This is a genomic window from Acinetobacter pollinis (assembly GCF_015627175.1).
Taxonomy (GTDB): Bacteria; Pseudomonadota; Gammaproteobacteria; order Pseudomonadales; family Moraxellaceae; genus Acinetobacter; species Acinetobacter pollinis.
This window is the reverse complement of the sequence record NZ_VTDQ01000006.1, coordinates 1-57,671: the sequence shown is the minus strand read 5'-3', so window position 1 is coordinate 57,671 and position 57,671 is coordinate 1. Positions and strand designations below refer to the sequence as shown.

The 57,671-nt window shown below is 36.9% G+C and carries 56 protein-coding genes and 4 tRNA genes (1 of these 60 running past the window's edge); 30 read left to right on the top strand and 30 right to left on the bottom strand.

Annotated features, from left to right (window positions below):
* The 5 genes from I2F23_RS04245 to putA all read right to left on the bottom strand — a co-directional run.
* Positions 1–275, bottom strand: the start of a protein-coding gene (locus I2F23_RS04245; protein ID WP_195771320.1) for an MJ0042-type zinc finger domain-containing protein. 535 nt of this gene lie to the left of the window's left edge; 275 of the gene's 810 nt are visible here — the first part of the coding sequence; the start codon lies at positions 273–275; the stop codon falls past the left edge of the window.
* An 8-nt stretch (positions 276–283) separates the two neighbouring features.
* Positions 284–1,186, bottom strand: coding sequence for a 50S ribosomal protein L11 methyltransferase (gene prmA / locus I2F23_RS04240; RefSeq protein WP_195771319.1), 903 nt, complete (start codon positions 1,184–1,186; stop codon positions 284–286).
* A gap of 118 nt (positions 1,187–1,304) precedes the next feature.
* Positions 1,305–1,532 carry a hypothetical protein gene (locus I2F23_RS04235; RefSeq protein ID WP_195771318.1) on the bottom strand — a complete coding sequence of 76 codons (228 nt, stop codon included), beginning with the start codon at positions 1,530–1,532 and terminating at the stop codon, positions 1,305–1,307.
* A gap of 318 nt (positions 1,533–1,850) precedes the next feature.
* Positions 1,851–2,936 carry a tRNA (uridine(54)-C5)-methyltransferase TrmA gene (trmA, locus tag I2F23_RS04230; protein WP_195771317.1) on the bottom strand — a complete coding sequence of 362 codons (1,086 nt, stop codon included), beginning with the start codon at positions 2,934–2,936 and terminating at the stop codon, positions 1,851–1,853.
* A 111-nt stretch (positions 2,937–3,047) separates the two neighbouring features.
* A complete protein-coding gene (gene putA / locus I2F23_RS04225; protein WP_195771316.1) occupies positions 3,048–6,800 on the bottom strand; it encodes a trifunctional transcriptional regulator/proline dehydrogenase/L-glutamate gamma-semialdehyde dehydrogenase in 3,753 nt (1,250 codons plus the stop codon).
* Between the two features lie 114 nt (positions 6,801–6,914).
* Between putA and I2F23_RS04220 the strand changes: the two genes are divergently transcribed.
* The gene (locus I2F23_RS04220; protein WP_195771315.1) at positions 6,915–7,415 is read left to right on the top strand and encodes an Lrp/AsnC family transcriptional regulator; all 501 of its coding nucleotides are present in this window, start codon (positions 6,915–6,917) and stop codon (positions 7,413–7,415) included.
* A 290-nt stretch (positions 7,416–7,705) separates the two neighbouring features.
* On the top strand, positions 7,706–9,151 hold the full coding sequence (aspA, locus tag I2F23_RS04215; protein WP_195771314.1) for an aspartate ammonia-lyase: 1,446 nt from the start codon (positions 7,706–7,708) through the stop codon (positions 9,149–9,151).
* A gap of 65 nt (positions 9,152–9,216) precedes the next feature.
* Here the strand turns inward: aspA and I2F23_RS04210 are convergent, their stop codons facing one another.
* On the bottom strand, positions 9,217–9,741 hold the full coding sequence (locus I2F23_RS04210; protein ID WP_195771313.1) for an internalin: 525 nt from the start codon (positions 9,739–9,741) through the stop codon (positions 9,217–9,219).
* 225 nt (positions 9,742–9,966) lie between these two features.
* Between I2F23_RS04210 and I2F23_RS04205 the strand changes: the two genes are divergently transcribed.
* From I2F23_RS04205 to ispD, 5 genes are read left to right on the top strand one after another with little or no spacing between them, the layout of a single operon-like run.
* A complete protein-coding gene (locus tag I2F23_RS04205; protein WP_195771312.1) occupies positions 9,967–11,604 on the top strand; it encodes a CTP synthase in 1,638 nt (545 codons plus the stop codon).
* A 19-nt stretch (positions 11,605–11,623) separates the two neighbouring features.
* A complete protein-coding gene (kdsA, locus tag I2F23_RS04200; RefSeq protein ID WP_195771311.1) occupies positions 11,624–12,481 on the top strand; it encodes a 3-deoxy-8-phosphooctulonate synthase in 858 nt (285 codons plus the stop codon).
* Positions 12,482–12,521: 40 nt separating this feature from the next.
* Positions 12,522–13,811: a phosphopyruvate hydratase gene (gene eno / locus I2F23_RS04195; protein WP_195771310.1), complete on the top strand. Its 1,290-nt coding sequence runs from the start codon at positions 12,522–12,524 to the stop codon at positions 13,809–13,811.
* A 5-nt stretch (positions 13,812–13,816) separates the two neighbouring features.
* The gene (gene ftsB / locus I2F23_RS04190) at positions 13,817–14,215 is read left to right on the top strand and encodes a cell division protein FtsB (protein WP_195771309.1); all 399 of its coding nucleotides are present in this window, start codon (positions 13,817–13,819) and stop codon (positions 14,213–14,215) included.
* On the top strand, positions 14,190–14,906 hold the full coding sequence (gene ispD, locus I2F23_RS04185) for a 2-C-methyl-D-erythritol 4-phosphate cytidylyltransferase (RefSeq protein ID WP_195771308.1): 717 nt from the start codon (positions 14,190–14,192) through the stop codon (positions 14,904–14,906). Before ftsB ends, ispD begins: the two co-directional genes overlap by 26 nt.
* Here ispD and I2F23_RS04180 read toward each other — a convergent pair.
* Positions 14,903–15,550, bottom strand: a complete 648-nt coding sequence (locus I2F23_RS04180) for an A1S_1983 family putative colistin resistance protein (protein ID WP_195771307.1) — start codon at positions 15,548–15,550, stop codon at positions 14,903–14,905. The two genes, ispD and I2F23_RS04180, sit on opposite strands and share 4 nt — an antisense overlap.
* 92 nt (positions 15,551–15,642) lie before the next feature.
* On the opposite strand from I2F23_RS04180, the gene ispF reads away from it, so the two are divergent.
* Positions 15,643–16,128 carry a 2-C-methyl-D-erythritol 2,4-cyclodiphosphate synthase gene (gene ispF / locus I2F23_RS04175; RefSeq protein ID WP_195771358.1) on the top strand — a complete coding sequence of 162 codons (486 nt, stop codon included), beginning with the start codon at positions 15,643–15,645 and terminating at the stop codon, positions 16,126–16,128.
* On the opposite strand, the gene I2F23_RS04170 is transcribed toward ispF, so the two are convergent.
* From I2F23_RS04170 to I2F23_RS04155, 4 genes are all read right to left on the bottom strand, one after another.
* Positions 16,112–16,645, bottom strand: coding sequence for a protein tyrosine phosphatase family protein (locus I2F23_RS04170; RefSeq protein ID WP_195771306.1), 534 nt, complete (start codon positions 16,643–16,645; stop codon positions 16,112–16,114). The two genes, ispF and I2F23_RS04170, sit on opposite strands and share 17 nt — an antisense overlap.
* A 51-nt stretch (positions 16,646–16,696) precedes the next feature.
* Positions 16,697–17,788, bottom strand: a complete 1,092-nt coding sequence (locus tag I2F23_RS04165) for a 3-deoxy-7-phosphoheptulonate synthase (protein ID WP_213014656.1) — start codon at positions 17,786–17,788, stop codon at positions 16,697–16,699.
* Positions 17,789–17,896: 108 nt separating this feature from the next.
* Complete coding sequence (locus I2F23_RS04160; RefSeq protein ID WP_195771305.1) at positions 17,897–18,760, bottom strand: sulfite exporter TauE/SafE family protein; 864 nt, start codon at positions 18,758–18,760, stop codon at positions 17,897–17,899.
* A gap of 192 nt (positions 18,761–18,952) precedes the next feature.
* Complete coding sequence (locus tag I2F23_RS04155; RefSeq protein ID WP_195771304.1) at positions 18,953–21,034, bottom strand: TonB-dependent siderophore receptor; 2,082 nt, start codon at positions 21,032–21,034, stop codon at positions 18,953–18,955.
* A 148-nt stretch (positions 21,035–21,182) separates the two neighbouring features.
* Between I2F23_RS04155 and lpxB the strand changes: the two genes are divergently transcribed.
* The gene (lpxB, locus tag I2F23_RS04150) at positions 21,183–22,358 is read left to right on the top strand and encodes a lipid-A-disaccharide synthase (RefSeq protein ID WP_195771303.1); all 1,176 of its coding nucleotides are present in this window, start codon (positions 21,183–21,185) and stop codon (positions 22,356–22,358) included.
* Positions 22,359–22,371: 13 nt separating this feature from the next.
* On the opposite strand, the gene I2F23_RS04145 is transcribed toward lpxB, so the two are convergent.
* Positions 22,372–23,244, bottom strand: coding sequence for a DUF2797 domain-containing protein (locus tag I2F23_RS04145; RefSeq protein ID WP_195771302.1), 873 nt, complete (start codon positions 23,242–23,244; stop codon positions 22,372–22,374).
* 34 nt (positions 23,245–23,278) lie between these two features.
* On the opposite strand from I2F23_RS04145, the gene I2F23_RS04140 reads away from it, so the two are divergent.
* Complete coding sequence (locus tag I2F23_RS04140) at positions 23,279–23,752, top strand: DUF6231 family protein (RefSeq protein ID WP_195771301.1); 474 nt, start codon at positions 23,279–23,281, stop codon at positions 23,750–23,752.
* A gap of 188 nt (positions 23,753–23,940) precedes the next feature.
* Complete coding sequence (locus I2F23_RS04135; protein ID WP_195771300.1) at positions 23,941–24,549, top strand: YidB family protein; 609 nt, start codon at positions 23,941–23,943, stop codon at positions 24,547–24,549.
* A gap of 40 nt (positions 24,550–24,589) precedes the next feature.
* On the opposite strand, the gene dctA is transcribed toward I2F23_RS04135, so the two are convergent.
* Positions 24,590–25,882: a C4-dicarboxylate transporter DctA gene (gene dctA, locus I2F23_RS04130; RefSeq protein ID WP_195771299.1), complete on the bottom strand. Its 1,293-nt coding sequence runs from the start codon at positions 25,880–25,882 to the stop codon at positions 24,590–24,592.
* A gap of 432 nt (positions 25,883–26,314) precedes the next feature.
* Here dctA and I2F23_RS04125 point away from each other — a divergent pair, with 432 nt between their 5' ends.
* Positions 26,315–28,441, top strand: coding sequence for a TonB-dependent siderophore receptor (locus tag I2F23_RS04125; RefSeq protein ID WP_195771298.1), 2,127 nt, complete (start codon positions 26,315–26,317; stop codon positions 28,439–28,441).
* 126 nt (positions 28,442–28,567) lie between these two features.
* Positions 28,568–30,124, top strand: coding sequence for an alkaline phosphatase (locus I2F23_RS04120; protein ID WP_195771297.1), 1,557 nt, complete (start codon positions 28,568–28,570; stop codon positions 30,122–30,124).
* Positions 30,125–30,165: 41 nt separating this feature from the next.
* Here I2F23_RS04120 and I2F23_RS04115 read toward each other — a convergent pair whose 3' ends face one another.
* The 3 genes from I2F23_RS04115 to I2F23_RS04105 all read right to left on the bottom strand — a co-directional run bounded on the left by I2F23_RS04115 (position 30,166) and on the right by I2F23_RS04105 (position 31,922).
* Positions 30,166–30,588, bottom strand: a complete 423-nt coding sequence (locus I2F23_RS04115) for an HIT family protein (protein ID WP_195771356.1) — start codon at positions 30,586–30,588, stop codon at positions 30,166–30,168.
* 110 nt (positions 30,589–30,698) lie between these two features.
* Positions 30,699–30,968, bottom strand: a complete 270-nt coding sequence (locus I2F23_RS04110) for a YARHG domain-containing protein (RefSeq protein WP_195771296.1) — start codon at positions 30,966–30,968, stop codon at positions 30,699–30,701.
* 81 nt (positions 30,969–31,049) lie between these two features.
* The gene (locus I2F23_RS04105) at positions 31,050–31,922 is read right to left on the bottom strand and encodes an NAD(P)-dependent oxidoreductase (RefSeq protein ID WP_195771295.1); all 873 of its coding nucleotides are present in this window, start codon (positions 31,920–31,922) and stop codon (positions 31,050–31,052) included.
* Positions 31,923–32,153: 231 nt separating this feature from the next.
* Here I2F23_RS04105 and I2F23_RS04100 point away from each other — a divergent pair, with 231 nt between their 5' ends.
* From I2F23_RS04100 to I2F23_RS04075, 6 genes are all read left to right on the top strand, one after another.
* Positions 32,154–33,341, top strand: coding sequence for an O-succinylhomoserine sulfhydrylase (locus I2F23_RS04100; protein WP_195771294.1), 1,188 nt, complete (start codon positions 32,154–32,156; stop codon positions 33,339–33,341).
* Between the two features lie 17 nt (positions 33,342–33,358).
* Positions 33,359–33,688, top strand: coding sequence for a YbaB/EbfC family nucleoid-associated protein (locus I2F23_RS04095; RefSeq protein WP_195771293.1), 330 nt, complete (start codon positions 33,359–33,361; stop codon positions 33,686–33,688).
* A gap of 16 nt (positions 33,689–33,704) precedes the next feature.
* Positions 33,705–34,301: a recombination mediator RecR gene (gene recR / locus I2F23_RS04090; RefSeq protein ID WP_195771292.1), complete on the top strand. Its 597-nt coding sequence runs from the start codon at positions 33,705–33,707 to the stop codon at positions 34,299–34,301.
* A 211-nt stretch (positions 34,302–34,512) separates the two neighbouring features.
* Positions 34,513–35,658, top strand: a complete 1,146-nt coding sequence (locus I2F23_RS04085; RefSeq protein ID WP_195771291.1) for a ribonuclease D — start codon at positions 34,513–34,515, stop codon at positions 35,656–35,658.
* A 59-nt stretch (positions 35,659–35,717) separates the two neighbouring features.
* Positions 35,718–36,023: a YcgL domain-containing protein gene (locus I2F23_RS04080; RefSeq protein WP_195771290.1), complete on the top strand. Its 306-nt coding sequence runs from the start codon at positions 35,718–35,720 to the stop codon at positions 36,021–36,023.
* Entirely contained in the window at positions 36,016–36,390 is a 375-nt protein-coding gene (locus I2F23_RS04075) for a hypothetical protein (RefSeq protein ID WP_407647994.1), read from the top strand. The genes I2F23_RS04080 and I2F23_RS04075 overlap by 8 nt, the downstream gene beginning before the upstream one ends.
* Positions 36,391–36,416: 26 nt before the next feature.
* On the opposite strand, the gene I2F23_RS04070 is transcribed toward I2F23_RS04075, so the two are convergent.
* Entirely contained in the window at positions 36,417–36,650 is a 234-nt protein-coding gene (locus I2F23_RS04070) for a hypothetical protein (RefSeq protein WP_195771288.1), read from the bottom strand.
* Between the two features lie 234 nt (positions 36,651–36,884).
* Between I2F23_RS04070 and I2F23_RS04065 the strand changes: the two genes are divergently transcribed.
* From I2F23_RS04065 to ahpF, 5 genes are all read left to right on the top strand, one after another.
* Positions 36,885–37,259, top strand: coding sequence for a hypothetical protein (locus I2F23_RS04065; protein ID WP_195771287.1), 375 nt, complete (start codon positions 36,885–36,887; stop codon positions 37,257–37,259).
* A gap of 80 nt (positions 37,260–37,339) precedes the next feature.
* A complete protein-coding gene (locus I2F23_RS04060) occupies positions 37,340–37,666 on the top strand; it encodes a hypothetical protein (protein WP_195771286.1) in 327 nt (108 codons plus the stop codon).
* A 90-nt stretch (positions 37,667–37,756) separates the two neighbouring features.
* On the top strand, positions 37,757–38,869 hold the full coding sequence (gene ftsY / locus I2F23_RS04055; RefSeq protein ID WP_195771285.1) for a signal recognition particle-docking protein FtsY: 1,113 nt from the start codon (positions 37,757–37,759) through the stop codon (positions 38,867–38,869).
* 184 nt (positions 38,870–39,053) lie between these two features.
* Entirely contained in the window at positions 39,054–39,647 is a 594-nt protein-coding gene (locus tag I2F23_RS04050; RefSeq protein WP_195771284.1) for a nitroreductase family protein, read from the top strand.
* Between the two features lie 196 nt (positions 39,648–39,843).
* Complete coding sequence (gene ahpF, locus I2F23_RS04045) at positions 39,844–41,409, top strand: alkyl hydroperoxide reductase subunit F (protein WP_195771283.1); 1,566 nt, start codon at positions 39,844–39,846, stop codon at positions 41,407–41,409.
* A gap of 128 nt (positions 41,410–41,537) precedes the next feature.
* Here the strand turns inward: ahpF and I2F23_RS04040 are convergent, their stop codons facing one another.
* Both I2F23_RS04040 and trhP read right to left on the bottom strand, forming a co-directional pair.
* On the bottom strand, positions 41,538–41,786 hold the full coding sequence (locus I2F23_RS04040; protein ID WP_195771282.1) for a YfhL family 4Fe-4S dicluster ferredoxin: 249 nt from the start codon (positions 41,784–41,786) through the stop codon (positions 41,538–41,540).
* Between the two features lies 1 nt (position 41,787).
* Complete coding sequence (trhP, locus tag I2F23_RS04035) at positions 41,788–43,116, bottom strand: prephenate-dependent tRNA uridine(34) hydroxylase TrhP (RefSeq protein ID WP_195771281.1); 1,329 nt, start codon at positions 43,114–43,116, stop codon at positions 41,788–41,790.
* Between the two features lie 194 nt (positions 43,117–43,310).
* On the opposite strand from trhP, the gene I2F23_RS04030 reads away from it, so the two are divergent.
* Positions 43,311–44,126 (top strand): DODA-type extradiol aromatic ring-opening family dioxygenase, encoded by an 816-nt coding sequence (locus I2F23_RS04030; RefSeq protein ID WP_195771280.1) that lies wholly within the window; start codon positions 43,311–43,313, stop codon positions 44,124–44,126.
* On the opposite strand, the gene I2F23_RS04025 is transcribed toward I2F23_RS04030, so the two are convergent.
* A complete protein-coding gene (locus tag I2F23_RS04025) occupies positions 44,127–44,903 on the bottom strand; it encodes a dioxygenase family protein (RefSeq protein WP_195771279.1) in 777 nt (258 codons plus the stop codon).
* A gap of 39 nt (positions 44,904–44,942) precedes the next feature.
* The gene (gene rlmH, locus I2F23_RS04020; protein WP_195771278.1) at positions 44,943–45,422 is read right to left on the bottom strand and encodes a 23S rRNA (pseudouridine(1915)-N(3))-methyltransferase RlmH; all 480 of its coding nucleotides are present in this window, start codon (positions 45,420–45,422) and stop codon (positions 44,943–44,945) included.
* A 228-nt stretch (positions 45,423–45,650) separates the two neighbouring features.
* On the opposite strand from rlmH, the gene I2F23_RS04015 reads away from it, so the two are divergent.
* Positions 45,651–46,079 carry an RcnB family protein gene (locus I2F23_RS04015; RefSeq protein WP_195771277.1) on the top strand — a complete coding sequence of 143 codons (429 nt, stop codon included), beginning with the start codon at positions 45,651–45,653 and terminating at the stop codon, positions 46,077–46,079.
* A 55-nt stretch (positions 46,080–46,134) separates the two neighbouring features.
* Here I2F23_RS04015 and lon read toward each other — a convergent pair whose 3' ends face one another.
* From lon to I2F23_RS03995, 4 genes are all read right to left on the bottom strand, one after another.
* Positions 46,135–48,564: an endopeptidase La gene (lon, locus tag I2F23_RS04010; RefSeq protein WP_195771276.1), complete on the bottom strand. Its 2,430-nt coding sequence runs from the start codon at positions 48,562–48,564 to the stop codon at positions 46,135–46,137.
* Between the two features lie 123 nt (positions 48,565–48,687).
* Entirely contained in the window at positions 48,688–49,284 is a 597-nt protein-coding gene (locus I2F23_RS04005) for a 5-formyltetrahydrofolate cyclo-ligase (RefSeq protein WP_195771275.1), read from the bottom strand.
* A 75-nt stretch (positions 49,285–49,359) separates the two neighbouring features.
* The gene (locus tag I2F23_RS04000; RefSeq protein WP_195771274.1) at positions 49,360–49,935 is read right to left on the bottom strand and encodes a hypothetical protein; all 576 of its coding nucleotides are present in this window, start codon (positions 49,933–49,935) and stop codon (positions 49,360–49,362) included.
* Between the two features lie 193 nt (positions 49,936–50,128).
* A tRNA-Leu gene (locus I2F23_RS03995) sits at positions 50,129–50,214 on the bottom strand.
* Between the two features lie 201 nt (positions 50,215–50,415).
* Here I2F23_RS03995 and I2F23_RS03990 point away from each other — a divergent pair.
* Both I2F23_RS03990 and I2F23_RS03985 read left to right on the top strand, forming a co-directional pair.
* Positions 50,416–52,569 carry a TonB-dependent siderophore receptor gene (locus tag I2F23_RS03990; protein WP_195771273.1) on the top strand — a complete coding sequence of 718 codons (2,154 nt, stop codon included), beginning with the start codon at positions 50,416–50,418 and terminating at the stop codon, positions 52,567–52,569.
* A gap of 101 nt (positions 52,570–52,670) precedes the next feature.
* Entirely contained in the window at positions 52,671–53,312 is a 642-nt protein-coding gene (locus tag I2F23_RS03985; RefSeq protein WP_228285396.1) for a hypothetical protein, read from the top strand.
* 53 nt (positions 53,313–53,365) lie between these two features.
* Here the strand turns inward: I2F23_RS03985 and I2F23_RS03980 are convergent.
* Positions 53,366–53,451 (bottom strand) — tRNA-Leu (locus tag I2F23_RS03980).
* 198 nt (positions 53,452–53,649) lie between these two features.
* Between I2F23_RS03980 and I2F23_RS03975 the strand changes: the two genes are divergently transcribed.
* Entirely contained in the window at positions 53,650–54,483 is an 834-nt protein-coding gene (locus tag I2F23_RS03975) for an undecaprenyl-diphosphate phosphatase (RefSeq protein ID WP_195771271.1), read from the top strand.
* A gap of 112 nt (positions 54,484–54,595) precedes the next feature.
* Here I2F23_RS03975 and I2F23_RS03970 read toward each other — a convergent pair.
* Positions 54,596–54,681 (bottom strand) — tRNA-Leu (locus tag I2F23_RS03970).
* Between the two features lie 11 nt (positions 54,682–54,692).
* Positions 54,693–54,766, bottom strand: a tRNA-Cys gene (locus I2F23_RS03965).
* A gap of 153 nt (positions 54,767–54,919) precedes the next feature.
* On the opposite strand from I2F23_RS03965, the gene folD reads away from it, so the two are divergent.
* Positions 54,920–55,768 carry a bifunctional methylenetetrahydrofolate dehydrogenase/methenyltetrahydrofolate cyclohydrolase FolD gene (gene folD / locus I2F23_RS03960; protein ID WP_195771270.1) on the top strand — a complete coding sequence of 283 codons (849 nt, stop codon included), beginning with the start codon at positions 54,920–54,922 and terminating at the stop codon, positions 55,766–55,768.
* 39 nt (positions 55,769–55,807) lie between these two features.
* Here folD and I2F23_RS03955 read toward each other — a convergent pair whose 3' ends face one another.
* Positions 55,808–56,236: a hypothetical protein gene (locus I2F23_RS03955; protein ID WP_195771269.1), complete on the bottom strand. Its 429-nt coding sequence runs from the start codon at positions 56,234–56,236 to the stop codon at positions 55,808–55,810.
* Between the two features lie 128 nt (positions 56,237–56,364).
* The coding region (locus I2F23_RS03950) for a phosphoenolpyruvate carboxykinase (GTP) (RefSeq protein ID WP_195771268.1) at positions 56,365–57,671 on the bottom strand (1,307 nt) is incomplete at its 5' end.

The window sequence follows — 57,671 nt, the reverse complement described above, 5'->3', positions numbered from 1 at the left end:
CTGTGACGTGTATGATTGAGATGAGTGAGTAAGTTAATGCTAGAAGATGCATTACGTGTATGAAATACTTCTAAAGCAGAATATTTCGCAATGTTTAAAAAGTTTGACTGTGAAAGTTCTTTTTCATTGAGATGCCCACGCATCATATGATGGTAGGCATTAAATGTGGAACGGCAATGACTACAACACACTTTTCCTTGTGCAACAGACAAATGCATCATAGAAACAAGATACTTTGTTTGACATGTTGGGCAAGTGGTCTTTATATGTTCCATGAGAAAACTTAATTGTGATGACGATATCCTGAAATTCTGCACCAACATTCTTCACGTTTTTCTATTTCTGTAATATTAAAAAACGCTTGATATGTTTCGCTCACTTCTTCCACTTGTTCTTCAATTACACCAGCTAAAGCAAACTCGCCACCTTGTTTAATAAGGCGGCTAAATTCTGGTGCAAGTGCAATTAATGGTGCAGCAAGTATATTGGCAATAAGTACATCCGCTTCTTGCTGAACTGTTTGGTTAAATGCATCTGGTAAGTCTACAAATAGTTTATCGACCACGCCATTGAGTTCTGCATTTTGTTTTGTTGCCAATACCGCTTGTGGATCTATATCTGTTGCATAAACTTGTTTTGCACCAAGAAGCAAAGCTGCGACACCTAAAATACCTGAACCACAGCCATAATCAATAACGACTTTGTCTTTTAAATCGGTTTTACCTAGCCATTGTAGACATAAGAATGTACTGGCATGGTTTCCTGTACCAAATGCTAATCCTGGGTCTAGCTTTAAATTAACTGCATTTTTTTCTGGTGGTTCTAACCATTCAGGAACAATCCAGAAGTTTTCAGCAATTTGGATAGGTTCATAGTAATCCATCCAAGCACGTTCCCAAACTTGGTCTTCTAGCTCATCGTGTGAAATCTGAGTATTTGCTGGAAGTTGTAATTGAGCAAATGCAACTAATGAGTTGACGTCAATAGGTGCTTCATCATTTTGTTGATAGATGCCTGTAACGATTACTTTATTCCATAAAGGCGTTTCACCTGGTAAAGGTTCAAGCAAAGCTTGGTCTTCTGCATCATCTAGTGTGACACTGACAGCACCTAAAGAAAGTAGGAGTGTTTCTGTTGATTCAACATCTGCTTGATCAACAGTAATATGGATTTGTAGCCACTTCACGCAAATAACCTAATTGTTTGGGAGTTAATTCAATCTATTGTAACGAAAATTGGGATATATAGGGAGTGGTGAAAAGTAGATTTTAATAAGCGATCTATTTTAGACCGCTTATCTTTGTTTAATGGATAGTATGCTGCTTAAATTGATCTAACTCTTTACGACTAAAGCCTCTAGACATAAGAACACGTTTAATACCCCTTACCACATATTCATCATGTGCAGCTTTTAAGGCTTGAATCAACTGTTCATTACTTTTACATGAGCAGTCATTTTCAATACAGGCCATATTGTTTTTCTGACTGTTTTGCTCATGTTTCGAATTAAATAATTTTTGCCAAATACTCATAAGAGCGTTCATTGCAACCTAACATTTCTTGAAATATAAATAAAAAAAATAAAAATACAAGAAGCCTGTTTTCTTATACAAATGTACATTATTTCTATTTAAAATGGGTCCAAAAGTTTAACTATCGTAAAAACAAGTAATTAATGATTTAAAATGATGTCTTTTTATTCATATTTTGAAACAATTTAATAAAATCAAAAAATTATCGTAATTTTCAATTAAAAGTAATTTAGATAAATAGATTTGATGATGATCAGAAAAGTTGATATATCAAGGAGAAAGAGAGAGTACTTATTTTTATACTCTCTCCAGTTAGCATTACTTTTTAGTCAATAGTAAGCCGCTTTCTACATGATGTGTGTGCGGAAATTGATCAAATAATGCAAAGCGTTGAATATGATGTGTTTGGCAGAGTATGTCTAAATTTTCTACCAATGTGTCTGGGTTACATGAAATATAGATAATGTGTTTGAAGTTTTGTAATAGCTTTAATGTGTCGAGATCTATACCTGCACGTGGTGGATCGACGAAAACTGTACCAAAGTCATAACTAGAAATATCGATGCTTGCTTCTTGGAGGCGTCTAAATTCGCGTTCACCGTGGAAAGCTTGCGTAAACTCTTCCGCAGCAAGTCGTGCAATTTGAATATTATGAATAGCATTTTTATTAATATTCCATTCGGCAGCATGTACAGAAGATTTTGCAAGTTCTGTTGCCAAAACACGGTTAAATTTTGTAGATAATGGCAATGTAAAGTTTCCGTTACCACAGTAAAGTTCAAGTAGGTCACCTTGACATGTGTCTGCAACATCCGATGCCCATTGCAACATCTTTTGGCAAACAATTGCATTTGGCTGAGTAAAGCCATTTTCGATTTGTTTATAGAAGTATGTTCGATGGTCTACATCTAATTTTTCAACCACAAAATCGTCACTTAAAACGAGTTTTTGACCACGACTGCGACCAATAATTTTAATATTCAGCTGTTTTGAAAGGGCTTGTGCAAGGTTTTGCCAGTCTTCATCAAGTTTACGATGGTAAATAAGGCTGACGAGCATTTCACCACTTAAGCTTGCCAAAAAGTCGATTTCAAAGAGTCTATGGTGTAAATTTTTCTGCCCCTTGAGTGCGTCTAGGAGCTTCGGCATAAGGTCATTAATTGCATGACAGGCAATAGGGAAATGATCGACACGAACGGCTTTTTTATTCTTTCCTGTTTCATCGCGTTCAAACATTGCATAGAACATATCGTCATCTGTATGCCAGATACGAAATTCTGCACGCATTCTAAAGTAGTCACTAGGAGAGTCAAAAACTTCTAATTTTGGCGGATTAAATGCTTCAAACTGGGCTGTAATACGCTCAATTTTGGCTTGCAGTTGTTGCTGATATGCAGATGTCATAAATGGATGATTACATGCTAGAAAAAAAGAGAGGCAATCTTAACAAACAACGTGAACTACGCCTAGTCATCTATCGTTTGAAAACATTGCCTCCAAGGAGTAAAACTTAAGTTAAGCAGACTCCTCCATGGTCATTAGACTCGCATTACCACCTGCAGCTGTCGTATTAATACTGACTGCATGTTCTATGACGAGACGCTCTACAGGAATATCGCGACTCTCTGATGCTAGATGATGAATCGAAACAATCGCACCTTGATGTGAGGCAATCGCTTGTTGTGTTTGCATCAATTGCTCTTCATCGCCGTGATGTAGAACGGCATCGAAAGCTTCTTCATGGAGTGATGAAATGACTGCAATACGTGAAACAATTTCTTTTGGCATTTGGGCCTGATATTTTTCAAAAAAAGGAGTTCCTTTTTTCATTACAGGCTGTGCATTTACAGCAAAGATGCTAAGTAGTTGATCTACAAATTCTTGATCTGTGTTTGCTAAGCTCAAAACTCTTTCACGTGGTTGCATGGTGTAATGGTTACTTTCACCTGTAGGCCCTTGAAGCTCATATGTACGGCCAACCATAAATGGCTGATGCTGTTGAATGTCTAATGTAGGGAATGTTTTTTCTACCCATGCTTTAAACGTATGGAAATGATTAAAATACTCTTTTGGTATTTCGGTCATTTCACGTTTTACTGCAAAAGGTGTTTGAACATTTTTAAATGCATGACCTTGTGTTAGGCGATATGCATAGAGTGGGCCACCTGCTTTGGGGCCAGTGCCTGAGAGTCCTTCGCCACCAAATGGTTGCACACCAACAACAGCACCTACAATGTTGCGATTAACGTATAAGTTCCCCACTTCTGAAAGGTCAATCACTTTTTGGATGGTTTCATCAATACGTGTATGAACACCCATGGTAAGCCCATAACCTTTATCGTTAATACGGCCAATAAGTTGTTCAAGCTCATTTTGTTTGTAAGTAATGACGTGTAAAACAGGTCCAAAAACTTCACGCTCTAAATCATCTAAGTTTGGCAATTCAATCATTGTCGGTGGTATGAATGTGCCTTGTTCAATTGCTTGTTTTTGCAATGGTTCATCTAAAGTAAGTTGATGGATTGCATAACCTTTAGATTTCATTTTTGCAATATGGCGTTCAATGTTTTCTTGCGCTTCAACGTCAATTACAGGGCCAATATCTGTTTTTAGATAATGTGGGTTACCTAGGCGAAGTTGTTTCATTGCACCTTTAAGCATCGTCATGACACTCTCTGCACAATCTTCTTGTACACAGAGAATACGTAAAGCTGAACAGCGTTGTCCTGCGCTGTCAAATGCAGAGCTAACGACATCAAGCACGACTTGCTCTGTAAGTGCAGATGAGTCGACAATCATGGCATTCTGTCCACCAGTTTCTGCAATAAGCGTGACTGGATTACCTTCAGGGGTAAGACGCTTAGCCACTGTTTTTTGAAGAATTTTTGCAACTTCTGTCGAGCCTGTAAACATAATTCCTTGAACGCGTGAATCTCCGCTGAGTTTTGCCCCTACAGTTTCACCTTGTCCTGGTAAAAATTGCAAAGCAGCTTCAGGAATACCAGCTTCGTGTAAAATTTTAACAGCTTCGTATGCAACAAGTGGCGTTTGTTCAGCAGGTTTTGCAATGACACAGTTTCCTGTAACCAGTGCAGCAGCAATTTGACCTGTAAAAATAGCCAATGGGAAATTCCATGGACTAATACATAAAATCGTACCTAATGGTTTAATTGGTTGTGTCGCAGAGAATGTTTCTGCTTGTTTTGCGTAGTAGCGTAAGAAATCAATTGCTTCACGTACTTCTGCAATTGCATTCATGTAAGTTTTTCCACTTTCACGGCAAAGTAAAACCATCAGCTCAAGAAGTTGAGCTTGCATCGCATCTGCTGCGGTTTCTAAATGTTTTGCACGTGCTAACACAGACATATGTGCCCAAGTAGACTGCATAGCTTCAGCTTGAACTAAAGCATGTTCAACATCGTTTTCATCTGCTTCAATCACTGATCCAACAACATCGTTATGTTGAGCAGGATTAACGACAGGTTTTCCTTGCGTAACTTTTTCAATCTCTACATTTGCAATTAGCGGTTTGCTGAGCCATTGATGTTCGTATAAAGCTTTTGCAACTTCATTCAGTTCAAATAGACAATGGTCGTTTGCTAAGTCTGTACCTGCCGAATTGAGTCTGTCCTGACCATATAAATCTTGTGGTAAAGGAATATTAGGATGTTTTGCACCAATGACTTTTTCTTGCATTGCTTGACGCTGAATATCATCAGTTGGGGATTGAATTAATTCATCAATTTGAATGGTCTTGTCTGCAATACGGTTGACAAACGACGTGTTTGCGCCATTTTCAAGTAAACGGCGTACTAAATAAGCCAATAACGTTTCGTGATTGCCTACAGGTGCATAGATACGGCACGGAATTCCGAGTTTATTGACAACACGTTTGTATAGAGGTTCGCCCATACCATGTAGGCATTGAAACTCATATTGTCCTGCGACATATTTTTCGGGTTCAGCCAGTTCATAAATAGTCGCAAGCGTTTGTGCGTTGTGTGTTGCAAACTGAGGGTAAATATAGTCAGGTTCAGCCAATAATTTTTTTGCACAGGCAATATATGAAAGGTCTGTATGCACTTTGCGTGTAAACACAGGGTAGTCAGATAAACCTTCGACTTGTGCTTTTTTAATTTCGCTATCCCAGTATGCACCTTTCACTAAACGAATCATTAAGCGTTTTTCACTGCGTTTTGCAAGATCAACAATGTAATCTACAAGTGGGAAACAGCGTTTTTGGTAAGCTTGAATTACAAAGCCAACTCCATTCCAGCCTGCAAGTTCAGGTTCGAAGCAAAGACGTTCTAAAAGCTCTAGTGAAAGTTCTAATCGCTCACTTTCTTCGGCATCAATATTTAAGCCAATATCGTATTGTTTTGCGAGTTTTGCAAGTTCAACAATGCGTGGGTACAGTTCATCGTGTACACGATCGTACTGTGCACGGTAATAACGTGGGTGAATTGCAGAAAGTTTAATCGAGATGCCAGCACTTTTGTAAACGCCTTTATTTTGAGAAGCTTTACCGATTGCATGAATAGCATTGACATAATCTGCCATATAACGCTTCGCATCATGATCTGTAAGTGCGGCTTCACCAAGCATATCGTAAGAATAAAGAAAGCCTTCTTTTTCAAGTATTTTTGATTTTTCTAGTGCTTCGCCAATGGTTTCACCAGTAACAAACTGTTCACCCATCATACGCATTGCAACGTCTACAGCTTTACGGATAATGCCTTGTCCACTTCGTGCAAGAAGAGAAGTGAGCATACCTGATAAACTTTTTTGCGCAGGAGGTGCCATCAGTTTTCCTGTAAGCATTAGACCCCATGCAGCTGCATTTACAAAAACAAGGCTACTTTGTCCTATATGAGACTTCCAGTTTCCTTGATTAATTTTGTCACGAATGAGCTGATCACGTGTTGCTGTATCGGGAATACGTAATAATGCTTCTGCAAGACACATAAGTGCGATGCCTTCTTGTGAAGAAAGCGAAAATTCTTGTAGTAGTCCTTGAACAATACCTGCTTTTCCAGATGCTTTATTATTTTCACGGAGGTGTTGTGAAAGTTGGAAAGCCAAATCATAGATTTTCTTATCGAGTTCGGGCGAAACTTGCGTGAAATTTAATAATGTTTCAACGGCTTCAGTCTCTGTACGACGCCAATTTGAATTAATGGCATTTTCAAGCAATGTTTTGCCATGAAGAGGGGTAATATCTTCGAAAGTTGCAGGGCGAAAAAATACATTGTGGCGTTGTGTACTCATATCATCACGTCCTAAAAATATGTGACAAATTGGCGTTGCTTAATAAGCCGAATCATTGCAAAATCGTGACAGAATAACTCACTATTTTTTGGGCTCTTTTTAGAGAATTATGCTATGCCTGAAGTTAACTTCCAACCAGATCGAATCGATTTGAAAATATTAGACTTACTACAAAAAGATGGTCGTATTTCTAATACTAAACTTGCTGAATTGGTAAATTTATCAGCAACAGCAGTTTTAGCACGCGTACAAAGACTGGTTTCTGAAAAGTATATTTTGGGCTACCATGCACATCTTAATCCAGAGAAATTAAACGCAGGATTTTTGATTTTTGTTGAGGTTTTGCTAGATAAAACAACATCTTATGTTTTGGATGATTTTGTTGAAGCGGTGAAAAGCTTTCCTGAAATTCTTGAGTGTCATATGACCAGTGGTGGCTTTGATTTTGTATTAAAAGTACGCAGTAAAAATATGGAAGACTTTCGCCGTATTTCGGGTCAAGTGCTTTGGAAATTACCCGGGGTGAAGGAAACAAGAAGTTATCCTGTCATGCAAATGGTGAAGGAAACTCACCAACTTAAACTGAATACAAAAGCTGAAAAATTACGACCATAGTCTATAAAAAAGCTTCATTTTTAATTTAAATTTGATGAACTTGCCAAGCTAAAAATGACTAAAAAAGAGGTTTTAACCTCTTTTTTTATATTTCAGTGAAAAAAAACATCAAAAAGGTAGTTTTTTTAACTACCTTGAAATGGAGTTCTTTAAAATAAATACCCATAGACCAATGAAAATATGGAATTTATTGCATAAAGTGAAGAAAATCACTTTATTGTTTATGGGCTTCATATATCATGATAACTATTTCGAGTTGTTATGACTGTACAATACCAAAAGGGTAATTTATGAATACGTCGCCATTGATTCGTATCGAAAAGGATTTATTGGGAACAAAAGAAGTACCAGCAGATCGTTATTATGGTATCCACACGTTAAGAGCGTTAGAAAACTTTAATATTTCAACTTTAACGATTGGTCAGCAAACACATTTTATTCGTGCCCTTGCGCAAGTTAAAAAAGCATCTGCAAGAGCAAACTTAGCCGTTGGAAGACTGAGCGAACAGCAAAGCGAACTTATTCAAAAAGCCTGCGACTTGTTAATTGATCATCCTGAAAATTGGGAAGCATCTTTTCCATTAGATGTATACCAAGGTGGGGCTGGTACATCAATTAATATGAATACCAATGAAGTCATCGCAAATATTGCTTTAGAAATGATGGGGCATCGTAAAGGTAAGTACGATGTACTTCATCCCAATGATCATGTAAACAAATCACAGTCGACCAATGATGTATATCCAACAGCATTACGTCTGGCAACTTACAGCGTGTTAGATGAGCTCTTTGAAAAGCTACAACATTTAATTGCATCTCTTAGCCAAAAGGCACTTGAGTTTAAAACAGTAATTAAAATGGGGCGTACTCAATTACAAGATGCTGTACCGATGACATTGGGTCAAGAGTTCCATGCCTTTGCAACATTACTCAAAGAAGATATGAGCTTAATTAAACAAACTCGTGAGCTTCTTTTAGAAATCAATTTGGGTGCAACAGCTATTGGAACAGGTGTAAATACAGTACCTGGTTATGCAAAACTGGTTACTAAGCATTTAGAGCAAGTCACAGGTTTAAATGTTAAACCATCTGCAGACTATGTCGAGGCAACCAGTGACTGTGGTGTCTTTATTATTGTTTCGAGTACGTTAAAACGTTTAGCTGTAAAACTTTCAAAAATTAGTAATGATTTACGTCTATTAAGTTCTGGTCCACGTGCGGGTCTAAATGAAATTAATTTACCTCAGATGCAAGCAGGTTCTTCAATTATGCCTGCAAAAGTGAATCCTGTTATTCCTGAGGTGGTCAATCAAATTGCATTTAAAGTGATTGGTAATGATTTAACAATTACTTTTGGTGCTGAAGCAGGGCAAATGCAGTTAAATGCAATGGAGCCTGTAATTGCTTATTCAACACACGAATCTATTCAAATTTTGACACAAGCAATTCGTACATTAGATGAGAAATGTATTCAAGGCATTACTGCCAATGAAGAAGTATGTCGTGATGAAGTAATGCGTAGTGTGGGGATCGTAACTTTACTTGATCCTTTATTGGGTCATTCATTGTGTGATGAGATTGGTAAACAATGTATCGCGGAAAATAAAACAATTCCTGAAGTTGTTTTAGAGCGTGGTTTGCTTTCAAAAGATGAGCTTGATGAAATTTTTAAATTTGAAAACTTAGTTTCAGAAATTTCAATTATTCCAGATGAAGAAGTGGTACAAGTAAGCTAAGCTCAAGAACGAGAAAACAAAAAAAGCCAAGTTATTAACTTGGCTTTTTTATTTATCTTATAGGTTTAGTTTAGTGCTGGTTTAGCAGCAGACATTGCAGCAGCGACGGCATCATCTTCTGACAAGTTGCCACTTTGTGGTTTTGCTGTTTGATGATGTTTTGGTTTCACTACTTCAGGCGCAGAAGCAGTTGATACTTTTTCTACGTGAACTTCAGGAGAAGTTGCAGGTGTTGTATCTTTATCTGACTTTTTAGGCGTCTCAGATTTATATTCTCTGCGAATTTCAGTGGTTGTATTTGCAGTCTGTTCGCGTTCAACTTCAACCATTTTAGGTGGTTGTTCTGCATTTATCTCACTATGATGCTCTGGTGGAACATCATGTGCATGTTTATGCTCAGGCTCTGCCATAGGTGCAGATGCATTGTCCCCATCTTTATTAATTGATTGTAATTGTTCCGAAGCGACATTTTGTTGTGTTGTTTGCTCTGGAGATTGTTTATCGTTATTTTCGGGTGCTTCTTTTTTAGAACAGGCGGTTAAAACTAAACCTACCATGATAGCACCACAAATAAGAAGCTTTCTGTTCATGTTTATACGTTTCTAATTTACATTACGAACTTACTATTATAACAAGAAAAACGAGATTGCAAATATTCAGTTTGCGCATTCAAATTAAAATAAATCGGTGATAATATGCGCAACTGTGAATTGTTATGTGAATAGATGCTGAATGACTTTGCTTTATAGGGGCAGAGTAAAGTAAAATTGCCCAGCATTGCATGCCTGTTTAGGCTTGATTGTACGAGAACTCGAATGACCCATTTTATTTTCGTTACCGGTGGTGTTGTATCATCACTAGGTAAAGGTATTTCAGCCGCTTCTGTTGCCGCACTTTTAGAAGCCCGTGGCCTGAGTGTCACTATGGTGAAGATGGATCCATATATTAATGTCGATCCAGGCACAATGAGTCCATTTCAACATGGTGAAGTTTTTGTAACCGAAGATGGTGCAGAAACAGATTTAGACTTGGGCTATTACGAGCGATTCTTACGCCGTGCAAAAATGACCAAACTCAACAACTTTACCAGTGGCCGTGTATACCAAGATGTTTTGAATAAAGAACGTCGTGGTGACTACTTAGGTGGTACTGTTCAGGTCATTCCTCATATTACCGACAACATTAAAGAACGTGTACTTCGCGCTGGCGAAGGCTATGACGTTGCGATTGTTGAAATTGGTGGTACGGTTGGTGATATCGAGTCGCTGCCGTTTATGGAGTCCGTTCGCCAACTTATGGTAGAACTTGGTCATAAACGTAGTATGTTAATGCATTTAACATTGCTTCCATATATTAGCTCTGCTGCTGAGTTGAAGACAAAACCAACACAGCATTCTGTAAAAGAGCTTTTATCTATTGGTATCCAACCAGATATCTTAATCTGTCGTACAGAGCATGATGTTGATGCGGATACAACCCGTAAAATCGCATTGTTTACCAATGTTGAGGCACGTGCTGTTGTCGTATGTAAAGATGCGAAAACGATTTATCAAATTCCACGTAATTTCTACGAGCAAAATGTTGACGATTTAATTTGTGAACGTTTTGGTTATAACGACTTACCAAAAGCTGATTTGTCTGATTGGGATCAAGTGTGTGAAGCGCTTTTCAACCCAGAGTATACCGTTCGTGTTGCAATGGTTGGTAAATATGTAGAGCTTCCTGACGCATATAAATCTGTTAATGAAGCATTACTACACGCAGGTATTCAAAACCGTGTGAAAGTGCAAATTGACTATGTAGATGCACAAGCATTAGAAAGCGAAGATATTGCAATCTTAGATACAGCTGATGCTATTTTGGTACCGGGTGGATTTGGTGAGCGTGGTACTGAAGGTAAAATGGCTGCAATTCGCTATGCGCGCGAAAAAGGCATTCCATTTTTAGGTATTTGTCTAGGTATGCAATTGGCAGTAATTGAATATGCACGCCACGTTGCACAAATGCCTGAGGCAAGTTCTACCGAATTTAATCGCGCTACAAAATATCCATTGATTGGTTTAATCACAGAATGGTTAGATGAACGTGGTGAATTACAGCAGCGTAACTTAGAGTCAGATCTAGGTGGTACTATGCGTTTAGGTGCACAAAAATCTGAACTGGTTGCAGGCACAAAAACACGTGAAATCTACGGTAAAGCTGAAATCACAGAGCGCCACCGTCATCGCTATGAAATGAATGATCGTTTCATCGAACCATTAGAAAAAGCAGGTATGCGTGTATCAGGTTATTCTTCTGTACAACATTTAGTAGAAACAGTTGAAATTCCTGCACATCCATGGTTTATTGCTGTACAGTTCCATCCGGAATTTACAAGTTCACCACGTGATGGACACCCATTATTTGCAAGCTTTATTGATGCTGCAAAAAAGCAAAATCAAAAAGGCAAATAAGGTTACTTAGGAAGTTTAAATGTCACAATTAAAACCTCAGGAAATTGTACGTTTAGGCGATATACAAATGGCAAATCACTTGCCATTTGTACTATTCGGCGGAATGAATGTACTTGAATCTAAAGATTTAGCATTTGAAATTGCAGAATCTTATATCGAAATTTGTAAACGTTTAGAAATTCCATACGTTTTTAAAGCAAGTTTTGATAAAGCAAACCGTTCTAGCTTGCACTCATTTCGTGGACCAGGTCTAGAAAAGGGTATCGAATGGTTGGGCGAGCTTAAAAAGCAACTCAATATTCCTATTATTACAGATGTACATGAGCCATATCAGGCAGCACCCATTGCTGAAGTCGCAGATATAGTTCAACTTCCTGCATTTTTAAGTCGTCAAACAGATCTTGTTGAAGCGATTGCAAAAACAGGCGCGATCATCAATATTAAAAAAGCACAGTTCTTAGCACCAAGAGAAATGGATCATATCTTGCAAAAATGTTTAGAAGCAGGTAATGATAAGCTCATCTTATGCGAACGTGGTTCTGCTTTTGGCTATAACAATCTTGTGGTCGATATGCTTGGCTTAGACATCATGAAGGAAATGAATGTTCCTGTATTTTTTGATGTAACTCATGCGCTTCAGACACCAGGTGGGCGTGCAGATTCTGCAGGTGGTCGTCGTGCTCAAATTAGTACTTTAGCACGCGCAGGTATGGCAACTGGTCTTGCTGGTTTATTTTTAGAAGCACATCCAAATCCAGATAAAGCGCGTTGTGATGGTCCATGTGCATTAAGACTTTCTCAGTTAGAGCCATTTTTAGAACAGACTAAAGAATTAGATACGTTGGTAAAAGGGTTTGATAAATTAGATACGCACTAATGCACTGAATGCATTAGCATTATAATACATAGGAGTTTTTATGAGCCAAATCGTTGATATTCGCGCACGTGAAATTTTAGACTCACGCGGTAATCCGACTATAGAAGCAGACGTTATTTTAGAATCTGGTGTTGTTGGTCGTTCTTGCGCACCTTCTGGTGCATCAACAGGCTCACGTGAAGCCTTAGAATTACGTGATGGTGATAAATCACGTTATTTAGGTAAAGGCGTTCGTCAAGCAGTCGAAAATGTAAATACTGAAATCAAAAAAGCCCTTGTTGGTCATGATGTATTTGATCAAAAAGGTCTAGATGATGTCATGATTGCATTAGATGGAACAGAAAATAAATCTAAGCTTGGTGCGAATGCAACTTTGGCGGTTTCTCTTGCAGCAGCTCGTGCCGCAGCAGAAGAACAAAAAACTCCATTGTTCCAATATATTGCAAATCTACGTGGACAAAAAACTTTATCTATGCCTGTGCCTATGATGAACATCATCAATGGTGGTGCGCATGCAGATAATACCGTAGATATTCAAGAGTTCATGATTGAACCAGTTGGATTTACTTCTTTTGCAGAAAGTTTACGTGCAGGTGCTGAAACTTTTCACGCTTTAAAATCTGTTCTAAAGAAAAAAGGCTTGAATACTGCAGTGGGTGATGAGGGTGGCTTTGCGCCAAACCTTCGCTCTAATGAAGAAGCAATTACAGTGATCTTAGAAGCAATTGAACAAACTGGTTATAAATCAGGTTCAGATATTATGCTTGCACTAGATTGCGCAGCTTCTGAGTTTTATTCAAATGGCCAGTATATTCTTGCAGGCGAAGGGAATAAAGCGTTCACAAGCAACCAATTCTCTGATTATTTAGCTGGGCTTGTAAAACAATATCCAATTATTTCAATTGAAGATGGCTTAGATGAATCTGACTGGGAAGGTTGGTCATATTTAACATCAATTCTAGGTGATAAAATTCAATTGGTTGGTGATGATCTATTCGTAACGAATCCAAAAATTTTACAGCGTGGTATTGATGAGAAAATAGGTAACTCAATCCTGATTAAATATAATCAGATTGGTACGTTAAGTGAAACGCTTGATGCTATTTATCTTGCTAAACAAAATGGCTATACAACTGTTATTTCGCACCGTTCGGGTGAAACTGAAGACTCTACAATTGCTGATCTTGCTGTAGGTACAGCAGCAGGACAAATTAAGACAGGTTCTTTATCACGTTCGGATCGTGTTGCAAAGTATAATCAGTTACTACGCATCGAAGAATTAACCAAAGCGGTATACCGTGGCCGTGCAGAGTTTAAAGGTCTAAACTAAAATTTATGCTGACTTTTATAAAAGAGGCTTTTAACTCTTTTTCAAGTCGACTTATATTGGGGCTTGCTATTATTTTGATAGCAGGCTTTCAATATATGTACTGGTTTGGAGAAGGTGGTTATTACGATCATCAAAAATTAATGCAACAAATTCAACAACAAGAAGATACGAATAAGGATTTAAAAGAAAGAAATCGTATATTAGGCGCTGAAGTTTATGATTTAAAAAATGGTGCTGAAGCCGTCGAAGAACATGCCAGACTGGATTTAGGTTTAATTAAGCCAAATGAAACATTTGTTCAAATGAGTACACTCACATCACCACAAATGCAGGAAAACTATATTTCACCTGTAGAAAGTAAAAATACAGATAGCGAAGATGAAGACAGCCCAGACCTCCACTAAAATTTGGGCAATTGTGCCAGCGGCTGGTTCAGGCAGTCGCTTTTCTAAAACAGCACTTAAACAATATCAGATGATTGAGCGTAATACTGTCTTGGAACATACAGTAAATGCGATTCTTAGTTTATCTCGTATTGATGGATGTGTTTTAGCAATAAGCCCAAATGATACTCATATACAATCTCAGAAATTTAAAAAGCAAGACAAAGTTCATTTCTGTTTTGGTGGGCAAGAGCGAGTACATTCTGTTTTAAATGCACTTTATTATCTTCGGCAGTTTTCAGCTGAAACAGACTATGTATTGGTTCATGATGCAGCAAGACCATGTATTTCAAGTGATAGCTTAAAAGCATTAACCGAATATGTTTCAAAAAATAAGGTAAGCGCCATTTTAGCTACTCCTGTTCGAGATACGCTAAAACGTGCGTGTAATTTAGAAATTACACAAACTGTAGATCGTACAGATTTATGGCAGGCTCAAACGCCTCAAATGGCACAAATCGGGCATTTAATTGATGCATTAGAATACGCCTTAGCAAACAATCTTATTGTTACGGACGAAGCGAGTGCTTTAGAGCTTTCACAGATGCCCGTACATATTGTACAAGGCCGTTCAGATAATATTAAAATTACTTATCCTGAAGATTTAGAATTTGCCCAACTTGTTTTAAAATCTAGATCTATGATCACTTAATCATAGAGTCGATAAACGCCACTAAAATGTTGACATGTTGGCTGATCGCTTTTTAATGTAAGCAGTGCTTTTGATTGCTTTAACTCATAAATACACTGATCATCTGTATTTTTTAGTTGAATAGATTCGTTAGTAGTGTTGTTGCTATAGGCGATAAGAAAATGTTGACCTTTTTCATGATGCTTGTGTGTATAAGACAAACCTTCAACCTTAATTCGTTTTTGATCAAGTTGATGTATTTGTAAATAGGTGTTTGGCGTAGCGACTTTACCTTGAGTATATTTGAAAAAATGTTGCGTTAAACTTTGATTTAGTGATGAATAAGTATTTAACTCATCTATTCGGCTCGATAATTCATTTTGAATACATTTGTCGGTTTTACATTTATAAATACGGTGTAACCATAAATTCTGTGTTTCACTAATTAAATGTAGAGGCGCATTAGTGGTTTGTTGGGTGGTATCTAATAAACTCGAGACCTGATCTCTTTGTGTTTTATAGTTGTCTTTACAAAAGAGCGCTCTAGCGTGTGTATCACATATCTTTTCAGGTGCTATGGTATAGGCAAGTGTTATGGTAGGCACAATTGCAAGTGTGATAAAAAGAGTATTCTTTATGAGATTTGAATTATGAAACGACATCATCGCTTATACTTGGTTATGTAGTACTAAAGGTAATATAGCGAAAGATTGAGTAGAAAGACAAGATATCATTTTATATGAAAGGAAGTTTTACATTGGTTGCAAAAATTAGAATTGGTCAGGGTATAGATGTCCATGCATTCGAAGAAGGTGATTTTGTTACTTTGGCTGGACTAAAAATTCCACATACACAGGGATTAAAAGCACATTCAGATGGTGATGTTGTATTGCATGCGTTAAGTGATGCATTGTTAGGTGCATTGGCTTTAGGCGATATTGGACAGCATTTCCCTGATACTGATCCAGAATTTAAAGGTGCTGACAGTAGAGTGTTGTTAAAGCATGTGTATGAGCTAATTGTAAATCAAGGTTATATATTGGGTAATGCTGATATTACAGTAGCTTGTGAACGACCTAAGCTTGCTAAGCATAATTTGGAAATGCGCCAAAGTATTGCAAATGTTCTAGGTGTAGATGTTTCTCAAATTAGTATTAAAGCAACGACAACCGAAGCGTTAGGTTTTACAGGTCGCCAAGAAGGTATCTTAGCAACCGCAACAGTACTTATTCATCAACAATAGAGTCATCACTACTTTGTAGCGCCTGTTGTAGTTCTTGTGTTGCCTTTCTTCCTTTAAGTTGCAAGGCAACACTATGTATTAAACCTGTCCATGTTTCATTGGGTTCCCACACTTCTTCTAAGTATTGCTGTGCAACTGCAATATCAATGTTCATATAATATTGTCTATATAGAAATATTAAGGCACTTGCACGTTTATTTTGGGCACAATGCAACCAAACTTTCTGATCTTGTACAAGAAAGTTAATTGTATCTAGTGCAAATAATGCTTGGTCTGTATTTGGCGTATCCCAACAGATGGGAAACTGCATGTAATTTAATCCTAAATCTAAGCAAATTTGATCTTCATTATTTAAGTGTTCTGTCGAACTATTGAGGGCCAAATTAATAATGGTATGAATTCCATATTCTTTAATTTGTTGTAGTTGATCTTTTGTAGGTTGTCCCGAAGAAAATAGATGTTCGTGAACATACTGGAATTGGGGGATTTGACTTAGTGCATTTTCAAGATTATTCATAAGTATTTATATAAAAAACGCCATCATAGATGGCGTATAGTGTGCATTATATTAACGTTTTGGTAAAACATCTTTTAATGCTTGGTGCATTTCTAAAAGCACTTTTTCTGTAGTATCCCAATCGATACAGCCGTCAGTTACAGATTTTCCATATTCAAGGTCACATAAGTTCGCAGGAATATCTTGTCTGCCACCTTTTAGATGACTTTCTATCATTAAACCAATGATAGAACGGTTACCATTTAAAATTTGTTCGGTAACATTTTTTAACACTAATGGCTGTAAATACGGGTCTTTGTTTGAATTGGCATGACTCGCATCGATCATAATATGATGTGCAACTTTGGCTTTAGTTAACGCATCTTCAGCAGCAGCAACAGATGTTGCATCGTAGTTTGGTTTGCCATTACCACCACGAAGAACTACATGACCGTATTGGTTACCACGTGTTTTAATAATAGATACTTGTCCATCATTATTTAGGCCTAAGAAATTATGGCCATGTTTCACAGCTTGCATTGCATTAATCGCAACGGTAAAGCTTCCATCTGTACCATTTTTAAAACCTACAGGTGATGATAGTCCCGAAGACATTTCACGGTGTGTTTGGCTTTCAGTAGTACGCGCTCCAATAGCTGACCATGAAATAAGATCTTGTAAATATTGAGGCGAGTTTGGATCAAGTGCTTCAGTTGCACAAGGTAATCCTTTTTCATTTAAATCTAAAAGCAGTTTACGGCCAATGCGTAAGCCTTTTTCAATATCGAATGAGTCATCCATATTTGGATCGTTAATCAGACCTTTCCAACCGACTGTTGTTCGTGGTTTTTCAAAATAAACGCGCATAATAATATATAGCGTATCTTTGACCTTTTCGCTTAATGCTTTTAAACGGTCTGCATATTCATGTGCTGCTTGAGGGTCGTGAATAGAACAAGGACCAATAACCACAAATATACGCTTGTCTTCACCATCTAGAATTTTACGTACTTGTTCACGTCCTTTTAGAACAGTTTCGTGTGCTTTGTTCGAGAGTGGTAATTCTGCCTTGAGTTGTGCAGGTGTAATGAGTGGTTGCATGCTACTAATATTGACATCATCAATATCATTTGAAATGGTCGAATTGTGTTGTTCAGTATTCATTGCCGTTAATGATCTAATTTAAAAAGGTTAAGAATGCTTTAGACTATAAAGCGCGCGTATGAAAAAAACAAATATTATTGTTGTGCGAATGTCGATTCATTTTCATGGTTAAGTTGTTTTAGTCTGAGGTTGTGAGAGTTCTATATTCTGTTGTGCTTTCACAGGCTTCGTTTTGGTTGGATGAAGCATAAAGTTAATTCCGAGAAGAAATAGAGTTATTCCTAAAACTTTACGAATAAACTGTTCTGGCATTTTACTGCTAATGAGTGTCCCAATCACAATTGAAGGAATTGAGCCCACTAAAAGCCATCCCAATAGTTTAAAGTCGACATTACCTGAACTCATATGTGCTAAACCCGCCACAAAGGTTAGACAGACGGCATGCACAACATCTGAACCAATGATACGAATCATCGGCAAATTAGGGAAAAGTAAAATGAGTGCCATTACCCCAAAAGCCCCAGCACCTACAGAAGAGAGGGTAACAAATACGCCCAAGATAATACCCATAAGAATAATATAAACGCGTTTCTTACGACCAATTTCAAAATGAGATGTATCTTGACGATGAAATCTTTTAAAAAAGAGCTCAATCTTATTTCTAAAAATAATTGAGATACCTGTAAGTGTGAGCATAAAGCCCAGTACCATTGTTAAGACTGCCTTATAGGTATTGGATTGGCTTAGATAGTTTTCTAGAACCCAATGTGTAGCAAAAGATGCAGGAATACTGCCAAGAGATAACCAAAGTACAATTGGCCATACTACATTTAATTTTTTTGCATGGACTAAAGAACCACAAAACTTTGAGATAGAGGCATAAATGAGATCTGTACCAATGGCAATATGGGGTTCAATTTTAAATAAACTGATGAGCATAGGCGTCATAAGTGAACCACCACCAACGCCTGTAATGCCGACACAAAAGCCAACGAGCATACCTGCGAGTATAAATTGAATCGCGTCATACATGATGATTATGCCAATATCTTAAAATATGCATATCTTATGATTTTTTCTGCGAAAGAGTTGTCTTGATTCTTCATTTGCTTATCTTTAAAAATAAAAAGCAAATGAGAATTATTTATAATTAGGCGATAAGATTTTTTAATCTATCTTTTAAGATACCTCATATTGTTTTAAGTATATGAGGTATCTATGAAATTAAAATTTGTAGGTTACACCAAACTGTGAATTTCTTCCTTGTCCCGGATAAACATACATATTAAATGCACTGCTATCATAGTTTTTGTCGAAAAGATTTCTGATGTTTAAACTAAATTTTAGATTCTCAGTTGCTTTATATGTCACAAGTAAGTCTGTAGTGGCGTAAGCAGGCATATCATAACTTGTATTTGAAGTCAGTCCTTTTCTTCGATCAATAAAGTGTTGATTAATTCCCAAACTTAACCCATTGAGTTGCCCTAATTGAATGTCATACATTGCTAAAATATTTAGGCTGTTTTTTGGGATGTTGGCAAGGTGAGTCCCTTTCTTCAAAGTATTATCTTTAAGCACAGCAGCATCTACATAGGCATAGTTTCCAATAATTTTGAATGAGTCTGTAATTTGCCCAGTAATATTGAAATCAAGCCCTTTACTAGATACTTCACCTGCTGCAATTGATTTGGTTGTATCTAGTGGGTCTAAAGTAAGTACATTTTCTTTCTTGGTATAATATACTGCTACATCTGCATTTAAGCGATTTGGAATAATCTGCCACTTTGATCCAAGCTCATATGACATGCCAGTTTCAGGTGAGAAACCTTTACCAAATCGATCTGCACCTGTATTTGGCTTAAATGATTTACTTATACTGGTATAAAGGCTGAAATCATTGTTTGGGGTAAAAATAAGCCCAAATCGAGGTATGAGCGCATCTTCACTGGCTGTCCAACCCGAAGAAGCTAAAAAATCTGTATAGTTATCTTTATACGTTTCATAACGTAGACCCAATAGTGCCTTTAACTGTGACGATAAGGCAATTTGATCTTGAACAAAGTATGCTTGGCTTTTTAACGTTTCATGATCATGTGTGGTTACACTTGTTAGTGCAGGAAGTGTTTGCCCTAGTGTAGGTTGATTTATGTTTAAGTCAAAATTAGCACTTTTAGGAGAGCGAATAATAAAGGAGCGATAGTCATATTCTTCAAGCTCTACTCCAGAAATAAGCGTGTGTTGCATATTAAATAAGTCAAATTGACCTGTAATATTTACTTGGAAGTCTTTATCTTCCCAAGACAAATGACGCCAATTGTAGTTACGTGTAATGACATTACCACTGGTGTTGGCTTTTAAACCATAAGCTTCTACAGCATAGCCCTGTAAGTCACCTTTTAAATATTGCCCACCAATATTGAGTTTCCAGTTTGGACTAAGTGTTTGCTCTAAGCGTAGTTGAACCATGTCGTTACTATTGGTTAACTCATTTCTATCTTTGCCTGATTCCCACCAGTTTGTGCTTGAATCAAAATTTGTCTTGCTTTGTCCTGTGTATCTTGTAAAGCCTCGATCTAAAGGGTGTTGATTCCTTAAGAAGTCAGCTTCAAGTATAACCTTGGTTTGATCAGAAGGTTGCCATTGTAGGACAGGGGAGATATCCCATCTTTTGGTTCTAACACCCTCTCTATAGGTGTCACCTGTTTCAGACATAGCATTTAAACGATAACTAAATGTTTTACTAAGTGGGCCTGTTGTATCTAAAGTGCTTCTAAATAATCCTTCGCTATCTATAAGTGCACCGAGCTCTGTAGATTGCTTATTTTGAGGGGCTTTACTTACGATATTGAATGTTCCCCCAGGATCAGTTCGACCATACAATGTTGCAGCAGGCCCTTTAATAATATCAATATGTTCAATGGTATTGCTATCTGGTGAATTAGGGTAACCACGATTAATTGGAAAACCATTTTTAAAATATTCACCACTTGTAAAACCACGAACTGTATATGTGGTTAAACCTTGACCCCCAAAGTTATTACCACGGCCAATACCCGCAATATCTAAACCATCTGACAATCGTGTTGCTTGAATATCATTCAAAATATTTTTATTGATGATGATTACTTCTTGTGGTGTTTCTTGAATAGATGTTGGTGTTCGTGTTGAAGTATTTGATTGATAGTCTGAGTATGTTTGCGTATTTGGCTGAGATTGTAAAGAAATGGTTGGAAGAACCTGATCATCCGCAAAAGCGGTATGGTATATAGAGCTAAAAATACAAATATAAAGTAAGTGCTTGTTCATTATCACTTCCCCAAAAATAAAGGGTGATTATATAGAGATCTTGCTCTTAATCAATAATGATTATCAGTATCTTTTAAAAAATGTACTTACTTTATGTCTTATGCTGAATGCGTATAATAGGAGTTGAATACAGTAAGGAATTATATTTGTGCAAAAACAACCCTTAAGAATTGGTATGGTCGTTGGTGAGGTCTCTGGAGACACGCTTGGGGCAGAGCTTATACGTCAATTTAAAGCACAAGGTATTGATGCAATTTTTGAGGGAGTAGGTGGGCCACAAATGATTGCAGAGGGATTCGAGAGTTTTTATCCAATGGAAACATTATCTGTAATGGGTATTGTTGAAGTTTTGAAAGATTTAAAGGCACTGTTTGCCATACGTGATGGTTTAGTTGAAACGTGGACAAAAAACCCTGTAGATGTATTTATTGGTATTGATGCACCTGACTTTAATTTGAGACTCTCTAAAAAAATTAAGCAAAAAAAACTTCCTATTAAAACTGTTCAATATGTAAGTCCATCTGTGTGGGCATGGAGACAAAAACGTGTTTTAGGAATTCAAAAAACAATTGATCTCGTATTATGTTTATTCCCATTTGAAAAACAGTTTTATGCAAAACATGCCGTTCCTGCAATTTTTGTTGGGCACCCACTTGCGAAAAAAATGCCACTAGAAAATGATACTTTAAAGGCGAAAACAGAATTAAATCTAAACAAAGATGTGGCTTATATTGGGTTATTACCAGGTAGTCGCCGTGGAGAGGTTGAGCGTCTAGCACCTTTGGTTTTTGGTGCGGCAGAAATTTTACAAAAAGATTATCCGAATTACGAATACTTGGTACCTGCAATTAATGAAAAAAGAAAAATCCAGATTGAAGAAGTATTGTCATCCTATTCTTTAGATTTTCAGCGTAAAGTACATATTTTAGAAAATACACAAACTGAATCGAAAATAGGTCGCCAAGTTATGGCAGCGAGTGATATTGTCGCACTCGCCTCTGGAACGGCTACGTTAGAAGGTATGTTGTTACATAAACCCATGGTTACTTTTTATAAGCTCAATTGGTTTACTTATCAGATTGCAAAAAGAATGGTCAAAATTCCTTATTTTTCATTACCTAACATTATTGCTGGTAAAAAAATAATTGATGAGCTTGTACAAGACCATGCAACGACTGAAGCCCTTGCACAAGCTCTAAAAAAATTAGTGAATCAAGAGGCTGCGCAGATTCAAAAAATGCAACATCTTACCGCACATAAGCAATTGATTTCAGGAAACACTGAAAATCCAGTTGAAGCTATTTTAAAATTAGTGGCACGGTAAGATAGCGTTAAATTTAATGAAAGCGAATAATGAGTTCGTATCCTGTATATTTGCGAATATTAATCACGCCGGTATCTAGCATGAGATACTGGCCTTTAATCCCCTGTAGTATCCCTTGTATAGTTGGTGTTTTATCCAAGTTTAAAGACTTAATTTTGGTAGGATATTGTGCAATCGGATAAATAAATGATTTCGGCTTTTCAGATAAAAGAAGTTCTACATCTTCATTAAAGTCTAAATTCAGTGAAAATTCATTACTAATTTCTTCAATTTGATCTTGGAATTCTCCAATTAACTCATCTCGAATTTCCAAAAGATCAAGTGGTTCAGGGGAGCCTTTCAAAAGCTTGCGCCAATCTGTTTTATCGGCAACTTGTTCGGCGAACATGGTTTCTAAGTGACCTGATAAACGGCGTGAACCGACTTTCATTATTGGTAAAGCTTGGCTAGCGCCTTGGTCTAACCATCTTGTTGGCATTTGACTGATACGCGTAATACCGACCTTTAGTCCACTCGAATTGGCAAGGTAAACAATATGTGGCTGAAAGCATACACGCTGTGCAAAATCTTCTTCTCGGCATGTACCCATATGGTAATGACAAGTTTCTGGCTTCATAATACACATATCGCATTCAGCTTTTGTTTTAAAACACTTAAAACAATGTCCTTGTGAATAAGATTTAGGTGTTTTTTTTCCGCATGATGTGCAATAAATATTTCCTGTCCAAGAAATTTCAATAGATTGACCCAATGAAAAAGGAATATCTACTTTTGAGCGATCTAAAATAAATGTATATTCAACATTTGCCTGCTCAGTATGATTTGGTGTAACACTGTGGTTGGCTAAATTAGCATGCATTTTATGGCAAACGCCTTGAAATTCCATACAAAATTCTCGCTAAGACTTAAAGGTGTAGTTTATGAGTGAGCAGAACGTCATTACGTCTTTGCTAGATGATTTGACTCAAGCGCAGTCGATTAGAACTGCAATATGTATTGGGCAAAATATGACGCAATACAACGTCAATAAAAAAATACAATGGCAACATTTTAACGTAATTGAGGTATTAAATCTGCCATTTACTCAGCGTTATGACTTGAGTTTCGTTGTTTTTAATGATGAAGTAGAACGATTATCTCTATCGGAACAGACACATTTAATTGTAAAGCTGAGAGATTTATGGGCAAAACATGTGGTGGTCATGTGTTCAAGTCGATATACCAATTTAATGCGTGAATTGGGATTCTCTCAGATGTTGCGTGAACAAGGAGAAGGAGATAGTCCGATACTTGAACTCTGGCAGTTTAATATTTTAGATTATAAAAGTACGCCAGATTGGCTTAATTCAAAATTCTGGGCAAATCCTGAGAATTGGAATAAATTTCGTTGGTAATAAGTCTTTAGATAATCATAGTAGAATCTGCTATGAGCACTGTATCCTTTATAGTGCAATATAATATACTTATGTAGAGGTTTATCTGACTGATTCATTGATGTTATCAAAAATGAACAGAAGAGCGATATAAAATAAGATAAGGTTTTTTAGATCTAACTTAAATATAAATTATAGAGGTTAATAAAATGACAGACTTAACAAGTATTGTAGAAAGTTTAGCTAAACAAGCACTAGGTGGTCAGGCAAGCCAGAATAATTCAGGTTTGGGGGGGATGCTTGGCTCAGTATTGGGACAACTTGGTAGTGGACAAAGTAACTCATCTTCAGGTGGTTTGGGTGGTATGCTTGGTGGTGTACTCGGGTCGCTCACTGGTGGAAGCTCAAATAGTGGAAGTGAGCAAGCTGGAAACTCTAGCTCAGGTACACAGTCTTTGCTTGTTGCAGTTGTTCCTTTAATTTTATCTTGGATTCAGCAACAAGGTGGTTTACAAGCTGCTTTAGATAAATTGCGTGGTTCGGGTTTAACCAGTCAGGTACAAAATTGGGTTGATCCATCAACTTCAAGCCATGATGATGTAGCGAATGATCATGTTCAAAACTTATTTAATGATCAGGATGTTGAACAAGTGGCCGAAAAAACGCAAACACAAAAGCAAGATGTATATGGTGCAATCGGTACAGTCCTTCCACAAATTATTAATGCCTTAACACCAAAAGGTGAACAAACCAATAGTCAAGAAGCAAATGATGATATCCAGAAAGTTTTAGGCATGGTTTCAGGCTTTTTAAAATAGTTTTCAAAATAAAAAAAAGGTGGCTTTACGCCACCTTTTTTTATTTCTGTACTATAGGAATAGGAGAGGCTTTTTGTGGAGATTTTAATATCTCTTTTGCTTTTACAAGGTCGATATCTTTTTCCCATGTTGCAATAAATACAGTTGCAACACAATTTCCAATAAGGTTTGTCATTGCTCTAACAATTCCAATAAACCAATCAATTGATAAAAGTAGTACTAGGCCGATGGTTGGAATGTCTGGAATGATTGAAAGTGTTGCAGCTAGAATAACAATGGCTGATCCTGGAACACCATGTGCACCTTTAGAGGTCAAAAGCGAAACAAAAAGGATTAATAATAAGTGCGAAAGACTTAAATCGATATTACAAGCTTGAGCAATAAAAATAACACCTAAAGTAAGGTAAATAGAAAAACCATCAAGATTAAAAGAATATCCTGTTGGTATAACTAGACCAACTGTACTGTCTTTTACACCTAAATTCTTTAATTTTTGCATAATTTGTGGAAGCACAGCATCGGAAGAAGCTGTGCCTAAAACTATTAATAATTCTTCCTTGAAATATTGTAAGAATTTAAAAATATTTAGTCCTGAAAGTTTTAAAATAGAACCAAGAATACAAACTACAAATACTACGCAAGTGAGGTAGAATAAAATAATGAGGTAACTTAATTTAAATAATGAACCTAGACCAAATTGCGCCGTGGTGTAGGCAACAGAGCCGAGTACACCTAATGGTGCTAAACGAATAATTAATCCCATCATTTTAAAAAGAATTTCTGAAATAGATTCGAGAAATGCTTTGGTTGGCGTTGCGATATTTTTAGGGACTAAGAGCATGCTTACACCGAATAAGATTGCAATAATTAGAACCTGTAAGATATCTCCTTTAGTAAAAGCATCGAAAATAGTACTTGGAATGAGGTGTAGGAAAAAATCGGGAATAGATTGAAGGTGTTCTGCACGCTGTACATACGTTGTTAAATCATTACTATGCAAACTACTTAGTTGGATATTCATATTTGCGCCAGGCTTGAAAATATAAGCCACTGCAATGCCGAGCACCAATGCAATCGTTGAAACAATTTCAAAATAAAGAATTGTTTTTGAACCGACACGTCCCATCTTTTTAATATCGCCAGCACCATAAATACCCAAAGTAATGACGCAAAAAACAATAGGTGCAATGAGCATTTTAATAAGAGAGATAAAACCATCACCAAGCGGTTTTAGGTTAAGTGCGAATTGATGTGTTGTTACACCAAGACCAATACCAACCACTAGTGCAATGACCACTTGTAAAAATAAGTTTTTTCTGAGTAATCGAAACATGGTTATTCTCAATATGCCATTATTATTTATTTTATAGATGCAATAATTGTTCCAAGATATAGGTGACTTTATGATTTAATTATTTTTTGTGAAATATAATATTGGAATGAAGATTGGTTTTCATATTTATGTTAAATAAATTATGAACTTCCCTACTAGGTAATACATGATTAAATTTCTCCCTAATTATAAAGATTAAAATTTCATTAAAAAAACTGATTATATTTTTCAATTAATCGTTTATTTTTATAATTAATATTATATTTTTTGGAAAAAATAAATATGAAAAATAGGTCTATGTGTAATGCTTAAAAGAGTTAGATCAAGGATGGTGCTTTAAAAGTCTGTTGAAAATTAGATATATATTAAATATAAATTAAATATATATTATATGGTAATGTGATGAATTCTTATTATCATTAAGATATAACTATGATTCAACTGCGCTATAACATCTTATATTTTTCTGTTGTGTCCTCTATTTTATTGTCAGTCTCTTCAGTATATGCAAATTCTAATAATGCACAAAATCTTCCAACAATTCAGTTGAAATCTGAGGAGAAAGAAGAGCATATCGCAAAAAAAGCAGTATCAGGCCTAAAGTCAGATACTCCCTTGTTTCAAACAGCACAATCAGTAAGTGTTGTGACAAGTGAACAGTTAAATCAAAAACAAGCTTTTACACTAACAGATGCAATAAAAGGAATTGCTGGAGTGTCAGCTGGTAATCGTAGCCGAAGAGGGTGGGATGACATTATCATTCGTGGGCAAAGTGCTTCAAACCAAGTCTTTATAGATGGTTTACGTCAGGGTACAAGCTCAGATGTTGCGATTGATTTATCTGGAATGGATCAGGTACAGGTAATTAAAGGACCTGCATCGGTGAATTTTGGTCAGGCACTTCCAGGCGGTATTGTAAATTTAGTATCTAAACGTCCAGAGGCGAAGAGCTTTGCAAATGTAGATGTAACTTATGGAAGTTATGCTTTTCGACAAGCTCAATTCGATCTTAATTATAGTCCGAATGAAACTAAAGAAGGTGCTTTTCGATTAGCTGGGCGTATTGCAGACCAGAACGATCCTGTAGATCAAGTTTATTTTAAAAACTTTTCGATTTCTCCATCTTATAATTTTGACTTAGGAGATCAGGCAAAACTATCTACAGTTGCTAGCTATCAGCATCGTGAATACTTGCGTATGCAAGGACTACCTGTCATTGGTACGCTTAAGCCGAATCCAAATGGGCAGTTGGCAAGTTCTACATTCTTTGGAGAGCCATCATTTGGCCCATATAAAGGCGATGTTTATCGTTTAGGTTATACATTTAACTATGCCTTTAAAAATGGATGGAATTTTGAACAAAATGCAGCAGTGCGCAAGGCAATTATGGATGGTCGCTTTGTTTCAATGGTGCAATGGGTACCAACCTCTAACTTTACAACCATCACACGCCAAGCGAATGTACAACATTATAATAATTTGAACTATACCATCGACAACCAGTTAAAAAATACATTTCGATTTTATGGTATGGAACACAACATCTTAATGGGTGTTGATGCAATGAAAGATCGCAGTGAGCAAAGTAACTTTAATTGTAAAATAGATAACTTTAACTTTTATAAACCGATTTATAATACGTATGTAGACTGTAGTAAACAGTTGTCGCCTAAATCGACAGTTTCCAAAACTGAATATGTTGGTGTTTATCTTAGAGATCAACTTACAATTCAAGATAATCTAATTCTAAATCTTGCGGGTCGACACGATTGGGCAAAAACAGCTACAGATAATTTAATTACGGGAAAAAGTACAAGTCAGAATCATCATGCATTTACTGGAAGTGCATCTGCTTTATATAACATTAATCATTGGGTTGCACCTTATGTAAGCTATTCGACATCGTTTACACCGACATCGGGTACAGATCGTCAAGGTCAAGCATTTGATCCTCAAACAGGAAAACAGTTAGAAGCAGGTTTTAAATTCCAGAATGAAGCTCAGAATATACAAGCAACACTGTCTTGGTATAACCTTGTATTAGATAATGTCTTGGTCACAGATCCAAATAATGCTAGTTTTCAGGTACAAGATGGACAGCAGAAAACGAAAGGAGTAGAAGCTGAATTAACAGCGAATCTTTCTGATCGGCTTCGTTTAAATGCTTCGTTTAGTCATATGTACGAAGCAAAAATTAGCAAAGATACGAATAGAAATAAAATTGGACAGCGTTTAGAAAACACCCCCGAGAATACATATAGTCTATCTATGCGTTATTACCCAGTGAGTGATTCTTTAGGATGGTATCTTGGAACTGGAGTGCGTGGTGAAAGTGCAAAACCAATTACGGGTGATGCTTCAATAGATGTACCTGCATACACAGTATTTGATGCTGAGGCTGGATATGAGGCTCAACATTGGGGGGCTCAATTGTCTGTATTGAACATGTTTGATAAGGAATACTATGCGGGCAGTATTGCAAATAAAGATAATACGAACCGATTGGTTGCATTAGGTAGTCCACGTCAAATTAATTTTACACTTAAATTTAAGTATTAAATTATTTTAGGGCTTTGCTTTTAATTATGAAGGCAAAGCTCAATGCAAATAAATCTATTTTTCACAAAAGTTAAACGTAAAATTAATATTATTTAAAGGTAAGTATTATTTTTAAGAAAATAGATCATGTTAATGAATAAAAAAGCACTTTCCCTTACATTATTAACGCTGTCTATAATGATGGTGGGTTGTGGGCAGCAACACTTAGTAAATAGCAGTAAAACGAATGTCAGTGAGCCTAAAAAACCAAAAAATATTATTGTTCTTATTAATGATGGTGCAGGTGTAGGAACATGGGATGCAACAGCAAATTGGCAATATGGGGGCAGAGACAAAACACCTTATGCAAATTTCCCTGCAAAATATGCCATGACAACGTACCCATTAAATACATCAAAAAGTCCAACGAATAATGCAGATTCACTGGTTAATTACGATGCAAAACAGGCATGGGATGTTACGCCTACACAGTCTATAAAGTTGCCATTTAAAGGCTATGAGTATTTGTCAAAAAATCCAACAGATAGTGCGGCAGCAGGTACAGCACTCGCATCGGGTAAAAAGACATTTAATAATGCAATTAACTATGATAATTATGGGAATCCTATAGATTTTATTACTTTAACTGCAAAGAAAGAGGGTAGATCGACAGGTGTGATTACAACAGTACCCTTTTCACATGCGACACCAGCTGCTTTTGGTGCACAAAACATTTCAAGAAATAATTACCATGCTATTGCACATCAAATGCTTTATCAAGGTCATTTAGACCTGATTATGGGAACGGGTGCACCTGATTATAATGTGAACGGTACACCATGCAGTCAAGTGGTAACCAATGAATCCACAGCAGGATGTGATGAAAAATCTAAATCTATGTATATTTCTGCCGATGACTGGAATAAGTTAAGTCATGGTCAAATTATTCCACAAAATAGTAATGTGGCGTGGAATGTCATTCGTGATGTGGAAGACTTTAATGCTTTAGCGAATAAAACAAAAACATATAATGGGCCTGTTTTTGCCTCTCCAAAAGTTGCTAATACACTTCAGCAGGCTCGACAAGCGAATATTGTTGGTAAAGATATGAAGAACCCGTCGGGTGATGCCTATATTAAAACTGTACCTACACTGAGTATTATGACTAAAGGTGCTATTCATCAATTAAGTAAGAATCCTGCGGGTTTCTTTTTAATGGTTGAAGGTGGGGCAACAGATTGGTCTGCGCATACCAGCTCATGTAGTTCGCAATGGAATTATGGCACATGTACCAATGAGCCTGAGTATGGTCGACTCATGGAAGAAACGAAAGATTTTAATGATGCCGTTAAAGCAACAATTGATTGGGTCGAGAAAAATAGCAGTTGGGATGAAACTTTAGTGATTGTGACAACGGATCATGACAATGGTATGCCAATGGGTGCGCAAGCGAATACCCAACCGTTTCAATTAATTGAGAATAAAGGCAAAGGAAAAGTACCACAATTTACTTTTAGACCTACAGGCGATCATTCAAATGCATTGGTGCCATTATGGGCTAAAGGTGCAGGATCGGAACGATTTACAAGTCATGTAAAAGGTATTGATGCTGGGTATGCCAAATATACAAAAATGAACGATGGTCGTTATATTGATAATACGGATGTTTTCCAAGTTATTAACGAAGCACTTATAGGAAAATAAGCCAATTCGGCTAGGTATGAAATTACCTAGCCGTTACCTCATTATAGTTGTTCTAAAGCAAGTTTAATTTTTTCAGCTGTTGCCTTAATTTCTTCTTGATCTCCCATTTCAGCAGCATGTTTGCGTAGTTCATGTATAGAACTTGGAATAAGATGAAAATGTACATGCGGTACTGTTTGACCTGCAGTTTCTCCCGAAAGCTGCATAAGTACAATACCTGAGGCATCTAAAGCTTTTTCAATCGCACGCGCAACTTTTTGTACAATTTGTATGGTATAAGCAGCATCATCGGCAGATAAATCTAATAAAGTCACTGCTTCTGCTTTTGGGATAACGAGCGTATGCCCTTGTGCTTGAGGCATAATATCCATGAATGCCAAAGTTCGATCGTCTTCATAGACTTTAATTGCAGGAATTTCACCACGAAGTATTTTGGCAAAAATATTTTGAGTATCGTAATGTATAGACATGTTTTAGCACTAGTTTATAAGGTTAAAACAATAGAGTATATGATGTAAGGGGGAAGAGGGAAGTCTAGGCTCACCGCATTTGCAGTGAACCTTACAAAATAGTATTAATCGCAGTTTAGCGATTTTTGTTGTGCCTTAATCTGATCTAAACGTTCTTGCTCACGTTCAGAAAATTTAGGTTTTGTCGTGTAGCAGTTGTCATTGCCGTATTTAGCTTTAGCTTCTGCATCTTTGAAACAAAAGCCTTTAGCTGCATAAATAAGGTTATAGTCATCTTCCAGTTTTTGACACGCCTGAGTTGCAGGTGCTGCTACTGCGTATGTGCCGAATGAGCCAAGCACAGTTGCAATGATGACAGCAGATAACTTTTTCATAAGCGTTTCCTCAAACAAATGAATTGTGTTTTTATAACACGTACTCTTTATATGGGGAAAGAATACGTAAAATCAAGCTGTTTATTCAATAGTCACTTTGTTGAACATTTCATACATTTTTGCAACGTTAGAAAAATCACTTTGGTGCTCTACCAAATTGCTTGCTGCTTGTATAAGGCTTTGTGATGCTGCGATGACGGGTGCAGAAAGCTTCGCGCTTTGGACAAGATCTAAAGCAATTCCTGTATCTTTTGCCAAAAGAGAAAGGGCAAAAGTATCTGGAAAACTACGGTTAAAAATACGTTGAGGCAATACAGCAGAAGTAACCGTGCTTTGTCCGCTCGAAGCATTAATACATTCAAATGCTTCTTGCAGATTTACACCATGTGATTTGAGTGTAGATGCTCCTTCGCATGCTGCACATAAATGGACAGCCATAAGCATATTGTTCACAGCTTTTACAGCAAACCCTGAACCTGAGTCACCGACATGTTTAATGAGCTTTCCAAGTACTTGCATAGCAGGTAGTGCTTGTTTAAAAGCAGTAGGATCTCCACCTACCATAAACGTAAGTGTTGCATTTTCTGCCCCAATAGTTTGACCACTAACAGGTGCATCTAGATATGAAACTCCTTTTTCTTGCAGCTCGATTTTTAGTTTTTTTGCACTTTCAGGGACACCGCTTGTACAGTCTACCCAAATTGCACCAGATTTAATGGAGAGTGGTTTAATTAAGGCTTCTACATCTGCACTGGTAGGTAAGCAAGAAAAAATAATATCGGCTTGAACAGCCTCTTCTAATGTTGCTACTTGTGTACCATATTGTTTTGCATGCGCTTGTGCTTTATTCGAAGTTCTGTTCCATACGAGGACTTGTGTAAAATTTTTTGGTAGGTGTGCTGCCATTCGGTAGCCCATTGCACCAAGTCCAATGAAAGAAAGAGTTTGGGTCATAATTATCTCTAGTAATTGGTTTTAGGTTATTTGAATATTATATTTTCAGTCTAATGAATTGAGTGTTTTTCAACAATCATTAAGTTATATTTATAATTTATTTCATTTTTATACACTTAAACATGAATTTTTCTAAATTAGTAAAACCTTTATTCTTTTTTACTTGACCAGCTTGTAAGTTGGCACTCACAATGAAAAGAATGTAAGTGAAGAACGCATGAGTAAAAGTGTATGAATCAAGAAGAATACGACCAATTTCAAATAGATACTTTAGCCATTAGAACAGGACACACTCGTACACACGAAGGTGAACATGGCGAACCTATCTTTTTAACCTCATCATTCGTCTATAAAAATGCACAAGAAGCTGCTGATAAATTTCAAGGTAGAGAGAAAGGAAATATTTATTCTCGTTTTACCAATCCAACAGTGAGTATGTTTGAAAAAAGACTGGCTGCATTAGATGGCGGTGAACGAGCAGTGGCGACAGGTTCTGGTATGGGAGCCATTTTAGCGATCATGATGGCGTATTTAAAAGCAGGTGATCATGTCGTATGTTCTAGAGATATTTTTGGTTCAATTGTAGGGTTATTTGATCGTTATATTGCAAAATTTGGCGTAGAAATTACGTATGTTGATTTAACAGATCTATCTCAGTGGGAAAATGCAGTACGTGCTAATACAAAGCTTTTCTTTTTAGAATCGCCTTCAAACCCATTAGCGATGATTGGGGATATTTCGGCTGTAGCAAAACTTGCCCATGCACATCATGCCCTATTAGTTGTAGATAATACATTCTGTACACCTGTACTACAGCAACCAATTAAATTTGGTGCAGATCTCGTGGTTTATTCAGCAACCAAATATATTGATGGTCAAGGGAGAGCGTTAGGTGGTGCAGTCGTTGGAAAACATGATTTGCTTGAAGAAGTTTTTGGTGTAGTTCGGACATTAGGTCCATCAATGAGTCCATTTAATGCATGGGTCTTTTTGAAAGGTTTAGAAACGTTAAAGTTACGTATGAAAGCTCACTGTGAAGGTGCACAACAAGTTGCAGATTGGTTAGAAAGTCATGACAAAGTAGAGCGTGTTTACTATTCGGGCCTTGAAAGCCATCCAGGGCATGCTTTGGCAAAATCGCAACAATCTGGCTTTGGTGGCATTGTTTCCTTTGAAGTCAAGGGTGGAAAAGATGCAGCATGGAAAGTTATCGATAGTACACAATTTATTTCTATTACAGGAAATTTAGGTGATGTAAAATCGACAATTACACATCCTGCAACAACAACGCATGGAAAACTATCTAAAGAAGCACAAGCAGCAGCAGGGATTAGCGAGGGCTTAATTCGACTTTCTGTTGGTTTAGAAGATATTCATGATATTATTCGTGACTTATCTCGTGGTTTAGATTTGATTTAAAAGTTGGAGCTTTTGGTATGAATATTAATATGCTGATGCAACAAGCGCAGCGCATGCAAAAAGATGTGGAAGCGAATGCTAAAAAGGCAAAAGAAGAGCTAGCACAAACTGAAGTTCATGCAGAAGCAGGTGGCGGTTTAGTAAAAGTAACCATGACATGTCGTCATGTGGTAAAGCGTATTGAAATTAATCCTGAATTATTACAGGATGATGCGGATATGGTTGAGGATCTGATTGCTGCTGCAATGAATGATGCTGCTCGTCAAGCAGAAGAAATTTCTGAAGCGAAAATGAAAGATGCCAATTCAGGTATGGGACTTCCTCCTGGTTTAGCAGGTTTATTCTAATTGAAAGGGGTTATGCATGTTTAGTCACAAATTTGATGACTTAGTACACGCATTACGCCGTTTGCCAAGCGTTGGGCCAAAATCGGCTCAGCGCATGGCACTTCATTTGATGATGAAAAATCGTGAAGGTGCAATGGTACTTGCAAACGCTTTAAGTGAAGCTGCTCAGCATATTCATAGTTGTTCGGTTTGCAACTCACTTACAGAAAATGATATTTGTGATATTTGTACTGCCCATAATAGAGATGATTCATTAATTTGTGTTGTTGAATCGCCTGCTGATGTTATGGCAATTGAGCAAACAGGAAGTTTTAATGGTAAGTATCATGTACTTGGTGGCCATTTATCGCCATTAGATGGAATTGGGCCAGAAGAAATAGGTATTCCTCGTTTTCTTGCACGTCTTAAAGAAGGTGTTATTGAAGAAGTAATTTTGGCAACCAATGCAACTGTAGAAGGGCAGGCTACAGCACACTACTTATTAGAAGCTTGTAAACATTTGCCAATTCGTATGTCACGAATTGCTCAAGGTGTGCCGCAAGGAGGGGAGCTTGAATACGTAGATAGTCATACACTTAGCCAAGCTGTGCATCAAAGAATGCAATTTAAATAGTTAACTTTAATTATTGATATAAAAATATACAAAAGCATCTCTTTTTTTGTATATTGACGTAATAAAAAGCAAATTTTAAGATGCAATTGAATAAAATTAGGCACAATTTCATTACAATTACTAAAATACCCCAACATGATCTATTCGCCTGAATAAGCATGCCTGTGGTGAGATTAAGAATTTTCATTAATAGCTAGGTAATCAATAAGGCATGTATCAACTTATTCAACATCAAAGTGAGCTTCTTTCTATTTTAGATAAGATGAAACCCACATCTATATATGCCTTAGATACTGAGTTTGTAAAGGTGGATACACTTTGGCCTAAATTGGGTTTATTTCAGATAAATTTAGATGGTGAAGTATATTTGCTTGATGGTGTTCATTTAGATTTAAGTCTATTTTGGCAAAAATTGATTCAAGCAAAACAAAATATTTTTCATGCTTGTAGTGAAGATGTCGATCTTTTCTATTGCTATTCTAAAATTAAACCACTCAAGAATATTTTTGATACTCAGCTTGCGATGTCATTTTTAGGACATGGTTTACAGGTAAGTTATCAAAATGCTTTGCAAATGTATTTGGGTGTAGACATAGAAAAAGATCATACACGTTCGGATTGGACAGCCAGACCGCTGAGTCAAGCACAACTGTGCTATGCTGCAAATGATGTAGAGTTTTTACCTCATTTAGCAGAAAAAATTAAACAAGAGTTGCAACATAAAAACTTGTTGGCTTATGTTGAAGAAGACTGCCAAAGCTTGGCTTATGAAATTAGTTTAGAAACACCTACCGAAGAACTCTATCGGGATGTAGGAAACTATCGTCACTCTCGTAAACAGTTAATGCAATTACAACAACTGAGTGTATGGCGAGAACAATTAGTGAAAGCACTGAATATTCCTCGCAGTTTTGTGCTTAAAAATAATGTAATGATTGAACTGGTAGAGAAAAATCCAAGGAATCAATTTCAACTTTCTCACATTAAAGGCATGCGTCCGAATATTATTCGAGAATATGGTAAAGTTATCTTAGATCTTTTACAGTTCTTACCAGAAAAAGAAGAGTGGCCTTTAAATTTGGCAAGGCCTGTAAAACAAATTTCTAAAGATATTGCCGAGCAAGTGGAAACCATTATCGAGAGAGTTTCTTTTGAAACAGGTATTCCTCGAGCAGTACTTATGAGAAAAAAATGGTTGAATGAGTTGTATCATCATGTAGTTTTTTATCATCAAGATATTAACCATTTATCTTGCTATTTGAAAGGGTGGCGCTATCCACTATTGGTTCAGCCATTATTAGAAGTTTTAAAAGCTGATAAACACAATTTGGCACAGCAAATGAAAATACGCAAATAAAGAAATTTCAGCTACAATAAATACTAGATTCAAAGTTAAAAATATGAAGAGCACTATTTATGCATTGTGATATTTATCGTTCAAGTAAAAAAGATGAAATGTACATTTATGTGACATCAAATATGAATGAAACGAAGTCAGAAGATAGCGATCCACTCGAAAATGTACCAGATGCTGTTCGTCAGGCATTTGGTCGTGCAACATTTGTAATGCATCTTGAGTTACATGAAGGGCGTAAGTTAGCACGTGCAAATGTATTACATGTAATAGATTCACTGGAGACGAAAGGATTTTTTCTTCAAATGCCTCCTGAAGGTTTAATTAATCCGAATGCTGTTGCACCAGAGGGCTTACGTGGTGCCTAATGAAAATATAGGGATTTTACATCAGGTACTTTCTGTACTTGATGTATTTCCAGAGGAAACAATAGCGATCGCCGTATATGGTGTAGGCGCATTTATTATTTTACTGTGTTGGTATTTAATGACAAAACCTTATTCAAAGTTTTGTTCTATTTCCACCTTAGTTTTGTTTGCATGTTTCTTTACGCCTACAATTTCTGAAGGTACAAATGCATTGCTATCGCCAGCAATATTTGGTTTGCTTTTTGGTGTGGTAACAAAGGATCAGGCATTAATTTGGGTAAATTCGGCTTCAATTTTGTTTGTTGTTGGTTTGGGCTTAGTTGTCGGATTCTTCTTATTAAAATTCTTACAGAATAAAAACACATAAAAAAACGCCACCTAGGTGACGTTTTATTAAGCAACCATAGTTGCCATCTTTTGCCAATACTGTGCTTTGTAGCTATCACGTTCTACACGGAAACCTTGGTTATATAACTCTGCTAAGAATAAAGCAGCCTTCCCATGACCTGCACGTGCAGCATTTTCTAAGTCGGTAACCGCATCTGAAAAGTTCATTTGCGATTGAATAGTATGTACCGCAGTTGCGTATACATTCTCTAAGTCGTGTTGAGAAAGTTGTTGAATCATATTAAGCTCCTTATTTTAATTATGATTTAGGGCATCTCATGAGCCCTATGTACTTACAATTTTAACTTCAGTTTGTTAAACAAATATTACATTTGAAAGAATTTGTCAACTAGAAAAATAAGTTTATGTAAGTATTTTTAAGTTTATTTGACTCATTACTAAATAGAATAAAAAGGTGTATAGTAAAAATATAAAGATTAAAAAAATTTAACTAACAACAGAGGGTATATAATAATGAGTACTTATACAATTGATGGATTCAACTTTGATTTGCCTTTAAATACAGAACAGATCAAAGCGCTTGCGAAGTTTCACAGAGAGCAATTGCATAACGCAGTATATCATGAAAATGAGCAAATTGGTAGCGTTGGTATTTCACAGCGCGCAAAGATCGCGGCATTCTTAACTTCTCTAGATTCACAAAGCCGTTCTCATTTTTACGACACTTATAATAACGAACTAAAAGGTCTCGCGGGATTCGATGATACCCCTGCAGACAGTCATTCACATGAGAAAGAAATGAATCCATTTATTTTATTTGTGGGGCTCGCTATTGTAGCCGTAGTTCTGTATTTTGCCTTTGTTGCTCATATCACACCAACAACCTGATTTTTTTAACATCATTATATAATTTTAAGTATTGTACTACGTGCATGATCGACTTACACTGACGTGAGTAGAGGTTGGTCATGCACAGAATCCAGAACTTTTTTCACATTTGTCGGCAAAAAACGAATTTTAATCTTTCTATACAATTACTCCCTGCTGTTGGAGTATGTTTTATTATTGGCATATTTCTTATTTTTTCAGGTATTTTACTTTCAAGTGATGTCACACAAGAGCAATACCGTGAAATTCAGACGATGGCAAAGCAAATCGACTATCCACAAACGCAGACAATGGCTTATCACTTACTTACCAATGAAGTTATTCGTAAAAATGACTATTTTCGTTTAGTAAGAGCTTATCAGTTTGAAACTAAAAATATAAAAGTCTATCCACCAGAAGGGCGTTAAGTCTGATTTATATGACCTATTTAAGTGATCATATTAAATTTATGTTAAAATTAATCTTTTAAATTATGCACTGTTTTTCAAGGGATCAGCATGCAAGAGCAAAATAATGTATCTCATAAGTTTCTAATTGATGAAGAAATTGGTGATGATGATGTCACATTACCCAATTTACCTGCTGTTGATGTCCCAATTGTAGATACAAAAAAAACCGAGCCTGTTCAAGTATCTGAAACACGATCTCCTGAACCTATAGATTCAGAGAATGAAGATAAGCCAAAAGGTGGTTTCTTCAGCCGTATGAAAGAAGGTTTGACCAAAACTAGAAAGAGTTTCACTGATGGAATGGTGAATATTCTTATTGGTGGTAAAGAGATTGATGATGAACTGCTAGAAGAAGTTGAAGAACAATTATTAGTTGCAGATATTGGTGTAGATGCAACAAAAACGATTATTGCGAATCTGACTGAGCGTACAGCACGTGGTGATCTGATTTACTCGCATGCTTTATATAAAGCGTTACAAGAAGAACTTGTGAACCTATTGGCGCCACGCGTTGAAGCACTTCAAATTGACAGCCAAAAAAATCCTTATGTTATTTTAATGGTAGGTGTAAATGGTGTAGGTAAAACGACAACCATTGGTAAGCTTGCCAAAAAGTTACAAGGTGAAGGTAAAAAGGTCATGCTTGCCGCAGGTGATACATTCCGTGCAGCAGCAACAGAGCAACTTCAAATATGGGGCGAGCGTAATGAGATCCCTGTTGTTGCCCAAGGACACGGTGCAGACAGCGCATCTGTTATTTATGATGCTTTTGAAAGTGCACGTGCTAAAGGTGTAGATGTGCTTATTGCAGATACAGCAGGGCGTTTGCATAATAAAAGCAATTTAATGGAAGAACTGAAAAAAGTAAAACGTGTAATGCAGAAAGTTGACCCAACGGCACCGCATGAAATTATGCTCGTTGTAGATGCGGGTACAGGTCAAAATGCGATCAATCAGGTGCAAGAGTTTGATCAGGCTGTAGGATTAACAGGTATTACGATTACAAAATTAGATGGTACTGCCAAAGGTGGCGTATTGTTTAATATCGCGAGTAGAACACATGTGCCAATTCGATTTATTGGTGTTGGTGAAAAAATTGATGACCTACGTCCATTTTCTGCAAAATCATTTGTTGCTGCATTGTTTGAAACAGAGAAATAGTTCACTGTAGTAACTGATTAGTCGATAAGCGTCAATAATAAATTGGCGCTTTTTTATTTTATTATTGCAAAAATAGGACACTGCGTTGATTGAATATCATATATTTATGATAGACGTTCTCTATAAAATAGTTTCTAAGAAATAGGTTCGTTTAACGACATAATATTATAGTGTGGAGAAGAAAATGTCATTTATTCAAGAAATTGAAAAACGCCGTACGATTTATGCTATTGGAAGTAATGTTCAACATTCTAACGAAGAATTAGAAGTACTTATTAAAAAAGCTATTCGTTTGAGTCCTTCTGCTTTTAATTCACAATCTTCTAGAGCCGTTATTTTATTTGATGACTCACATAAGAAGTTTTGGGAAATTGTAAGAGAAACCTTACGTCAAATTGTTCCTGAATCTGCTTTTGAGGGAACAAACAATAAGATTAGCAGTTTTGCAGCAGGCAAAGGAACGGTTTTATTTTATGAAGACCAAGATATTGTAAAAGGCCTTCAAGAGCAATTTGCAGCTTATGCCGACAATTTTCCAATTTGGTCAGAACATTCAAGTGCGATTGCCCAATTTGCTGTCTGGACTGCACTTTCTGAAGTTAATGTTGGTGCTTCATTACAGCATTATAATCCGATAGCAGATGCAGAAACAGCAAAAGCGTTTGGTGTGCCTGAAACTTGGAAACTACGTGCACAATTGGTCTTTGGTTCTATTGAAGCACCTGCTGGTGAAAAAGAATTCATGGAAGATGATGCACGCTTCAAGACATTTAAATAGAATTTTTTAGTTAATAAAAGCCAAGTATTGCCATAATGCTTGGCTTTTTATTTTATAAAAAGTATATATTTATAGTTGTAATATAAGACTTAATTTGAAAAAACGATTGTAGCTATAAAAATATTCTGTTTTAACTATAGGTCTAATTTATGTATGATTTGCTTAGTTAAAAAATTACTCCATTGGAGACTAAATAATGTTAGACCAAAATATTAAAGCACAGTTAAAAGCTTATTTAGAACGTTTAGAAAGCCCTGTTGAGCTCGTTGCATCTTTAGATGAATCTGATAAAGCAATTAAAATTAAAGAGCTAGTAACTGAGATTGCAGAGTTGTCTGATCAAGTTACTGTTCGTTTAGATGGTCAAAATGTTCGTCGTCCAAGTTTTGGTATTGCAAAAGCAGGTGAAGAACCACGTGTATATTTTGCAGGTCTTCCAATGGGACATGAATTTACATCTCTCATTTTGGCATTACTCCAAGTTTCTGGTTATGCTCCAAAGGTTTCAGATGAAATTCTAAATCAAATTAAAGGTTTAAATTTAAAAGCCAACTTTGATGTGTTTGTATCTTTAACATGTCATAACTGTCCTGACGTTGTTCAGGCACTGAATTTAATCGCCATTTATAATCCAAATACTACAGCAACGATGATTGATGGCTCTTTCTTCCAAGATGAAGTTGAAGAAAGAAAAATTATGGCCGTACCAATGGTTTTTCAAGACAATCAACACATTGGTCAAGGTCGTATGACTCTTGAAGAGATCGTTGCTAAATTGGATACTCACTCTGTTGAAAAAGAAGCTGAGAAATTAAATGCGAAAGAAGCGTTTGATGTACTCGTCGTAGGTGGGGGGCCTGCCGGCGGTACATCTGCAATCTATGCAGCTCGTAAGGGAATTAACACAGGTATTGTTGCTGAGCGCTTTGGCGGTCAGGTAATGGATACGATGGATATTGAGAACTTTACAACGGTACAGCGTACAGTTGGGCCTCAATTTACGAGTGACATGGAAAAACACGTTCGTGAATATAATGTTGATATTATGAATTTACAGCGTGTAAGCCAAATTATTGGTGCAGATCAAACAGAAAATGGACTGGTATCTGTAGAGCTAGAAAATGGTGCAAAACTTGAATCGAAATCTGTAATTCTTTCTACAGGTGCACGTTGGAGAGAGCTAAACGTTCCTGGTGAGAAAGAATACCGTACACGTGGTGTTGCATATTGTCCACACTGTGATGGCCCTTTGTTTAAAGGCAAACATGTTGCTGTTATTGGTGGTGGTAACTCGGGTGTAGAAGCTGCAATTGATTTAGCAGGTATTGTTGAGCATGTAACACTGATCGAATTTAGTGACCATTTACTTGCAGACCAAGTACTACAAGATAAATTGCACAGCTTACCTAATTCAACAGTCATTATGAGTGCTCAGACAACTGAAGTTTTAGGTGACGGTGCTCAAGTTACAGGTCTAAAATATAAAGATCGTACAACTGAAGCAGTACATTCCGTTGAACTGGCAGGTATTTTTGTCCAAATTGGTTTATTACCAAATACAGACTTCCTTAAAAATAGTGCTGTAGAACTGTCTAAACGTGGGGAAATTGTAATTAATGAACGCAATGAAACCAATGTAAAAGGTGTTTTTGCAGCAGGCGATTGTACAACTGTGCCTTATAAGCAAATTATTATAGCAACAGGTGAAGGTGCTAAAGCAGCGCTATCTGCATTTGATTATATTATTCGCTCAGGAAACTAATTCTGTGTTGCTAGAAGAGCTAAGGAGTTATTCTTTAGCTCTTTTTTTTATTTAAAATATCTTAATACAAATAATTCGATATATTTTAAAAAATTCTAGCCTATCACGTATGATGATAGGCTAGAGATTTATAGAATATTGAGTGCCTGAAACTTAACAAGTAAAGCTTCTTTTGTTTCGTAATATGAAGGATGCTGTTCTATACAGTGAATCGGGCATACTGCAATACATGTTGGATGATCGTAAAATCCCACGCATTCTGTGCAGCGTACAGGATCAATTTCGTAAATTTTCTTACCTTCTGATATTGCTGTATTGGGACATTCAGGTAAGCACATATCACAATTAATACAGTCTGTTGTAATGATTAAAGCCATGCTATTGAATGTTGTATGCCAATGATGATGAAGGTATATCATTTACACGATGGGGCAAATTTCGAATGAGAAGTGCAAACTGACAGTCTAATGTTTTTAGTGGACTTGGTATTTTTACAACATGTCCTGAGCCCTTTGCACTTTCGATCGCTTCATGTTTCCTATTTAGCATTTCTTTGAGTGTAAAGGATATATTGCCTTTTGGTGTCATAAGCTCTAATGTATCGCCAATCGTAAAACGATTCTTGACATCAATCGTGAGATATCCATCTTCATGTTGAATGACTTCACCGCAAAATTGTTGATAATCAAATTTTGAAGAACCATGAGTGTAGTTTTGATATTCACTATGCACATGACGTCTTAAAAAACCTTCTGTATATCCTCTATTTGCAAGCCCATCGAGCTGATACATAAGCTGTGTATCAAATGGTTTAGCATTTAAAGCATCATCGATCGCTTTTCGATAAATTTGAGCTGTTCGCGCGCAATAAAAATAAGATTTAGTACGACCCTCAATTTTTAATGAAGTCACTCCAATTTTTGTTAAACGCTCTACATGTTGGACTGCACGTAGGTCTTTAGAGTTCATAAAATATGTTCCATGCTCATCTTCTTCTGCTGCAAAAGCATCTTCATTGTTACGTTGTAATAAAATAGATTGTGTATTTTGAATTTCTTTTGTAGGAATGATGTCGCCTAGGTGATCTTCTTGAACATCCAATACTTTATATTCCCAACGACAAGCATTCGTACAAGCTCCTTGATTTGCATCACGCTTGTTCATATATCCTGAAAGCATGCAGCGTCCAGAATAGGCCATGCAAAGTGCGCCATGTACAAATATTTCTAACTCGATATCAGGAACATATTTTTTTATTTCTTCAATTTCTTCTATAGATAATTCACGAGATAAAATAACGCGTGTTAGTCCGTAGTTTTTCCAGAACTTAACAGTCGCCCAATTCATAGCATTGGCTTGTACAGATAAGTGTATATCTATAGTGGGAAAATTTTCACGTACAAGCATAATTAAACCAGGATCAGACATGATGAGAGCATCTGGTTTCATATCGATAACTGGCTTTAGGTCGCCAAGAAAGTTTTTTAATTTACTGTTGTGGGGCTGGATATTAACCACGACATAGAATTTTTTGCCTAAGGTATGTGCCTCCTGAATACCAATCTTTAATGTTTCATGGTCGAACTCATTATTTCTAACACGAAGGCTATAGCGGGGCTGTCCTGCATATACTGCATCGGCACCATAAGCGAAGGCATAGCGCATATTTTTAAGTGAGCCGGCAGGAGATAAAAGCTCTGTTTTCATGGTTAAAATAAAGTCTTAAAAAAAATAGGGGATTATTTTATTGCCTCTGAAGTATAGACTCAACCTAGTAAATTTGTCGGAATTTAATTTGATCGTTCTAATCATTCATTGGAGTGTTCTATTTGTTGAATTGTTCTATGTATTTCAAAGTTTCATACTTTTTACTAAGTAATAGAAATTTTAGGGTACATAAAATGAAGAGTCATTCAATACGGCAACCTGTCTTCTTTGTTTCACATGGGGGAGGGCCATGGCCATGGATGCCAGCATTAAGAAAACAATATATGCAACTCGAGCAGTCACTTTCTCAGATTCTGAAAGGTCTAACGCAACAACCTCAGGCTATCTTAATGGTTTCTGCACATTGGGAAGAGCGTATTTTCACTGTTCAAGGTGCACAACATCCAACGATGTTGTACGACTATTATGGCTTTCCTCAAGAAACCTATGCAATTGATTATCCTTCTTCAGGTCACGCCGAGCTTACGAAACGTGTTGTCGAACAATTACAAGCTGCAAATATCGATATTTCTATTGATAACTCACGTGGCTATGATCATGGCATGTTTGCACCTATGCAAGTTATTAACCCCAAAGCGGATATTCCTGTGGTTCAACTTTCATTAAAAAAAGGTTTGGATCCAATGATACATATTATATTGGGTCGGCAGTTGGCAAAATTACGTGAAGAAAATATTCTTATTATTGCAAGTGGTTTGACCTACCATAATTTATCTCAGTTTAATGCAACAGCAGAAAAAGAATCAGGTTTATTCGACACTTGGTTGAATGAAACTTTGGTGAATTATGATACGGATATACGGAATCAACGCTTAATTCATTGGGAAAATGCCCCTGCTGCACGATTTGCTCACCCCAGAGAAGAACATTTACTTCCAATTATGGTTGCGGTAGGTGCAGCAGAAAATGAACAGGCTATCAGGAATTATCATGAATCCAAATTTCTTGGTGGAATATCTGTATCAGGCTTTCAATTTGGTCACTTATGATTAGTCAAAACGATAAATATCCATTCCTAAAGTGCCCATAGAAAAGCTACTGTGTACAATACTAAAGCGATGCCCTGTACCCATAGCAAAAAATAATGGTGCAAGATGTTCTAATGTGGGATGGTTTCTCTCTAAATGAGGTAAGCTTTCCCAATTCAAGACTGCTTCAAAATCTTGTTGCTGTAGTTTTTGAACAATATAGTTTCTAAATTTAGAGGCCCAAAGCGGTGTATCTAAATGTTGTTTTTGCCAAGACAATTCTGATAGGTTATGCGTGATGCTACCCGAACCAATTAATAAGATTTGTTCTTGGCGTAATTCTGCAAGGATTTGGCCAATGGTGTATATGTCATGTGCACTTCCTGTCATTGGTAGAGAAATTTCAATAACAGGAATATCTGCATCAGGGTACATATGCAATAAAGGCATCCATACCCCGTGATCTCGGGGTCTTGTACTATTTGCATTCGCATGAATATCTGCATCCGCAAAACGAGTCAGTAAGCACTCTGAAAGCTCAATTGCACCAGGTGCAGGATAGCGAATATCATATAGTTCTTTGGGAAAACCACGAAAATCATGCCAAGTTTCAGGACGAGTTGCAGTGCTTACTTCAAGTGTTTCGCTTTCCCAGTGTGCTGACATCACAATAATTGCCACAGGTTGGGGAAGGTTTATACTTAAGCGATGTAATGCAGGACCAACTTGTTCAGGGTCAAGTGCCAACATTGGGGAACCATGTGAAATAAATAAACCTGGAAGTGTTTGTCGGTTCATGCGTATCCTTAAAAATAAATACACCCATAAGCAAATTGTTTAAGCACGATGATATGGGTGGTTGTGATTAATACTCATTGCACGATAAAGCTGTTCGATGAGCATGACACGAACAAGTGGGTGAGGCAAAGTAAGTTTTGATAATGACCAATGCCATTTTGCTGCTTGACGGACTTGATCGCTTAATCCATCGGGGCCGCCTATCGCTAAAGCAATATCTTGACCTTCTAGCATCCAATCTTCCATTGTTTGAGCCAATTTTTCAGTACTTAATTCCTTGCCATTGACCTCAAGTGCAATCAAAATTTCATTGGGCTTTAATGCCCCTAAAATGGCTTCGCCTTCGATTTGACAGTATTTAAAGATATCTGCATCTGAGTCATTTTTTCCTCGTTTTGCCATAGGTAATTCTACAAATTGGGTTTGTACAAAAGGTTGAATACGTTTGAGATAATCATTTACACCTGTAAGTACCCACAAAGGCATTTTTTGTCCAATAGTAAGGATTCTAATTTTCATAGAGAGAAAGACAGTTTGACTAAAAGCTGATAATTATAACGTGAGAAATAGAGAATCTTAAATATTTAGACCGAAGATAGATCAATTACACGATCTACAAGCTTTTTATAAAATATATGCATATTATACATTTCTTACTTAATTGTTTACAGCCTATAACATGATTATTCATTGAAGCTCTCATATTGAAGGTTAAAGTAGATCTAAAGAGTTAGACAAGGCTTTAACATGTTGAAATTTAAAAAACGTTTTTTCACTGTCACTTTACTTTGTGGTGCGACACTCATGAGCGGATTGGCTTCTGCAGATCCATGGGATCGTGGCGGAGACGATCGAGGACCAGGACCAGAAGGTCGTCAAGCTCCAATGCAGAATCAAGAGCGTCATGGTGGTCATAGAGACCGAGATGTTGGACGTAATGAACAACAAGATATGCGTGGATATCCAAATTACTACCATGCGCCTTCAGGTGGTCAATGGCAACAGGGTGGTCATATACCTAAATCATATCGGGGAAGAAACTATCGCGTAGACAATTGGCGTGATAACGGTTTACCACCACCACCAAGCGGACATCGTTGGTTACATGTAGATGGTCAATATATTTTAGTTGCAGCAGCAACAGGTGTTATAGCAAGTATTTTACTACACCATTAATTTATAGATGAGAATAAAAAGCCACTCATAAGAGTGGCTTTTTATTCTTGAGTGACTAGTGTCTAGTCACTTTGTTTTCGGTAACAGGTTTTGCCAAAGGGGTAGGTAAAGGCTTTGGCATCTCTGTCAATGCAAATGGAAGAACATCATCAATTGTTTTCACAGCTTTGATTTCTAGTCCTTCTTTAACATTATCAGGGATCTCAGCCAAGTCTCTTACATTGTCCTGAGGAATAAATACGAGCTTAATACCGCCACGATGAGCCGCTAGTAATTTCTCTTTTAATCCTCCAATACGTAGCGCGTGTCCACGTAGTGAGGTTTCACCTGTCATTGCGATATCTGCACGAATTGGTATACCTGTAAAGGCAGACACAAGTGCTGTTGTTAAAGCTAAACCTGCTGATGGTCCATCTTTAGGCGTAGCGCCTTCTGGTAAATGCACATGCACGTCTGTTTCTTCAAAACGTGTTGATTCAATACCGAGTTCGTCTGCACGTGTTCTTACAACAGTCATTGCTGCAGTAATAGATTCTTTCATTACATCGCCGAGAGAACCTGTTGTAACAAATTTTCCTTTTCCTTTAACTGCAGCGACTTCAATGGTTAATAGCTCACCACCAACAGATGTCCAAGCTAAGCCATTTACACGGCCAATTTGAGCTTCTTCTTCTGCAACGCCGTAGTCAAATTTGTGTACACCTAAAAACTCAGGTAAGTTTGACTCTGTTACATCAATATGCAGGTTTTTCGCCTTTTTACTAACTGCTTCTTTGACCACTTTTCGTGCAATCTTAGAAACTTCTCGCTCGAGGCTACGAACACCAGCTTCACGTGTATAACGACGTACAATATCTCTAATCGCTTCTTCATGTACAGTGAGTTCTTTTGGACGTAAGCCATTATCTTTCACTGCTTTTGGAACCAAATAGCGAGAAGCAATATTTACTTTTTCCTCTTCTGTATAACCTGGTAGACGAATAACTTCCATACGGTCTAGTAAGGCTTCGGGAATATTCATACTATTTGCAGTACAAATAAACATGACTTCAGATAGGTCTAAGTCTAGATCTAAATAGTGGTCGTTAAACTTACTGTTTTGTGATGGATCAAGTACTTCAAGAAGTGCAGAAGCAGGATCACCACGGTAGTCTTGAGCCATCTTATCAATTTCATCGAGTAAGAAGAGAGGATTCTTCACACCTGATTTTGTTAAAGATTGCACAATTTTTCCTGGCATCGCACCAATATATGTACGACGGTGCCCACGTATTTCTGCTTCGTCACGCACGCCACCTAATGCCATACGAATAAATTCACGGCCTGTAGCTTTAGCGATAGATTCACCAAGAGAGGTTTTACCCACACCAGGAGGACCTACTAGACAGAGTATAGGGCCACGTAATTTTTTCACACGCGATTGAACAGCTAGATATTCGACAATACGAGCTTTAACTTCATCTAAGCCGTAATGGTCTTTATCTAAAATTTCTTGTGCTTTGTTCAAGTTAATACTAACTTTGCTCGCCTTGTTCCAAGGCGTATCTAAAATAACATCTAGATAATTACGAACGACAGCAGCTTCACTTGACGCAGGTTGCATTGCCTTGAGCTTACGAAATTCAACTTCTGCCTTTTTACGAACATGTTCTGGCAGGTCTGCCTCACTAAGACGTTTTTCTAACTCAGCAACTTCATCGTCTGCACCGCCATTCATGTCTGAAAGTTCACGTTGAATAACTTTCATTTTCTCATTTAGAAAGTATTCACGTTGGTTCTTTTCCATTTGGCGTTTTACATTTTCATGTAAGTTTTGCTCAATTTGCTGTTCTTCAGACTGTTGAAGAAGGTAAGTCATCAGCTCTTTTAAGTGAGCTTCAAATAGGTCTTCTTCTAAAAAGTTCTGTTTTACAGCAATGTTCAGCGGTACACGTGTTGCTACAAAAAATAGAAGTTGTAGTAGGTCATCTATTTTATTTGCTGCTGCAATAAGTTCACGTGCATTACGCAGTTTTGCTTCTGCATATTGGGCAAATAGACCTTTAAGCTCTTGTAGGCGATCTGATTGCGCTTCTTCATCTAAGCCAACATGAATTGGGCTTGGATTATGCTGTGCAGTAAAGTGGCTTTCTTGCTCTGAAATACTTTCTAATTTTGAGCGATATAAACCTTCAATTAATACTTTAATACAGTTTTCATCATTCTCGTGATTAACAACTTGAACAATTTTTGCAACTGTACCGTATTGATATAAGTTTTCTTGGTCGATATCTTCTGTTAGGGAATCTTTTTGCGCAACTACAAATACTAAATTGTCACTGTTACGCGCCACATCAACAGCTTTAATCGATTTTTCACGACCAACAAAAAGTGCGATTTGCATGTGAGGATAAACCACCACATCTCGTAACGCTAAAAGAGGTAATTCGTTTGGAATATTTTTAAGTTCATGAGAACTTTCATTATTCATAATTTGTTCAGTCATGGGGCACTCCTAATGAGTGACAACATTGTTGCCATATATTTTTATAGTGATGCACTTTTTTTAAATTACAAGGGGAATATATTAAAAAAGACTAAAAAACTCGGGATTCGTCGAAAAAAACAACTAATTGTACCTCTTTGAGTTAAACTTATGATAATGAGATGGGGTACATAAAGCGTCAATCGGCTGATCCCATGCTCTACGTACTAATGGTGTAGAGATCAACTGAAAATCATGTGCCAAACCTACTCTATAAGGCGTGGTTGGGCAATCAGCTAAGGTTCGATCATAAAACCCACCACCCATGCCGAGTCGGGTCCCATAAGCATCGCATCCAAGCAGTGGCATAAACAATAAATCTAAGTTTTGTGTGTGAATACCTCTATGATTTTGTGGTTGATACATGCCAAGTTGATGCTTGCTAAATCGATAGTTGAGGTATTGATTCTTTGTAACTTTCACCCATGTTAAGCGTTGGTTCATTTCACATATTTTTGGAAGATACACTGTTTTTTTAAGCTTAAAACAGTATAAAAAAAAGAGACGAGTTTCAATTTCTCCAAAGGCATCTAGATATAAACCAATATGCTTTGCGTGTTGGAATTGACTGAGGTGCATGATTTTAGAGAAACATGCATATGCTGCTTGTTTTTGCTGAAAAGAGGTAAGCAATTTTCTTTGTTTTCTAAGTTGCTGTCGTATGGAATGCAGAGAAGACATAGAAAGAGACGCTATGACATAGTGAACAGATAAGTTTATACAATAAACTCATCTGCTCATATTGTAGAATATAAATTATTTCTCAGTTTTTGGTGTTGTATGAGCTTCAGAGGCAGCTTGCTGTAAGTTACCTACTTTTGCTTGAAGTTTTTGCATGATGTCTAACATTTGTTGTTGTACATCATTGACCTTTTTCTGAAGATCGGTCATTTTCTTTTCATCAGGTGTTTTTGCAATACTTTCTTGAGCAAGCTCTAGACCATAATTGTTTGATTCTACCATTTTAATGCGTAAGCTATTTACTTCAGCACTTTTGAGCGTAAGTGAAGTCAGTTCCGTATTAAAGCCATCAACAAAACTTTTCATTTTTCCAACTATGGCTTGAATTTGGTCTTCTTTACCAGATTTTTCTGCTTCCACAGCTTCTTCTTGGAATTTTACACCTTCTTGAGCTTTTTTATTAGACAGTTCTTGAAGTGCTTTTAAATCTGCTTTGATATCTGCAACATTGTCTTGGCTATATGTTGGTGTTGCTGGAGCACTTTGTTGTTGTGCTTGAGAATCATTGTGTTGAGCTGATTCTGGTTTTTTTGCACATGCACCAAGTACAAGAGTAGAAGCACAAAGTGTAGCAAGCATTAATTTTTTCATGATTCATCTATTCCATAATTTTAATACGCGACAATATAGCACTTTCACCTTCATGATGATAAGTGCTTGTATTTTGGGATTTCATTTATTTTTATGAAGAAATATATTCTGTTGTATTGATTTGTTAACAGCACCAATAAAAAAACCAGCTTTAAGCTGGTTTAATTTAGATACCATTTCAAAAATATTAAAATGGTGCCCGGGGCCGGACTCGAACCGGCACGCTTTGTGGGCGGGGGATTTTAAATCCCCTGTGTCTACCTATTTCACCACCCGGGCATGTGGCAGATAATAGATAAAATGAATGAGGAATGCAAGTAATTTGGTGCTTAAATGTAGGTATTTTATACAATTTTTATAAGATAAATCTTTCTCAAAAAATAATTAATAGAATTTTCCTATATAAAAATCGCTTATATTTATTGAAAATGAGAATTATTATATGTATCGTTTAGTTTAAATTTTGTTGCTTTTAGTTATATGAAAAACACTTCTCGATTCTCAAAGACTCTTCTGTCAGTTTCTTTACTTAGTATTACATATGCGCATGCAAATGATTCTTTAATGCTTCCTACAATTACTTCGTCTTCACAAGATGAAAATGCACAGCATTATGTCGCAAAAAGTGATATGTCGACTTTACGTAGTACACAAAAGAATCTTGATACACCGCAAACGGTGAATGTTGTACCACCTCAGTATATTAGAGACTACGAGCCAGAAAATTTGGATAATGCACTCACACAGGTGAGCGGTATTACGCAAGGAAACACCTTGGCAGGTACACAAGATACGGTTATGAAAAGAGGCTTTGGGGATAACCGTGACGGTTCAATTATGGTAAATGGTATGCCAATTGTTCAAGGGCGTATCATGAATGCGGCGGTCAGTAAAATTGAGGTGTTGAAAGGACCTGCAACATTGTTATATGGGATTATGGATCCGGGTGGGGTTGTGAATGTTGTAACTAAACAGCCCCAACAGAAACAAAGTACAGAGGTTTCTATTTATGGCTCGAGTTATGCACGTGGAAAAAATGGGGTAGGTGCAAGTGTAGATACGACAGGGCAAATTGGAACAAGTCAGTTTTCTTATCGTCTGATCGCTGACCAATCGAGAAAAGATTATTGGAGAAACTTTGGATATAATAATCAGCAGCTTATTGCACCAAGTGTTCAATGGGATAATGGTCAAACAAAGATAAATGCAAGTTATCAATATCATAAGTTCGATGTACCTTTTGATCGTTCTACTATTATTGACCGTTTTGGAACAGGTAAGGTACTTCCTATCTCAAAATATACGCGTTTAGATACAGCTTCTAATCAAATGAAAGGTGAGGATCACCTTGCTCAATTGACTTTAGATCATTATTTGAATGCAGATTGGATGCTACATGCAGGTTATAGCTATAATAAAGAATTATATGATGCGGGACAAATGAGAGCCGTACCAGGTTCTTTAAATACCACAACCCATACATTAAAACGCAGTAATGATGCCACGACAGGTGCAGAAAGTATTTCGAGTTTTGGAAATATTTATCTTAATGGTAAAGCCTCAATTTTTGGTTTACGCCATGATATTCAGATAGGTACTGAAGCATCTTATGTACAGTATTATCGTAAAGATTTATGGCGTACTGTTGCTGCTAATCAGAAAAGTATCAATTACGAGACGCTATCTGGTTCAAATGTTGTCTTACCATCTACAATTGATGCTACAGCAAGTGATCAAACCAATAACTTACACACTTATGGCTTTTACCTACAAGATTCTTTATATCTAACTGATCAATGGATTGCAGTGTTGGGCGCACGTTATACACACTGGCAACAAACTGCTGGGAAAGGTCGCCCGTTTAATGTAAACACTGATACTAACGATGGTAAATGGTTACCAAGAGCAGGTTTGGTTTATAAATTTAATGACCAAATCTCTACTTATGCTAGCTACACTGAATCATTGAAGCCAAGTTGGACGATTGCAGGATATAAAACGCAATTAAACAATGCAACCCCGCCTGAACAAGCAAAATCTTATGAAATTGGTCTCAAGTATGAGATGGATGACCGTCTTACTGCCAATTTAGCACTGTATGATATTAAGAAGACCAATATCATTGATAATGATACTTCTTTGAATATTTCAACTGCACAAGATGCCAGATCTAAAGGGGTAGAACTAGATATTTCAGGGCGTTTGACGGATAAAGTTGATGCTGTTCTAACTTATGCTTATACACATGCAAAAGTAACAGACTCTACGAATGTGACTGCGATCGGGAAATACTTGCCAAATGTTGCAAAAAATACTGCATCATTGTCGTTGTCTTACGATTATGGCCAATTTGCAAATGGACAGTTAAGATTTGGTGCAAGTAGCAATTATGTGGGCAATCGTCCAGGTGATCAGTCAAATAATTTTAAACTTCCAGACTATACTTTAGTAAATGCATTTATTAGTTATGACACATTGCTTGCTGGAAAGAATTTGAATCTGAAGTTCAATGTAAATAATTTATTTGATAAAGATTATTTTACCTCTACTACAGGTTTAGATGGAGCTGCTTACTTAAATGTATCTCGAGGCGATGCGAGAGAATTTGCACTCAGAGCAACCATGAAGTTTTAACTTATACCTAATCATAAACCAAGAATTTCTCCCTATTCTTGGTTTATTTCTATATAGGAATATATATGCTCTCATTATTACGTTATATTTTTTTAACATTTATGGTTGTTTTTATATCACAAGCCCACGCTGCACATATTATGCTGGTTTCTCAGATGAATGGTGTTGATATAAAGTCCGATCGTACGATTCAAGCATATTTACAGAAAAAGGGAAATACGGTTGATCTAGTCGATCAGTCAATTGATCCATCAAAAATTGAAAATATAGACTTAGTGCTTATTTATTCTACAGTTGCAGCTAAGAATTTAAAGATGGGATGGAAGACGTTGCCTATTCCTTTAATGACTTGGGAAAACGATTATCTTGATGATTTAGCGATGACTGGTAAACGTATTCATTCAGATTTTGGTGAAGTAGAGAAAGAAAGATATCTTTGGTTGGTAAACCAACCACATTCATTGTCTGCTCATCTAAATGCTGGTGTAGTGAATGTCTATAAGGCTCAAGCACCTATGAGTTGGGGAAAGCCAGGATTAGGTGCAATAATTATTGCTACAATTTATGGACAGCCTGAAAAACCTGCGATTTGGGGTTATGAAAAGGGGAGTACTATGGATTATGAAAGTCTAGCGCCTGCACGTCGTTTAATGTTCTTTCTAAGCAATGATACATTTAATAATTTATCTAATGAAGGTTATGTTTTATTTGATGCAGCTATAGATTGGATGCTAGAAAAATAAAAAAAACCAGCTATAAGCTGGTTAATTTTGGCACCATTTTAAGTGTTTTAAAATGGTGCCCGGGGCCGGACTCGAACCGGCACGCTTTGTGGGCGGGGGATTTTAAATCCCCTGTGTCTACCTATTTCACCACCCGGGCATGTGTGATGAATCTTAGAGAATTATATAACTAATAGCAAGAGATTATTTCTTTTGTTGCTGATGTTTTATTCAAATCGAAAATAGGTGTATAAAATAAAATCAAAATTAATAAGATAGTAAATGAATTGTTTTTTTTAATGTCTTTATAAGAAATGGTTCGTATAAAGCCCCCAAGAATTTTAAAAAGAGTATTTTAATGAATTTATTCCATGTCATTATACTGGCAATTATTCAAGGGCTTGCAGAGTTACTTCCAGTTTCAAGTTCATCTCACGTGATTTTAGCTGAAAAATTGATGGGTTTTGATCCTTCGGCACCTGAAATGACATTCTTATTGGTTATGTTACATACAGGAACGATGTTTGCAGTTATTGTTTATTTTTGGAGTTCATGGAAGAAAACATATTTTTCATCGGTACAGAACTTTAAAAAGCAAGCATTTTATATTATTGCTGCGACTGCAGTAACTGGATGCTTAGGATTGGCATTACAATCGTTTATTAAACATGTATTTTTTGGTAATGCAGAAAGTTTTGAAATTGAACACCTTTTTAGTAACTCTAAACTCATGGCAACAGCATTATTTGCTTCAGGTATTATTATCATTTTGTCATCTCGTTTAAAGCAAGATCAAAAATATGAATTAGATCTAAAAAAGGCTTCTATTATTGGAGCAGTCCAAGCGCTTTGTTTACCGTTCCGTGGTTTTTCACGTTCAGGTGCTACCATATCTACAGGATTATTGCTTGGATTATCTCGTCAGAAAGTTGAAGAATTTAGTTTTGCCTTAGCTGTTGTGCTTACACCAGTCATTATTCTTAAAGAATTTGTACGTTTATTACATACACAAGCTGGAATGCATGTACATATGAGTCAGTTCATTGTGCCTAGTTTAGTAGGAATGGTGGCAAGTTTTATTGCAGGCTTAGCCGCATTAAAATGGCTATCTTCATGGTTAGAAAGTGGACGTTGGCATTTGTTTGGAATTTATTGTATGTGTTTTGCAGTTGTTGTATTGGCATTAACCTAACAATATATTTTAAGTGGGCTATCATCACATAGCCCATTAAATTATAAAAATAAGATACAAAAAAACCAGCTTATAGCTGGTTAATTTTGGCACCATTTTAAGTGTTTTAAAATGGTGCCCGGGGCCGGACTCGAACCGGCACGCTTTGTGGGCGGGGGATTTTAAATCCCCTGTGTCTACCTATTTCACCACCCGGGCTTTACCAAGATTGGAGGCGGAGGTCGGAATCGAACCGGCGTACACGGAGTTGCAGTCCGCTGCATGACCACTCTGCCACCCCGCCATGTCTTGGTGATGCACATATTAGCAACCTTTTGAAAAAACACAATAGATAATTGTGGATATATGTTCATAAAATCAGCATATAAAATAAAATTGCTAAAATAATCATGTATTATTGCGTTATTAGTTTAAAAATGATCTGTGGAGATGCGCCGTGGCACTGGTTCTAGATGGAAAGGCATTAGCAAAAACAATTGAGAGTAACTTACTTCAACGAGTAGAGGTACTTAAGGCAAAAACTGGGCGTACTCCAATATTAGCAACAATTTTAGTTGGTGATGATGGCGCATCTGCAACATATGTACGTATGAAGGGAAATGCATGTCGTCGTGTTGGAATGGACTCATTAAAAATTGAGCTTCCTGAAAGTACAACGACTGAAGAGTTACTTGCTGAAATTGAAAAATTAAATGCTAATCCAGATGTTCATGGTATTTTATTGCAACATCCCGTGCCTGCACAAATTGATGAGCGTGCATGCTTTGATGCTATTCGTTTAGAAAAAGATGTCGATGGCGTGACTTGTCTCGGTTTTGGTCGTATGGCAATGGGAGAGTCTGCATATGGTTCTGCTACACCTGCAGGAATTATGACAATTCTTCAAGAAAATAATATTGAGATTTCAGGAAAGCATGCGGTAGTGGTTGGTCGTTCTGCTATTTTGGGTAAGCCTATGGCAATGATGCTTTTACAGGCCAATGCAACTGTTACAATCTGTCATTCTCGTACTCAGAATTTAGCTGAACTTGTAAAACAAGCAGACATTATTGTAGGTGCTGTAGGTAAAGCAGAGCTTATTCAGAAAGACTGGATTAAGCAAGGTGCTGTTGTAGTTGACGCTGGATTCCATCCTCGTGAAAATGGTGGTGTAGGTGATATTCAGTTGGCTGGTATCGAAGAGATCGCTTCTGCTTACACTCCAGTACCTGGTGGTGTTGGACCAATGACGATTACTACATTGATCCGTCAAACTGTAGAAGCTGCTGAGAAAGCATTGGCTTAAACGGTTGATTTCATAAAAAGCACAGCAAAGCTGTGCTTTTTATTTAGGAGTACATTGATAACGTACGACAGTTAAGGTATTAGGATGTGTACCTAATGCTGTGCGTGAAGCCATATTGTTGTCGCCTGTATTGGTGTTAGCAAGTCCAAAAGTTGTTTTGCTATGTCCAATATTAATACCGTTAGATGGGTTTGTATTGGCAGGGTTAATAATTTCATCTGTACTTAGAATTTTTACATTGTAGCTTTGGTTTTGACCTAAAGTTTTCTTACACGCATTTTCAAGTTTAGTTTGATTAAATGCATGATTTGGTTGTACCGCTAAAGTGTAGCTAATAATCGCACTATTATTTGTTTTGCTCTCTAATTGATAGCCTGCATTACCATTGTATTTTTGAGGTACATTTTGGCAAGCTGTAAGAGAGAGTAAGGCAATTGATGAAGTTGTAAATATTAATTTTTTCATCATAAGTTTTCCATATCTATTGTTGTAGGACGTGAAAGCATATTAAGCTTAAATATTTAAATTTTCTATAGAGATATTATAAAAATGGCCACGATAATGTGGCCATAATTTACTGCTATATGTTTAAAATATTAAGCATATATATTTTCTTTTAATTTTTCTAACAAAGTTTGCTGTCTTTTGATTAAAGCTTGTGGAAGTTTATGACCTAGCTTCTCAAAAAGCGCATGATGGCTTTCAACTTCTTGAATCCAAAGCGCTTGATCAAGATCGGTCACTTGTTCAAATTGTTCTTCAGAAAAGTTGCTTCCAGTCCAATTTAGATCTTCGTATTCTGGAACTAGTCCAATTGGTGTTTCAGTTGCATTCGCTTGACCTTCACAACGTTGAATAATCCATTCGAGTACACGCATGTTTTGACCAAAACCAGGCCAGATGAAATTGCCTTGATCATCACGACGGAACCAGTTTACATTAAATATTTTTGGAACTTTCGTCCCATGAATTTTCGTTTGTTTTTCTAGTTGATCGCCGATTTGTAACCAGTGGTCAAAGTAATCCGCCATGTTGTATCCTGTAAATGGCAACATAGCAAATGGGTCACGACGTACAACACCTTGTTGTCCGACGGCTGCTGCAGTTGTTTCAGAACCCATAGTGGCTGCTTTGTATACACCATCAACCCAGTCAAATGCCTCTGAAACTAAAGGAATGGTATCAGCTCTACGGCCACCAAAAATAAAGGCAGAAATTGGTACACCCGCTGGATTTTCCCAGTCGGCATCAATGGATGGGCATTGCGATGCAGAAACTGTAAAACGAGCATTTGGATGTGCGGCTTTTTCACCGTCTTGATGTGGTTGACCTTTCCAATTTGTTAGATTATTAGGTGCTTCTTTGGTAAGACCTTCCCACCATACTTCACCTATATCAGATACAGCAACATTGGTATAAATCACATCCTTATGTAAGGTTGCCATACAGTTTGGATTAGTTTTTGTATTTGTACCTGGTGCAACGCCAAAGAAACCCGCTTCAGGATTAATCGCGTAGAGTTGACCATCTTCACTTGGTTTAATCCAAGCAATATCATCCCCAACGGTTTCTATTTTCCAGCCATTATATTCTTTTGGTGGAATAAGCATCGCAAAGTTTGTTTTACCACAAGCAGATGGAAAAGCTGCTGCAATATAATGCTTTTTACCTTGAGGGTTGGTGATGCCTAGTATAAGCATATGTTCTGCAAGCCAACCTTGTTCACGCCCCATAACGGATGCAATACGTAATGCAAGACATTTTTTGCCAAGTAATGCATTTCCACCATAGCCAGAACCAAAAGACCAGATTTCTCGTGTTTCAGGGTAGTGGACAATGTACTTTTCTTTATTGCACGGCCATGCAACATCTTTTTGATTTTGAGTAAGTGGCATTCCTACAC

What these genes read in the sequence shown, in the direction of transcription:
- I2F23_RS04030 (WP_195771280.1), top strand. Translation starts at nt 43,311, where the DNA reads ATGAAGAGTCATTCAATACGGCAACCTGTCTTCTTTGTTTCACATGGG.
- I2F23_RS03990 (WP_195771273.1), top strand. Translation starts at nt 50,416, where the DNA reads ATGAAAAACACTTCTCGATTCTCAAAGACTCTTCTGTCAGTTTCTTTA.
- I2F23_RS04205 (WP_195771312.1), top strand. Translation starts at nt 9,967, where the DNA reads ATGACCCATTTTATTTTCGTTACCGGTGGTGTTGTATCATCACTAGGT.
- I2F23_RS04155 (WP_195771304.1), bottom strand. Translation starts at nt 21,034, where the DNA reads ATGAACAAGCACTTACTTTATATTTGTATTTTTAGCTCTATATACCAT.
- I2F23_RS04040 (WP_195771282.1), bottom strand. Translation starts at nt 41,786, where the DNA reads ATGGCTTTAATCATTACAACAGACTGTATTAATTGTGATATGTGCTTA.
- I2F23_RS04110 (WP_195771296.1), bottom strand. Translation starts at nt 30,968, where the DNA reads ATGAAAAAGTTATCTGCTGTCATCATTGCAACTGTGCTTGGCTCATTC.
- I2F23_RS04180 (WP_195771307.1), bottom strand. Translation starts at nt 15,550, where the DNA reads ATGATGTCGTTTCATAATTCAAATCTCATAAAGAATACTCTTTTTATC.
- I2F23_RS03975 (WP_195771271.1), top strand. Translation starts at nt 53,650, where the DNA reads ATGAATTTATTCCATGTCATTATACTGGCAATTATTCAAGGGCTTGCA.
- trmA (WP_195771317.1), bottom strand. Translation starts at nt 2,936, where the DNA reads ATGACATCTGCATATCAGCAACAACTGCAAGCCAAAATTGAGCGTATT.
- dctA (WP_195771299.1), bottom strand. Translation starts at nt 25,882, where the DNA reads ATGTTTCGATTACTCAGAAAAAACTTATTTTTACAAGTGGTCATTGCA.
- recR (WP_195771292.1), top strand. Translation starts at nt 33,705, where the DNA reads ATGTTTAGTCACAAATTTGATGACTTAGTACACGCATTACGCCGTTTG.
- eno (WP_195771310.1), top strand. Translation starts at nt 12,522, where the DNA reads ATGAGCCAAATCGTTGATATTCGCGCACGTGAAATTTTAGACTCACGC.
- I2F23_RS04170 (WP_195771306.1), bottom strand. Translation starts at nt 16,645, where the DNA reads ATGAATAATCTTGAAAATGCACTAAGTCAAATCCCCCAATTCCAGTAT.
- I2F23_RS04160 (WP_195771305.1), bottom strand. Translation starts at nt 18,760, where the DNA reads ATGTATGACGCGATTCAATTTATACTCGCAGGTATGCTCGTTGGCTTT.
- I2F23_RS04235 (WP_195771318.1), bottom strand. Translation starts at nt 1,532, where the DNA reads ATGAGTATTTGGCAAAAATTATTTAATTCGAAACATGAGCAAAACAGT.
- I2F23_RS04065 (WP_195771287.1), top strand. Translation starts at nt 36,885, where the DNA reads ATGAGTACTTATACAATTGATGGATTCAACTTTGATTTGCCTTTAAAT.
- I2F23_RS04135 (WP_195771300.1), top strand. Translation starts at nt 23,941, where the DNA reads ATGACAGACTTAACAAGTATTGTAGAAAGTTTAGCTAAACAAGCACTA.
- I2F23_RS04145 (WP_195771302.1), bottom strand. Translation starts at nt 23,244, where the DNA reads ATGGAATTTCAAGGCGTTTGCCATAAAATGCATGCTAATTTAGCCAAC.
- trhP (WP_195771281.1), bottom strand. Translation starts at nt 43,116, where the DNA reads ATGAAAACAGAGCTTTTATCTCCTGCCGGCTCACTTAAAAATATGCGC.
- I2F23_RS04100 (WP_195771294.1), top strand. Translation starts at nt 32,154, where the DNA reads ATGAATCAAGAAGAATACGACCAATTTCAAATAGATACTTTAGCCATT.
- I2F23_RS04080 (WP_195771290.1), top strand. Translation starts at nt 35,718, where the DNA reads ATGCATTGTGATATTTATCGTTCAAGTAAAAAAGATGAAATGTACATT.
- I2F23_RS04070 (WP_195771288.1), bottom strand. Translation starts at nt 36,650, where the DNA reads ATGATTCAACAACTTTCTCAACACGACTTAGAGAATGTATACGCAACT.
- ftsY (WP_195771285.1), top strand. Translation starts at nt 37,757, where the DNA reads ATGCAAGAGCAAAATAATGTATCTCATAAGTTTCTAATTGATGAAGAA.
- I2F23_RS04220 (WP_195771315.1), top strand. Translation starts at nt 6,915, where the DNA reads ATGCCTGAAGTTAACTTCCAACCAGATCGAATCGATTTGAAAATATTA.
- I2F23_RS03985 (WP_228285396.1), top strand. Translation starts at nt 52,671, where the DNA reads ATGGTTGTTTTTATATCACAAGCCCACGCTGCACATATTATGCTGGTT.
- I2F23_RS04005 (WP_195771275.1), bottom strand. Translation starts at nt 49,284, where the DNA reads ATGTCTTCTCTGCATTCCATACGACAGCAACTTAGAAAACAAAGAAAA.
- putA (WP_195771316.1), bottom strand. Translation starts at nt 6,800, where the DNA reads ATGAGTACACAACGCCACAATGTATTTTTTCGCCCTGCAACTTTCGAA.
- ahpF (WP_195771283.1), top strand. Translation starts at nt 39,844, where the DNA reads ATGTTAGACCAAAATATTAAAGCACAGTTAAAAGCTTATTTAGAACGT.
- I2F23_RS04210 (WP_195771313.1), bottom strand. Translation starts at nt 9,741, where the DNA reads ATGAACAGAAAGCTTCTTATTTGTGGTGCTATCATGGTAGGTTTAGTT.
- rlmH (WP_195771278.1), bottom strand. Translation starts at nt 45,422, where the DNA reads ATGAAAATTAGAATCCTTACTATTGGACAAAAAATGCCTTTGTGGGTA.
- lon (WP_195771276.1), bottom strand. Translation starts at nt 48,564, where the DNA reads ATGACTGAACAAATTATGAATAATGAAAGTTCTCATGAACTTAAAAAT.
- I2F23_RS04000 (WP_195771274.1), bottom strand. Translation starts at nt 49,935, where the DNA reads ATGAAAAAATTAATGCTTGCTACACTTTGTGCTTCTACTCTTGTACTT.
- I2F23_RS04120 (WP_195771297.1), top strand. Translation starts at nt 28,568, where the DNA reads ATGTTAATGAATAAAAAAGCACTTTCCCTTACATTATTAACGCTGTCT.
- ispD (WP_195771308.1), top strand. Translation starts at nt 14,190, where the DNA reads ATGAAGACAGCCCAGACCTCCACTAAAATTTGGGCAATTGTGCCAGCG.
- I2F23_RS04165 (WP_213014656.1), bottom strand. Translation starts at nt 17,788, where the DNA reads ATGAATACTGAACAACACAATTCGACCATTTCAAATGATATTGATGAT.
- I2F23_RS04050 (WP_195771284.1), top strand. Translation starts at nt 39,054, where the DNA reads ATGTCATTTATTCAAGAAATTGAAAAACGCCGTACGATTTATGCTATT.
- aspA (WP_195771314.1), top strand. Translation starts at nt 7,706, where the DNA reads ATGAATACGTCGCCATTGATTCGTATCGAAAAGGATTTATTGGGAACA.
- I2F23_RS04015 (WP_195771277.1), top strand. Translation starts at nt 45,651, where the DNA reads ATGTTGAAATTTAAAAAACGTTTTTTCACTGTCACTTTACTTTGTGGT.
- I2F23_RS04060 (WP_195771286.1), top strand. Translation starts at nt 37,340, where the DNA reads ATGCACAGAATCCAGAACTTTTTTCACATTTGTCGGCAAAAAACGAAT.
- I2F23_RS04095 (WP_195771293.1), top strand. Translation starts at nt 33,359, where the DNA reads ATGAATATTAATATGCTGATGCAACAAGCGCAGCGCATGCAAAAAGAT.
- kdsA (WP_195771311.1), top strand. Translation starts at nt 11,624, where the DNA reads ATGTCACAATTAAAACCTCAGGAAATTGTACGTTTAGGCGATATACAA.
- ftsB (WP_195771309.1), top strand. Translation starts at nt 13,817, where the DNA reads ATGCTGACTTTTATAAAAGAGGCTTTTAACTCTTTTTCAAGTCGACTT.
- I2F23_RS04140 (WP_195771301.1), top strand. Translation starts at nt 23,279, where the DNA reads ATGAGTGAGCAGAACGTCATTACGTCTTTGCTAGATGATTTGACTCAA.
- I2F23_RS04025 (WP_195771279.1), bottom strand. Translation starts at nt 44,903, where the DNA reads ATGAACCGACAAACACTTCCAGGTTTATTTATTTCACATGGTTCCCCA.
- I2F23_RS04085 (WP_195771291.1), top strand. Translation starts at nt 34,513, where the DNA reads ATGTATCAACTTATTCAACATCAAAGTGAGCTTCTTTCTATTTTAGAT.
- I2F23_RS04105 (WP_195771295.1), bottom strand. Translation starts at nt 31,922, where the DNA reads ATGACCCAAACTCTTTCTTTCATTGGACTTGGTGCAATGGGCTACCGA.
- I2F23_RS04125 (WP_195771298.1), top strand. Translation starts at nt 26,315, where the DNA reads ATGATTCAACTGCGCTATAACATCTTATATTTTTCTGTTGTGTCCTCT.
- I2F23_RS03955 (WP_195771269.1), bottom strand. Translation starts at nt 56,236, where the DNA reads ATGATGAAAAAATTAATATTTACAACTTCATCAATTGCCTTACTCTCT.